General features: G+C 63.1%; 58 protein-coding genes and 1 pseudogene (2 of these 59 only partly in view). 27 read left to right on the top strand and 32 right to left on the bottom strand.

The features are described from left to right. Positions 1-371, bottom strand: the start of a protein-coding gene (locus tag NKG60_RS06830; RefSeq protein WP_352974609.1) for a pilus assembly protein TadG-related protein. It extends 1,174 nt beyond the left edge of the window; the window shows 371 of its 1,545 coding nt (coding positions 1-371); it begins with the start codon at positions 369-371; its stop codon lies off the left edge, out of view. 453 nt (positions 372-824) lie between these two features. On the opposite strand from NKG60_RS06830, the gene rpsF reads away from it, so the two are divergent. The 12 genes from rpsF (at position 825) to NKG60_RS06770 (ending at position 12,021) form a co-directional block, all read left to right on the top strand. Then, on the top strand, positions 825-1,325 hold the full coding sequence (gene rpsF / locus NKG60_RS06825; RefSeq protein WP_292663863.1) for a 30S ribosomal protein S6: 501 nt from the start codon (positions 825-827) through the stop codon (positions 1,323-1,325). Then, positions 1,325-1,573 (top strand): 30S ribosomal protein S18, encoded by a 249-nt coding sequence (gene rpsR, locus NKG60_RS06820; RefSeq protein WP_006203718.1) that lies wholly within the window; start codon positions 1,325-1,327, stop codon positions 1,571-1,573. Before rpsF ends, rpsR begins: the two co-directional genes overlap by 1 nt. Before the next feature lie 213 nt (positions 1,574-1,786). Continuing rightward, entirely contained in the window at positions 1,787-2,371 is a 585-nt protein-coding gene (rplI, locus tag NKG60_RS06815; protein WP_254820243.1) for a 50S ribosomal protein L9, read from the top strand. A 152-nt stretch (positions 2,372-2,523) separates the two neighbouring features. Further along, positions 2,524-3,813, top strand: coding sequence for a cyclopropane fatty acid synthase (locus NKG60_RS06810; RefSeq protein WP_352862630.1), 1,290 nt, complete (start codon positions 2,524-2,526; stop codon positions 3,811-3,813). A gap of 82 nt (positions 3,814-3,895) precedes the next feature. After that, positions 3,896-4,219, top strand: coding sequence for a YnfA family protein (locus NKG60_RS06805; protein WP_352862631.1), 324 nt, complete (start codon positions 3,896-3,898; stop codon positions 4,217-4,219). Between the two features lie 3 nt (positions 4,220-4,222). After that, positions 4,223-5,191: a small ribosomal subunit Rsm22 family protein gene (locus NKG60_RS06800; RefSeq protein ID WP_352862632.1), complete on the top strand. Its 969-nt coding sequence runs from the start codon at positions 4,223-4,225 to the stop codon at positions 5,189-5,191. A gap of 206 nt (positions 5,192-5,397) precedes the next feature. Continuing rightward, positions 5,398-6,888, top strand: coding sequence for a replicative DNA helicase (locus NKG60_RS06795; RefSeq protein ID WP_023677714.1), 1,491 nt, complete (start codon positions 5,398-5,400; stop codon positions 6,886-6,888). A 231-nt stretch (positions 6,889-7,119) separates the two neighbouring features. Further along, a complete protein-coding gene (gene radA, locus NKG60_RS06790; protein WP_352974607.1) occupies positions 7,120-8,538 on the top strand; it encodes a DNA repair protein RadA in 1,419 nt (472 codons plus the stop codon). A 47-nt stretch (positions 8,539-8,585) separates the two neighbouring features. Beyond that, positions 8,586-9,257: a CvpA family protein gene (locus tag NKG60_RS06785; protein WP_352974604.1), complete on the top strand. Its 672-nt coding sequence runs from the start codon at positions 8,586-8,588 to the stop codon at positions 9,255-9,257. Positions 9,258-9,388: 131 nt separating this feature from the next. After that, positions 9,389-10,870 (top strand): amidophosphoribosyltransferase, encoded by a 1,482-nt coding sequence (gene purF, locus NKG60_RS06780; protein WP_502912300.1) that lies wholly within the window; start codon positions 9,389-9,391, stop codon positions 10,868-10,870. 64 nt (positions 10,871-10,934) lie between these two features. Beyond that, the gene (locus NKG60_RS06775; protein WP_352974599.1) at positions 10,935-11,675 is read left to right on the top strand and encodes an SDR family NAD(P)-dependent oxidoreductase; all 741 of its coding nucleotides are present in this window, start codon (positions 10,935-10,937) and stop codon (positions 11,673-11,675) included. Positions 11,676-11,799: 124 nt separating this feature from the next. After that, the gene (locus NKG60_RS06770) at positions 11,800-12,021 is read left to right on the top strand and encodes a hypothetical protein (RefSeq protein ID WP_292662211.1); all 222 of its coding nucleotides are present in this window, start codon (positions 11,800-11,802) and stop codon (positions 12,019-12,021) included. 155 nt (positions 12,022-12,176) lie between these two features. On the opposite strand, the gene NKG60_RS06765 is transcribed toward NKG60_RS06770, so the two are convergent. Further along, positions 12,177-12,683: an OsmC family protein gene (locus NKG60_RS06765; protein ID WP_352667256.1), complete on the bottom strand. Its 507-nt coding sequence runs from the start codon at positions 12,681-12,683 to the stop codon at positions 12,177-12,179. Between the two features lie 316 nt (positions 12,684-12,999). Here NKG60_RS06765 and NKG60_RS06760 point away from each other — a divergent pair, with 316 nt between their 5' ends. After that, positions 13,000-13,968, top strand: coding sequence for a DMT family transporter (locus NKG60_RS06760; RefSeq protein WP_502912299.1), 969 nt, complete (start codon positions 13,000-13,002; stop codon positions 13,966-13,968). A 136-nt stretch (positions 13,969-14,104) separates the two neighbouring features. On the opposite strand, the gene NKG60_RS06755 is transcribed toward NKG60_RS06760, so the two are convergent. After that, on the bottom strand, positions 14,105-14,959 hold the full coding sequence (locus NKG60_RS06755; protein WP_352974596.1) for a LysR substrate-binding domain-containing protein: 855 nt from the start codon (positions 14,957-14,959) through the stop codon (positions 14,105-14,107). A 114-nt stretch (positions 14,960-15,073) separates the two neighbouring features. Between NKG60_RS06755 and NKG60_RS06750 the strand changes: the two genes are divergently transcribed. Both NKG60_RS06750 and NKG60_RS06745 read left to right on the top strand, forming a co-directional pair. Further along, complete coding sequence (locus NKG60_RS06750) at positions 15,074-15,481, top strand: tautomerase family protein (protein ID WP_023677725.1); 408 nt, start codon at positions 15,074-15,076, stop codon at positions 15,479-15,481. A gap of 141 nt (positions 15,482-15,622) precedes the next feature. Further along, positions 15,623-17,845: an AMP-binding protein gene (locus tag NKG60_RS06745; protein WP_352974593.1), complete on the top strand. Its 2,223-nt coding sequence runs from the start codon at positions 15,623-15,625 to the stop codon at positions 17,843-17,845. 123 nt (positions 17,846-17,968) lie between these two features. Here NKG60_RS06745 and NKG60_RS06740 read toward each other — a convergent pair whose 3' ends face one another. From NKG60_RS06740 to NKG60_RS06725, 4 genes are all read right to left on the bottom strand, one after another. After that, positions 17,969-18,232 carry a hypothetical protein gene (locus tag NKG60_RS06740; protein WP_352667264.1) on the bottom strand — a complete coding sequence of 88 codons (264 nt, stop codon included), beginning with the start codon at positions 18,230-18,232 and terminating at the stop codon, positions 17,969-17,971. 250 nt (positions 18,233-18,482) lie between these two features. Further along, positions 18,483-19,298, bottom strand: a complete 816-nt coding sequence (locus tag NKG60_RS06735) for a CDP-alcohol phosphatidyltransferase family protein (RefSeq protein WP_023677728.1) — start codon at positions 19,296-19,298, stop codon at positions 18,483-18,485. A gap of 3 nt (positions 19,299-19,301) precedes the next feature. Continuing rightward, positions 19,302-20,000 (bottom strand): phosphatidylserine decarboxylase, encoded by a 699-nt coding sequence (locus NKG60_RS06730; RefSeq protein WP_023677729.1) that lies wholly within the window; start codon positions 19,998-20,000, stop codon positions 19,302-19,304. Between the two features lie 127 nt (positions 20,001-20,127). Further along, complete coding sequence (locus NKG60_RS06725) at positions 20,128-20,457, bottom strand: hypothetical protein (RefSeq protein ID WP_352974590.1); 330 nt, start codon at positions 20,455-20,457, stop codon at positions 20,128-20,130. 98 nt (positions 20,458-20,555) lie between these two features. Between NKG60_RS06725 and NKG60_RS06720 the strand changes: the two genes are divergently transcribed. Then, a complete protein-coding gene (locus NKG60_RS06720) occupies positions 20,556-21,422 on the top strand; it encodes an SMP-30/gluconolactonase/LRE family protein (RefSeq protein WP_352974588.1) in 867 nt (288 codons plus the stop codon). A gap of 5 nt (positions 21,423-21,427) precedes the next feature. On the opposite strand, the gene NKG60_RS06715 is transcribed toward NKG60_RS06720, so the two are convergent. From NKG60_RS06715 to NKG60_RS06700, 4 genes are all read right to left on the bottom strand, one after another. Then, positions 21,428-21,775 (bottom strand): antibiotic biosynthesis monooxygenase, encoded by a 348-nt coding sequence (locus NKG60_RS06715; protein WP_352974585.1) that lies wholly within the window; start codon positions 21,773-21,775, stop codon positions 21,428-21,430. 88 nt (positions 21,776-21,863) lie between these two features. Continuing rightward, positions 21,864-23,750: an ABCB family ABC transporter ATP-binding protein/permease gene (locus NKG60_RS06710; protein WP_352974583.1), complete on the bottom strand. Its 1,887-nt coding sequence runs from the start codon at positions 23,748-23,750 to the stop codon at positions 21,864-21,866. A 20-nt stretch (positions 23,751-23,770) separates the two neighbouring features. Continuing rightward, entirely contained in the window at positions 23,771-24,145 is a 375-nt protein-coding gene (locus NKG60_RS06705) for an ArsR/SmtB family transcription factor (RefSeq protein WP_502912298.1), read from the bottom strand. Positions 24,146-24,204: 59 nt separating this feature from the next. Further along, the gene (locus NKG60_RS06700) at positions 24,205-25,668 is read right to left on the bottom strand and encodes a LysM peptidoglycan-binding domain-containing protein (protein ID WP_352974581.1); all 1,464 of its coding nucleotides are present in this window, start codon (positions 25,666-25,668) and stop codon (positions 24,205-24,207) included. 114 nt (positions 25,669-25,782) lie between these two features. On the opposite strand from NKG60_RS06700, the gene NKG60_RS06695 reads away from it, so the two are divergent. Beyond that, positions 25,783-26,394, top strand: coding sequence for an LOG family protein (locus NKG60_RS06695; RefSeq protein ID WP_352974579.1), 612 nt, complete (start codon positions 25,783-25,785; stop codon positions 26,392-26,394). An 87-nt stretch (positions 26,395-26,481) separates the two neighbouring features. Here the strand turns inward: NKG60_RS06695 and NKG60_RS06690 are convergent, their stop codons facing one another. Next, positions 26,482-27,369: a LysR family transcriptional regulator gene (locus NKG60_RS06690; protein ID WP_352974577.1), complete on the bottom strand. Its 888-nt coding sequence runs from the start codon at positions 27,367-27,369 to the stop codon at positions 26,482-26,484. A gap of 118 nt (positions 27,370-27,487) precedes the next feature. Here NKG60_RS06690 and NKG60_RS06685 point away from each other — a divergent pair, with 118 nt between their 5' ends. Beyond that, positions 27,488-27,778: a muconolactone Delta-isomerase family protein gene (locus NKG60_RS06685; RefSeq protein ID WP_352974575.1), complete on the top strand. Its 291-nt coding sequence runs from the start codon at positions 27,488-27,490 to the stop codon at positions 27,776-27,778. A gap of 55 nt (positions 27,779-27,833) precedes the next feature. Here the strand turns inward: NKG60_RS06685 and rarD are convergent, their stop codons facing one another. The 7 genes from rarD to cysS form a co-directional block, all read right to left on the bottom strand. Then, positions 27,834-28,766 carry an EamA family transporter RarD gene (rarD, locus tag NKG60_RS06680; RefSeq protein ID WP_352974573.1) on the bottom strand — a complete coding sequence of 311 codons (933 nt, stop codon included), beginning with the start codon at positions 28,764-28,766 and terminating at the stop codon, positions 27,834-27,836. 83 nt (positions 28,767-28,849) lie between these two features. Continuing rightward, positions 28,850-30,472: a citramalate synthase gene (gene cimA, locus NKG60_RS06675; RefSeq protein WP_352974570.1), complete on the bottom strand. Its 1,623-nt coding sequence runs from the start codon at positions 30,470-30,472 to the stop codon at positions 28,850-28,852. Beyond that, complete coding sequence (gene pip, locus NKG60_RS06670) at positions 30,469-31,425, bottom strand: prolyl aminopeptidase (RefSeq protein ID WP_352974567.1); 957 nt, start codon at positions 31,423-31,425, stop codon at positions 30,469-30,471. The genes cimA and pip overlap by 4 nt, the downstream gene beginning before the upstream one ends. Next, positions 31,422-31,898, bottom strand: a complete 477-nt coding sequence (locus NKG60_RS06665; protein ID WP_352448982.1) for a GFA family protein — start codon at positions 31,896-31,898, stop codon at positions 31,422-31,424. Before NKG60_RS06665 ends, pip begins: the two co-directional genes overlap by 4 nt. Continuing rightward, positions 31,895-32,386 carry a GFA family protein gene (locus tag NKG60_RS06660; protein ID WP_352667293.1) on the bottom strand — a complete coding sequence of 164 codons (492 nt, stop codon included), beginning with the start codon at positions 32,384-32,386 and terminating at the stop codon, positions 31,895-31,897. Before NKG60_RS06660 ends, NKG60_RS06665 begins: the two co-directional genes overlap by 4 nt. A gap of 6 nt (positions 32,387-32,392) precedes the next feature. After that, positions 32,393-32,779, bottom strand: coding sequence for a VOC family protein (locus NKG60_RS06655; protein ID WP_352862650.1), 387 nt, complete (start codon positions 32,777-32,779; stop codon positions 32,393-32,395). Next, a complete protein-coding gene (cysS, locus tag NKG60_RS06650; protein WP_352974564.1) occupies positions 32,776-34,245 on the bottom strand; it encodes a cysteine--tRNA ligase in 1,470 nt (489 codons plus the stop codon). The genes NKG60_RS06655 and cysS overlap by 4 nt, the downstream gene beginning before the upstream one ends. A gap of 414 nt (positions 34,246-34,659) precedes the next feature. On the opposite strand from cysS, the gene NKG60_RS06645 reads away from it, so the two are divergent. Beyond that, positions 34,660-34,809, top strand: coding sequence for a hypothetical protein (locus NKG60_RS06645; protein ID WP_023677745.1), 150 nt, complete (start codon positions 34,660-34,662; stop codon positions 34,807-34,809). 57 nt (positions 34,810-34,866) lie between these two features. Here the strand turns inward: NKG60_RS06645 and NKG60_RS06640 are convergent, their stop codons facing one another. After that, positions 34,867-35,628, bottom strand: coding sequence for an SOS response-associated peptidase (locus tag NKG60_RS06640; protein WP_352974561.1), 762 nt, complete (start codon positions 35,626-35,628; stop codon positions 34,867-34,869). A gap of 123 nt (positions 35,629-35,751) precedes the next feature. Between NKG60_RS06640 and NKG60_RS06635 the strand changes: the two genes are divergently transcribed. The 4 genes from NKG60_RS06635 to NKG60_RS06620 all read left to right on the top strand — a co-directional run bounded on the left by NKG60_RS06635 (position 35,752) and on the right by NKG60_RS06620 (position 38,121). Further along, positions 35,752-36,177 carry an NUDIX hydrolase gene (locus tag NKG60_RS06635; protein ID WP_352862653.1) on the top strand — a complete coding sequence of 142 codons (426 nt, stop codon included), beginning with the start codon at positions 35,752-35,754 and terminating at the stop codon, positions 36,175-36,177. Positions 36,178-36,225: 48 nt separating this feature from the next. Further along, positions 36,226-36,603, top strand: a complete 378-nt coding sequence (locus tag NKG60_RS06630) for a TIGR02301 family protein (protein WP_352667309.1) — start codon at positions 36,226-36,228, stop codon at positions 36,601-36,603. A gap of 375 nt (positions 36,604-36,978) precedes the next feature. Beyond that, complete coding sequence (locus tag NKG60_RS06625) at positions 36,979-37,236, top strand: hypothetical protein (protein ID WP_023677749.1); 258 nt, start codon at positions 36,979-36,981, stop codon at positions 37,234-37,236. 81 nt (positions 37,237-37,317) lie between these two features. Next, positions 37,318-38,121 (top strand): hypothetical protein, encoded by an 804-nt coding sequence (locus tag NKG60_RS06620; RefSeq protein ID WP_352974558.1) that lies wholly within the window; start codon positions 37,318-37,320, stop codon positions 38,119-38,121. 34 nt (positions 38,122-38,155) lie between these two features. Here NKG60_RS06620 and NKG60_RS06615 read toward each other — a convergent pair whose 3' ends face one another. Continuing rightward, positions 38,156-39,487, bottom strand: coding sequence for a dihydroorotase (locus NKG60_RS06615; RefSeq protein WP_352974556.1), 1,332 nt, complete (start codon positions 39,485-39,487; stop codon positions 38,156-38,158). 83 nt (positions 39,488-39,570) lie between these two features. Here NKG60_RS06615 and ygfZ point away from each other — a divergent pair, with 83 nt between their 5' ends. The 3 genes from ygfZ (at position 39,571) to NKG60_RS06600 (ending at position 43,266) form a co-directional block, all read left to right on the top strand. Next, positions 39,571-40,431 carry a CAF17-like 4Fe-4S cluster assembly/insertion protein YgfZ gene (gene ygfZ / locus NKG60_RS06610; protein ID WP_352974554.1) on the top strand — a complete coding sequence of 287 codons (861 nt, stop codon included), beginning with the start codon at positions 39,571-39,573 and terminating at the stop codon, positions 40,429-40,431. Further along, positions 40,431-41,063, top strand: a complete 633-nt coding sequence (locus NKG60_RS06605) for an HD domain-containing protein (protein WP_352974552.1) — start codon at positions 40,431-40,433, stop codon at positions 41,061-41,063. Before ygfZ ends, NKG60_RS06605 begins: the two co-directional genes overlap by 1 nt. 64 nt (positions 41,064-41,127) lie before the next feature. Beyond that, a complete protein-coding gene (locus NKG60_RS06600; RefSeq protein ID WP_352974550.1) occupies positions 41,128-43,266 on the top strand; it encodes a putative bifunctional diguanylate cyclase/phosphodiesterase in 2,139 nt (712 codons plus the stop codon). A gap of 73 nt (positions 43,267-43,339) precedes the next feature. On the opposite strand, the gene NKG60_RS06595 is transcribed toward NKG60_RS06600, so the two are convergent. From NKG60_RS06595 to NKG60_RS32225, 11 genes and pseudogenes are all read right to left on the bottom strand, one after another. Then, positions 43,340-43,612, bottom strand: a complete 273-nt coding sequence (locus NKG60_RS06595; RefSeq protein WP_352974548.1) for a DUF3303 domain-containing protein — start codon at positions 43,610-43,612, stop codon at positions 43,340-43,342. Positions 43,613-43,635: 23 nt separating this feature from the next. Continuing rightward, on the bottom strand, positions 43,636-45,099 hold the full coding sequence (locus NKG60_RS06590) for a RimK family ATP-grasp domain-containing protein (protein WP_352862658.1): 1,464 nt from the start codon (positions 45,097-45,099) through the stop codon (positions 43,636-43,638). Then, a complete protein-coding gene (locus NKG60_RS06585; RefSeq protein ID WP_352667328.1) occupies positions 45,096-46,202 on the bottom strand; it encodes a peptidase C39 family protein in 1,107 nt (368 codons plus the stop codon). The genes NKG60_RS06590 and NKG60_RS06585 overlap by 4 nt, the downstream gene beginning before the upstream one ends. A 207-nt stretch (positions 46,203-46,409) precedes the next feature. Next, entirely contained in the window at positions 46,410-47,204 is a 795-nt protein-coding gene (locus NKG60_RS06580) for an anti-sigma factor family protein (RefSeq protein WP_352974545.1), read from the bottom strand. A gap of 2 nt (positions 47,205-47,206) precedes the next feature. Beyond that, positions 47,207-47,719, bottom strand: a complete 513-nt coding sequence (locus NKG60_RS06575) for a sigma-70 family RNA polymerase sigma factor (protein WP_292657948.1) — start codon at positions 47,717-47,719, stop codon at positions 47,207-47,209. 176 nt (positions 47,720-47,895) lie between these two features. Next, positions 47,896-50,595, bottom strand: a complete 2,700-nt coding sequence (locus NKG60_RS06570; protein ID WP_352974543.1) for a DUF2339 domain-containing protein — start codon at positions 50,593-50,595, stop codon at positions 47,896-47,898. Between the two features lie 84 nt (positions 50,596-50,679). Beyond that, positions 50,680-50,805 (bottom strand): hypothetical protein, encoded by a 126-nt coding sequence (locus NKG60_RS06565; protein WP_352974541.1) that lies wholly within the window; start codon positions 50,803-50,805, stop codon positions 50,680-50,682. 143 nt (positions 50,806-50,948) lie between these two features. Then, positions 50,949-51,737 carry a DNA repair protein RecO gene (gene recO / locus NKG60_RS06560; protein ID WP_352667339.1) on the bottom strand — a complete coding sequence of 263 codons (789 nt, stop codon included), beginning with the start codon at positions 51,735-51,737 and terminating at the stop codon, positions 50,949-50,951. A gap of 117 nt (positions 51,738-51,854) precedes the next feature. Beyond that, positions 51,855-52,943 carry a porin gene (locus NKG60_RS06555; RefSeq protein WP_352974665.1) on the bottom strand — a complete coding sequence of 363 codons (1,089 nt, stop codon included), beginning with the start codon at positions 52,941-52,943 and terminating at the stop codon, positions 51,855-51,857. Between the two features lie 360 nt (positions 52,944-53,303). Beyond that, positions 53,304-53,540: an antitoxin Xre/MbcA/ParS-like domain-containing protein gene (locus NKG60_RS06550; protein WP_352974539.1), complete on the bottom strand. Its 237-nt coding sequence runs from the start codon at positions 53,538-53,540 to the stop codon at positions 53,304-53,306. 245 nt (positions 53,541-53,785) lie between these two features. Beyond that, a pseudogene (locus NKG60_RS32225) lies at positions 53,786-54,007 on the bottom strand (antitoxin Xre/MbcA/ParS-like domain-containing protein); the annotation flags it as partial. Between the two features lie 349 nt (positions 54,008-54,356). Between NKG60_RS32225 and NKG60_RS06540 the strand changes: the two are divergent. Continuing rightward, positions 54,357-55,147: the 5' portion of a CPBP family intramembrane glutamic endopeptidase gene (locus tag NKG60_RS06540; protein ID WP_352974535.1), read on the top strand. 13 nt of this gene lie beyond the right edge of the window; the window shows 791 of its 804 coding nt (coding positions 1-791); it begins with the start codon at positions 54,357-54,359; its stop codon lies off the right edge, out of view.

The raw sequence follows: 55,147 nt of genomic DNA, 5'->3' as shown, positions 1-55,147 counted from the left end.
ATGCGCTTGTCGTTGCCGAACAGGAAGGCGAAGTTCAAATTGACGTCTGCGGTAGCGACAGCCTTTGTCTGGATGTAATTGAGGCCCCTTTCCACGGTAAGCGTTGCTTCGGCGTTCCTCAACTCGCTGTGACCGGCGACATTGGTCTGGAAGTAGCGGTCGAAGACGTCCTTGCGCGAGGCCTCGATGTCGCCGAGATGCGAAGATGCAAGGTTCGCGGCATCGAGCGCGTTCTGCAAGCTGACCTTGGCCCTCATCAAGGTGGACACGTCCACGGCAAAGGCGACGGCGGTCAGAACCGCAGGCAGCCCGAACGCCAGCATCAGGGCAAAGTTGCCGCTCTTCGAACGGCAGAATTTGTCGAAAAGCATTTTTATCCCCAAACCGCCTTGCTGCCGACCTCGCGCAGACCGTTTGGTTTTGCATCCGCATGATGAACGACGGGTTGCCGCCACGCCCGCCGGTGCTGGAACTTCGCATGGTGGTTAAGGGCCGGTTTCAAAAAATCCGTAAAACCTTGCCTCGAGGCCCGTGGCGCTCTGGACGGTAGGGCCGTTTGCTCCGTGGTTTGGCCTTGCTTTGCGGTCAAATTCCTGTATAGACGCTCGCAATCTGCCGGTCCTTGCTGGGGGCTGAACGGAGGGCCGGAGGTTTTTCTAAACCTTCGCGTGAAGCCAGAAGCGCTTCCGCCTCCCGTGTCTCCGCTCTCGACCGTCTCGTCATGCTCCTTTCTTCCCCGCCTTCGCAAGGATTGCGGGTCAGAGAAGTTGCAGAGGCTTTTGCCGCCGGGAACCGGGAGAGAAACGAAGAAAGGCACGAACACTATGGCTCTATACGAACATGTGTTTCTTGCCCGGCAGGACCTCTCGCAGCAGCAGGTCGATGCGCTTGTCGAACAGTACAAGGGCGTCATCACCGCGAATGGCGGGTCCGTCGGCCGGGTCGAGAACTGGGGACTGAAGTCCCTCACCTACCGGGTCAACAAGAACCGGAAGGCATATTATACACTCATGGACATCACCTGCCCGCCGGCCGCGCTCAATGAAATGGAGCGCCAGATGGGCCTGTCCGAGGACGTACTGCGTTTCCTGACCATCAAGGTCGATGCGCATGAGGAAGGTCCGTCGGCAATGATGCAGAAGCGCGAAGAGCGCTCGGAACGCGGCGGCTTCGGCGATCGCGACCGTGGCGATCGTGGCCCGCGCTCATTCGGTGACCGCGATCGCGGGGACCGTGGTGATCGTCCGCCGCGCAGCTTCGGCGATGGCGGTGCCGATCGTGGCCCGCGCCGTCCGCGCGAAGGCTTTGAAGGAGCCGCAGAATAATGGTCGACATCAATCAGATCCCAACCCGGCGCCCCTTCCATCGTCGCCGGAAGACTTGCCCATTCTCCGGCGCCAATGCGCCGAAGATCGACTACAAGGACGTGCGGCTTCTGCAGCGCTACATTTCGGAGCGCGGCAAGATCGTGCCATCGCGCATCACCGCCGTCAGCCAGAAGAAGCAGCGCGAACTCGCCAAGGCGATCAAGCGCGCCCGCTTCCTCGGCTTGCTGCCTTACGTGGTTCGCTAAATCTACGCGGGCGGTTCGCCGCCCGCTTTTTTTCACGGCCACGACGGGCGTAGCCGGATCGAACACCAAATCCCGGGTTGGATTTCGATGAGAGATCCTAACTGCCGCGACAGGCAGGACAGCGACACAGGCGGCGACGCCCAAGCTTCCTGACCTGTCCCAGACAATTCGGCGCCGATCCTGAGGATAGCGCCCAAGCGAAGGAACAAAACCATGGAAGTCATTCTTCTCGAACGCGTTTCCCGCCTCGGCCAGATGGGTGACACCGTCAAGGTCAAGGATGGGTTCGCCCGCAATTTCCTGCTGCCGCAAGGCAAGGCGCTGCGCGCCAACGAAGCTAACAAGAAGAAGTTCGAGGGACAGCGGGCCCAGCTCGAAGCTCGCAACCTGGAGCGCAAGTCCGAGGCCGCGCAGATTGCCGAAAAGCTCGACGGCAAGAGCTTCATCGCCGTGCGCTCGGCCGGCGAAACCGGTCAGCTTTATGGTTCGGTCTCGACGCGCGACATCGCCGAGCTGGTGACGGCGGAAGGTTTTTCGGTCAACCGCAACCAGATCCTGCTCAACCAGCCGATCAAGACCATCGGCGTCACCAATGTGGCGATCGCTCTGCACCCGGAAGTCGAGGTCACCATCACGCTCAACATTGCCCGCACGGCCGACGAAGCCGAGCGCCAGGCCAAGGGCGAAACGCTGACCACCGCCGAAGCCATCTACGGCGAGGACATCAACGACAATGCGCGGCCGGAAAACTTCTTCGATCCGAATGCGGAGTTCGAGGGCGGCGAAGACAACGGCTGATCGTCATTCGCCGGCATTCGCCGGCTAATCGCTATTCTGGACCAATGCCCGGGCCTCGTACCCGGGCATTTTTATGCCAAATGGAACTTTTCGAACCCTATATCTTGATGCAGAATAAGACAGCCTGTCTGACCGAGAGGGGACATTTGGTCATGAATATTCTGCTGAAACGCGTTCTCGACCGCCTGGTCCGCACAGGCAATCTCAAGGTGACAGGGCCGCAAGGCTCGATGGTGACTTTCGGTGACGGCAGCGGCGAGCCGGTGCACATGCACATCAAGACAAGGCATGCCGAGCGAGCGATAACCTTCGACCCGATGCTGGCGGTGCCTGAAGCCTACATGGACGGTGAACTCGACATTCTCGAGGGCGGCGTGCTGGGGGTGATGCGGATTGCCTTCCAGAACATGGGCAGCGGCGGTATCGATGCCACCTGGTCCAAGGCGATCGAAGGTCTGCGCCACGCCTTCCGGCGCCTGCAGCAGATCAACACGGCGTCGCGGGCGCGCCGCAACGTGCAGCGCCATTACGATCTGTCGGGCGACCTCTACCGCCTCTTCCTCGATGAGGACATGCAATATTCCTGCGCCTATTTCGAGCAGCCGGATATGACGCTCGACGAGGCACAAGCGGCCAAGAAGCGCCATATCGCCGCCAAGCTCAGGCTGAAGGCCGGCCAGACGGTTCTTGATATCGGCTCCGGCTGGGGTGGGCTTGGTCTCTATCTCGCCAAGGCATTCGACGTCGACGTACAGGGCGTGACGCTGTCGACCGAGCAGCACGGCGTCGCCACCGACCGCGCCCATGCGCAAGGCCTGCAAAACCGGGTGCATTTCGACATCAAGGACTATCGCGAACTCAATGAGCGTTTCGACCGCATCGTCTCCGTCGGCATGTTCGAGCATGTCGGGGTCAATCATTTCCGCACCTTCTTCGACAAGTCGGCGACGCTGCTGAAGCCGGACGGCGTCATGCTGCTGCACACGATCGGCCGCTCCGGCGTGCCGTGGGCAACCAGCGCCTTCATCCGCAAGTACATCTTCCCGGGCGGCTACATCCCGTCGCTCTCCGAAGTGATGCCTGCCATCGAAAAATCGGGGCTCGTCGTCACCGACATCGAGGTTCTGCGGCTGCATTATGCCGAGACACTGAAGCATTGGGGCGAGCGCTTTGCCGCCAACCGCGACAAGGCCAAGGCGATTTATGACGAGCGCTTCTGCCGTATGTGGGAGTTCTATCTTGCCGCCTCGGAAGCTGCCTTCCGCTGGCAGGACCTGGTGATCTTCCAGATCCAGATTGCCAAGAAGAACGACACGCTGCCGGTGACGCGCGACTACATGGCCAGTTGCGAGAAGGCGCTGGAGATGCGCGATCTTGGACGTCGTGAAAAGGCCCCGGCGGCCAAGCCTGCTCGCCGCCGCAAGGTGGCGGATCCGGAGTAGACGATCGGCGATCGCGCCATTGCCGCTTGCCATTGCCGGCTGGCACGCTGAAAAGGGTCCCGTCAACGCGGGACCTTTTTTCATGACCTACCTCCTCTACGTCGCCGCCGCACTTGCCGAGATCGCCGGCTGCTTTTCGTTCTGGGCGTGGTGGCGGCTGGAAAAATCGCCGCTGTGGTTGGCGCCCGGTCTCGTCTCGCTCGTACTATTCGCCTGGCTGCTGGCGCTGGTCGACACCAGCGCGGCGGGCCGGGCCTACGCCGCCTATGGCGGCATCTACATTGCCGCCTCGCTGGCCTGGTTGTGGCTGGCGGAAGGCGTGCACCCCGACCGTTGGGATCTTGCCGGTGCCGCGATCTGCATCATTGGCGCCTCGGTCATTCTGCTCGCACCTCGGACCGCGTGAGCGATGGAACTGCCCGTCCTACTCAGACAAGGCGTCGACCGCCTTCTCGAACAGGTGCCGCTGCCGATGCTTAAGCAAGCGGCAAAGACGCTGTCGGACCGCTACCGCGCCGAGTTGCGCGACGGCCGCCTGCACATGGCCGAAGACATGGCGGTGAAGGCCTATCTGGCAACGCGGCTGCCGGCGACCTATGCTGCCGTTCGCGCCAGCCTCGATGCGGTAAGCGAGGCGCAGCCCGATTATGCTCCGAGAACCCTGCTCGATGTCGGCGCCGGCCCTGGCACGGTGCTTTGGGCCACAATCAATCTCTGGCCCGATCTCGAACAGGCGGTGCTGCTCGAGGCCGGCGCCGCGGTGCGGCGGGTCGGCGAGGCGCTTGCCGCGGATGCGATCACGGCCAGGACCGCCTGGCGGACTGGCGACATCACCATCGACCTGGTCGATCTCGAGCCGGCCGAGCTGGTGACTTCAGCCTATGTGCTGGATGAGATCGCGCCGGCATCGCTGGCAAAACTCGTCGACCGGCTCTGGCAGCTGACCGCAGACACGCTGCTGGTCGTCGAGCCGGGCACGCCGGCCGGCTGGCAGCGTATCCTTGCCGTGCGGCGGCAGCTGATCGAGGCAGGGGCGCACGTGCTTGCGCCCTGCCCGCATGAGGCGCCTTGCCCGCTCGTCGCTCCCGACTGGTGCCATTTCGCCCGCCGCGTCGCCCGCTCGCGCCTGCACCGTCTGGCCAAGGATGCCGAGGTGCCGTGGGAGGACGAGAAATTCATCTTTGTCGCGGCCTCCCGCCATCCGGCCGCTCCGCCTCGCGCGCGAGTGATCGGGCCGCCGAAGTCGGGCTCCGGCAAGGTCTTGCTGAAGCTTTGCGAACAGGATGGGAGTGCTGCCGAGCGACTGTTCACCAAGCGCGACGGCGAGGCGTTCAAGGCCGCGCGGCGACTGGACTGGGGTGATGCCTTGCCGGAATGACCGGCAGCTATTTTCCTGTTTTGTTCTCGCCTGAGAACGGCTAGGCTCGCCATCTTGATTCGAGTCAATCGAGATTCTTTCCACCGAAAGATCCTGGCTGTGAATCGCGGGCATCAAAGTTGGTTGGTTGGGGACTGATGCAGATAAGTCATCACCGACTTGTCTCGTTCTGATATCGAGAGACGGGGATCAGGACCGGGGACATCATGGCAGAGGCAGCACGAAAATTCGGCGTGGCGGAAACACCGCTCTATCGCGAGGCGCCGAACAATATCGAGGCCGAGCAGGCGCTGCTCGGCGCCATACTGGTCAACAACGATGCCTTCTACCGCGTCTCCGACTTCCTGAAGCCCGGCCATTTCTACGAGCCGCTGCATAGAAAAATCTTCGAGGTCGCGGCCGAGCTCATCCGCATGGGCAAGATCGCGACGCCGATCACGCTGAAGACCTTCCTGCCGGCCGACGAGAAGGTCGGCGACATGACGGTGGCGCAATATGTCGTGCGGTTGGCGGTCGAGGCCGTCACCGTCGTCAACGCCACCGACTATGGCCGCGCCATCTACGATCTGGCCACGCGGCGCGCGCTGATCACCGTCGGCGAGGATATGGTCAACATCGCCTACGACGCGCCGGTCGACATGTCGCCCTCCGACCAGATCGAGGATGCCGAGCGGCGCCTGTTCGAATTGGCCGAAACGGGCCGCTACGATGGCGGCTTCGAAAGCTTCACCGATGCCGTCAAGACCGCCGTCGACATGGCCAACGCGGCTTATATGCGCGACGGGCATTTGTCGGGCGTCGCCACCGGCTTGCGCGACCTCGACCGCCGCATGGGCGGCCTGCAGTCGTCCGACCTGATCATCATTGCGGGGCGCCCCGGCATGGGCAAGACCTCGCTCGCCACCAATATCGCCTTCAATATCGCGGAGGCTTATGTGCCGGCGCAGCAGGCGGACGGCTCGTTCAAGGCGGCCAATGGCGGCGTCGTTGGCTTCTTTTCGCTCGAAATGTCGTCCGAACAGCTGGCCACCCGCATTATTTCCGAACAGACGGAAATCCCGTCGTCGAAAATCCGCCGCGGCGAGATCAGCGAGATGGATTTCGAAAAGCTGGTCGCCTGCTCGCAGACCATGCAGAAAATCCCGCTGTTCATCGACCAGACCGGCGGCATTTCCATCGCTCAGCTGTCGGCCCGCGCGCGTCGCCTGAAGCGCCAGCGCGGCCTCGACGTCATCGTAATCGACTATATCCAGCTGATGCAGGGATCGAGCGCGAAATCATCGCAAAACCGCGTCCAGGAAATCACCGAGATCACCACCGGCCTCAAGGCACTGGCCAAGGAGCTGGCGGTCCCGATCATCGCCCTGTCGCAGCTGTCGCGCCAGGTCGAGAGCCGCGACGACAAGCGCCCACAGCTTTCGGATCTCCGCGAATCGGGCTCGATCGAGCAGGACGCCGACGTGGTGCTGTTCGTCTACCGCGAGGAATATTATCTGAAGAACCGCGAGCCGAAGCCGGGTACCGACGAATACATCAAATGGGAACACGAGATGAACGAGATGCGCGGCAAGGCCGAAGTCATCGTCGCCAAGCAGCGCCACGGTCCAACGGGATCGGTCAGCCTCGCCTTCCAGGGCGAATTCACCCGCTTCTCGGACCTTGCCGAGGAGCATCATTTGCCGGATCGGTTCGAGTAGCTTTTTGACCAACCGTCGCGCTCCGTCACACCCCCCTCTGGCCTGCCGGCCATCTCCCCCGCAAGGGGGGAGATCGGCAGTTTTGCCGCCGGCTCTCTTCCTGCGACATCAGAGATTGGCGACTGCGTCGATGACAGCCAATCTCCCCCCTTGCGGGGAAGATGTCCGGCAGGACAGAGGGGGGTGGGCCGGATCGCCGAGCCTCGGCAATTGGCAAGCGGCGCGACGCTGATGGCCAAATCCCGTGTCCAGTTCATCTGCCAGAATTGCGGTTCGGTGCATCAGCGCTGGGCTGGCAAATGCGATGCCTGCGGCGAGTGGAACACGCTGGTCGAGGAAGGGACGTCGGGCGGCATAGGTTCCGGCCCGGCGAATTCGCGCAACGCCCGCAAGGGCCGCGCGGCGGTGCTGACCAGCCTCTCCGGCGACATCGAGGATGCGCCGCGCATCGTCTCCGGCATCGGCGAGCTCGACCGCGCCACGGGCGGCGGCTTCGTGCGCGGCTCGGCGCTGCTGGTCGGCGGCGATCCAGGCATCGGCAAATCGACGCTGCTCACCCAGGCCGCTGCCGCACTGGCCGCAAAGGGCCACCGCATCGTCTATGTCTCGGGTGAAGAAGCGGTCGCCCAGATCAGGCTGCGCGCCCAGCGGCTCGGCGTCGCCGACACCCCGGTCGAACTCGCCGCCGAGACCAATGTCGAGGACATCCTCGCCACCATCGCCGACGGCAAGCGGCCGGATCTGGTCATTCTCGATTCGATCCAGACGCTGTGGACCGACATGGCCGATTCGGCACCCGGCACGGTCACCCAGGTGCGTGCCGCCGCCCAAGCGATGATCCGCTATGCAAAATCCACAGGAGCGGCGATCGTTCTGGTCGGCCACGTCACCAAGGAGGGCCAGATCGCCGGACCACGGGTGGTCGAGCACATGGTCGACGCGGTGCTCTATTTCGAGGGCGAAGGCGGCCACCACTACCGCATCCTGCGCACGGTCAAGAACCGCTTCGGGCCAACCGACGAGATCGGCGTCTTCGAAATGTCGGACAAAGGCTTGCGGGAAGTCGCCAACCCGTCCGAGCTTTTCCTCGGTGAACGCCATGCGAAGTCGCCGGGTGCCGCGGTTTTCGCCGGCATGGAAGGCACACGGCCGGTGCTGGTCGAGATCCAGGCGCTGGTGGCGCCGTCGACGCTGGGCACACCGCGCCGCGCCGTCGTCGGCTGGGACGGTGCCCGGCTGTCGATGATCCTGGCGGTTCTGGAAGCCCATTGCGGCGTCCGCTTCGGCACGCACGACGTCTATCTCAACGTTGCCGGCGGCTACCGCATTTCAGAGCCGGCGGCCGACCTGGCCGTGGCGGCGGCACTGGTTTCCTCGCTCACCGGTCTTGCCCTTCCCGCCGATTGCGTCTATTTCGGCGAAATCAGCCTTTCCGGTGCAGTGAGGCCGGTTGCGCATGCGCAGCAGCGCCTCAAGGAAGCCGAAAAGCTGGGTTTCGGAAGCGCGGTTCTGCCCTTGGGCAGCGAGGAACTTGCTGGTGGTAATGGGGTCGGGGGGATCGGAGCCGGCACTTTCCAGCCCACCGAGCTGGCCGATCTCGTGGCGCGCATAGCCGGCTCTCGGCGCAGCCGCGCCGACGAGCAAGAGTGATGCGGCTCGTCGAGCCGTGATAAAGAGATCGGAGTGGGGCGAAAAACATGCCGATTACGCTGCTTGACGGAATTCTCGTCGGCTTCACCCTGGTCTCGGCGATGCTCGCTATGGTTCGCGGCTTTTCGCGCGAGATCCTGTCGATCATCTCCTGGGCAGCTGCTGCTGCGGCGGCCTTCTTTTTCTACAAGCCGGTGCTGCCTTACATTCAGCCCTATATCGACAACGAAAAGGCCGCCATGGCGGCGGCCGCTGGTATCGTCTTCATTGTCGCGCTGATCGTCGTTTCCGTCATCACCATGAAGCTCGCCGACTGGATCATCGATTCCAGGATCGGTGCGCTCGATCGTACACTTGGCTTCCTCTACGGCGCGGCGCGTGGCGTCCTGGTCGTCGCTGTTGCGCTGCTTTTCTTCAATTGGCTGGCCGGCGCCAAGGCTCCAGGCTGGATTGCCAACGCCAAGTCAAAGCCGTTGCTCGAATCGATCGGCGCCAAGCTCGAAAGCCTGCTGCCAGAGGATCCGGAAAACGCCATCCTCAACAAGCTCAATCCGAATCAGCCGGCCACCGAGACGCCTCTGGCCCCCGATGCGCCTGCAGCGGAAACCCCTGCCGCCGGCGACGACGCCACTGCTCCAGCACCCGACGACAGCGACGCGCCGCCGGCCGACAATGCGCCCGCCACGCCGGCACCTGCAAACCCGGCGCCGGCAAACTGATTTCGGCAGACTTGCCAATCTGCCGACTTGGCGAGGCTCAAGACTGACGATCATGTGAATGCCGCACGACGTGCGTTGCTTTCGATGCGTTATGACCTTATATGGCGACTTTAGCGGAGCTTGAGCCCCCAATGGCAGCCTCAGTGGCAGACGCAGACGACGTGCTTTCCGCCGAAGCCGGCGACCATTTCCACGACGAATGCGGCGTGTTCGGCATTTTCGGCCGGCAGGACGCCGCAGCCATCGTAACGCTCGGCCTGCATGCGTTGCAGCATCGCGGCCAGGAAGCGGCCGGCATCGTTTCCTATGACGGCACCCAATTCCATGTCGAACGCCATGTCGGCCTGATCGGCGACACCTTTACCAAGCAGCGTGTCATCGACAGCCTGCAAGGCAACCGTGCCATCGGGCACACACGCTATGCCACCACCGGCGGCTCCGGCCTGCGCAACATCCAGCCTTTCTTCGCCGAACTTGCCGATGGCGGCTTTGCCGTCGCCCACAACGGCAATCTCACCAACGCCATGACCGTACAGCGCGCGCTGCAGAAGCAAGGCGCCATCTTCTCTTCCACCTCCGACACCGAGACGCTGTTGCACCTGGTCGCCACCAGCAAGGAGCGCGACCTGAATTCGCGCTTCATCGATGCGGTGCGCCAGGTCGAAGGCGCCTTCTCGCTGGTGGCAATGACGTCCAAGAAGATGATCGGCTGCCGCGACCCGCTCGGCATCCGGCCGCTGGTGCTCGGCGATCTCGACGGTGCCTGGATTCTCGCCTCGGAGACCTGCGCGCTCGATATTATCGGGGCGCGTTTCGTGCGCGACCTGAAGCCCGGCGAAATGGTCGTCGTCACTAGTAAGGGCATCGAAAGCCTGTTCCCGTTCGAGCCGCAGAAGACCCGCTTCTGCATTTTCGAATATGTCTATTTCGCGCGGCCGGATTCGTCAGTCGAAGGCCGCAACGTCTATGAAGTGCGCAAGCGCATCGGCGCCGAGCTGGCGCAGGAAAGTCCGGTCGAGGCCGACATCGTCGTGCCGGTGCCGGATTCGGGCACGCCGGCGGCGATCGGCTTTTCGCAGGCCGCGGGCATTCCGTTCGAGCTCGGCATCATCCGCAATCACTATGTCGGCCGCACCTTCATCCAACCCGGCGATTCGATCCGCCACATGGGCGTCAAGCTCAAGCACAACGCCAATCGCCGCATGATCGAAGGCAAGCGCGTGGTGCTGGTCGACGATTCCATCGTGCGCGGCACCACCAGCCAGAAGATCGTGCAGATGGTTCGCGATGCCGGCGCCAAGGAAGTGCATATGCGCATCGCATCGCCGCCGACGCGCGCCTCCTGCTTTTACGGCGTCGACACGCCGGAAAAGTCGAAGCTGCTGGCGTCGCGCATGTCGGTGGAGGAGATGGCCGAGTTCATCCGCGTCGATTCGCTCGGCTTCCTATCGATCGACGGGCTCTACCGCGCCGTCGGCGAGGCCGGCCGCGACAACGAGCAGCCGCAGTTCTGCGACGCCTGCTTCACCGGCCAGTATCCGACCCGGCTTGCCGACTTCGAAGGCTCCGACAATGTGCGCACGCTGTCGCTGTTAGCGGCCGGCGGGTCGTAAGGTTGCCGGATCGCCATTTGTCTTCGCCAGGTTATCCTCACGCCGACCTCATGGAAGTTCAAGCATGACCCTTGACCTCTCCAGCCGCATTGCGGTCGTCACGGGCGCCTCGCGCGGTATCGGCTATTTCATCGCCAGGGAGCTTGCCGCGGCCGGTGCACATGTGATTGCGGTTGCCCGCACCGTCGGCGGGCTGGAAGAGCTCGACGACCAGATCAAGGCAGGTGGCGGACAGGCGACGCTGGTACCGCTCGATCTTGCCGACATGGCGGGGATCGACCGGCTGGGCGGCGCCATCCACGAGCGCTGGGGCAAGCTCGACATACTGGTCGCCAACGCCGCTGTGCTCGGCGTCATCGCCCCGATCGGCCATGTCGAGGCCAAGACCTTCGAGAAGGTGATGACCATCAACGTCACCGCAACATGGCGGCTGATCCGCTCGGTCGACCCGCTGCTGCGGCTCTCCGATGCCGGCCGCGCTATCGTGCTGAGCTCCAGCCTTGCCCACTCTGCACGCGCCTTCTGGGCGCCCTATGCGGCGTCGAAGGCGGCGGTCGAGGCCATGACGCGTTCATGGGCACATGAGACCGAAAACCTGCCGCTCAGGGTCAACGCCGCCGATCCGGGGGCAACGCGCACCGCGATGCGGGCGCAGGCCGTACCGGGCGAGGATCCGGAAACGCTGCCGCACCCCTCGGAGATCGCCAAGCGTATCGTGCCGCTTGCCAGCCCCACGCTCAAGGAGACGGGGCTGATCTTCCAGGCCAAGCACAACCGCTTTGTCGCCTACCGGCAGCCGGAGTAAGCGGCCTAACATCACGCGGCTGTGATGCCGTGGCTTAAGGCCGCGCTTTGGCCCAGCTTTCGCCGCTGGGCCAGAGTTGCTAGGATCGTGCGACTCCCAAAACAAGCAGAGCGAGGAAATACCCATGGCGGCACCGAGCGTAGCGTTAGTCTGGTATCTGGTGATCGCCGGCCCGCAAGGCGGCATGGTCGTGTTGCCCAGCACATTCGACACCCGCGAACAGTGCACCTTCGCCATAACCGAATACCAGAAGCAACCGACGCCGGCCGGCTGGTCGGTGCAGTGCGTGCCGAGCGCCTCTCCCTTCGCCGATGAGGGCGACGCCGAGGAGCCGTCGGCGCAGTAGGACAGCGTGATCCCCCCCTTGAGGGGGAGATGGCCGACAGGCCAGAGGGGGTTGGTCCGACCGGGCTCGGCCTGCTGCAGCGGTTGGCGCTTCATGCGCGACAACCCCCTCTGCCCTGCCGGGCATCTCCCCCTCAAGGAGGGAGATCAGCAGCCTCAGCGTCGCGCGCTTACCGTCAGCTCCGGCTTCTGGCTGATGGTCTGGAACACCACGCAATAGCGCTCGGTCAGCTTGAGCAGCGCATCGATACGCTCCTGCGGCTCGTCGGTATCGAGGCCGAATGTCAGCCGGATGGCGCGGAAGCCAACCGGCGCATCTCTCGCCACGCCAAGCGTGCCGCGAAAGTCGAGATCGCCTTCGGCTTCCACTGTAGCGGCCCCAACCTGGAATTCCAGCGCCGTCGCCACCGCCTTCAGCGTGACACCGGCGCAAGCCACCAGCGCCTCCAGCAGCATGTCGCCGGAGCAGAGTTCGAGCCCGGTGCCGCCGGTCGCTGGATGCAGCCCGGCAATGGCAATCGCCCTGCCCGTTTCAACCTTGCAGGCGATCGATTGGTCGTCGATCGATCCCTTGGCCCTAAGGGTAATCAGCGCGCGCGAGGCGTCGTCGCGATAGGCCTCCTTCAGCGGCGTCTGCATGGCCTTCAATGCGATCGCGTCCATTTCATTTCTCTCCCATAGTTGCCTGGCTTCGCTGCTTAACGGCGGTGTCGCCTGCCCCAAACGCAAGTCCCGGCTGGCGTAGCGCTTGGCAGGGTTTTGCCCGTATAGCCTGACGATACGGGAGCATCCAACGCCTTCAAACCCTCTCTCGCAACACATTCGTAAGGCCGCCGGACATATGGCCTATATCGCCATCCTCGAAACCCGCGAAAGGGTTTCGCCGGCATCCTGTTCACCGGGGCTGCCGGTCTGCTGTTTTCGAGCCTCGATCAAGCTGACACTATGGTGTCAGGACGGGGCAGAGTAGGCTGGTGAGATGACGGAATTGCTGGACATGCCAGGCACAGTGCAAAGCGCCCGCGAACGTACCCTTGGCATCATCCTGGTCTCGGCATCGGCGGCCGTCTTCGGCCTCACAGGCGTGCTGACCAAATCGATCCATGCCGACCCGCTGACCATTACCTGCTGGCGCGGCTTCGTCGGCTCGATCCTGATCAGCCTCTATGTGCTATGGCGCCGCCAGCGCTCCGGCGGTCGCGACAGCCTGCGGCTCGGCTGGCGCGGCTGGCTGCTGGCGATCGAGGGGGCGCTCGCCAGCATCGCCTTCATCTCGGCGTTCAAGTTCACCTTTGTCGCCAATGTCGCGATCATCTATGCCACCGCCCCTTTCGTCACCGCGCTGTTGGCCCTCCTGTTGGTCCGCGAACCGTTCCGGCTGCAGACGCTTGCCGCCGCCGCCGTGTCACTATGCGGTGTGGCGATCATGGTCTGGTCCGGCTTCGGCACAGGCCATCTGTTCGGCGACGGGCTGGCGCTGATGATGACGATCGGCAGCGCCCTCTACATGATCATGGTGCGCGCCTTCCGTGATACGCCGGTGGTGTGGGCGGGTGCCGTGTCGGCGTTCCTTCTGTTCGTGCTCGGCTGGTTCATCACCGATCCGCTGGCTGTCTCGGCCAGGGACGCTGTGCTTCTTGCCACCTTCGGCGCCTCGTTCGCGCTGGCCTCGATCCTGTGGACGGAAGGCACCCGGCTTATTCCGGCGGCCGAGTCCGGATTGCTGGGCTCGGCAGAAGTGCCATTCGCGATCCTGTTTGCCTTCCTGTTCCTGGCGGAGATTCCGCCGGCAGCCAGCATGGTCGGCGGCGCCATCGTGCTTTGCGCGGTGTTCGCTCACGCCGGCCGCGACTGGCTGATGGCCAGGCAGCGCGCAGCGGATGCACGACCAATCCTCGCCGCGTCCGAGCGCGAATTGGTGGTCCGATCACGAGAAATCCGGTCCTGAAAATTAATTTGAAAAGTCATGGAACCATCATAGGGCTCAGGCATTATGGCTGCGACGGGCCACCCCAAGTCCCCCCAAACCCCTCGGCCCGTCCTACTCAGAAGCCGACCGCAAGGTCGGCTTTTTCTTTGCTGGCTCAATTGGCCAAGGCTAGGTTGCCGCTCAACAACGCGGCCAGATCCTGCGCCGGCCGGTCGGCATCCTCACGCAAGCGGACGGCGAATGCGGCGACCGGCACCGGCGGCAGATCAAGATCGCGCGGCGCCTCGACGATGCCGGAATGAGCGAAGCGCGCCGTCCTCAACGTCAAGGCGATGCCGGCGTGCACCGCCGTGCGCAGGCCGGCAAGGCTGGCACTGCCGGCAGCAATGCGGTAGCGACGGCCGGCCGCATCGAGTGCACTTGTCGCCGCTTCGCGAAACCCGCAATGGGGATCGAGCAGCGCCAATGGCAGTTCGTCGTGGCGGGTGGCCAGCCCGTTCTGTGAGCAAAGCCAGATCATTGGTTCCTTGAGCACACCGACTTCGTCCCGTGTCGGCATCTGCCGCATGGCAATGGCCAGATCAAGGGTGCCGGCCTGCAAAGCCTGCGCCAGTTCGGCGGAACGGCCGACGCGCAGTTCGATCCTGACGCGCGGATGGCTGACAGCAAAAGCCCTGAGCAGCTGCGGCAAGCCGCTGTCGGCGAAATCCTGCGTCGTGCCGATGGCGACGCGCCCGTCGGCGTGCGCCCCTTTGAGGGCCAGCCACGCCTCGCGATGCGCGGCAAGGATGCGACGCGCGTGGCCGACCAGATCCTCGCCTGCCAGCGTCAGGCCGCGCCCTCGCCCCTGCGGCACCAGCAGCGGTTCGCCGACAACGTCCTCCAGCCGCTGCATCTGCGCGGTCACTGCGGACGGCGAGCGGCCGACGATCGACGCAGCCCGCGCCAGGGAACCGCCATCGACGAAAGCGAGGAAAGTCTTGAGGAGGTCGGGATCGAACATCTGCATAATTCGATATTATCAAAGTGTCTATCAAAAACAATTCGATTTTTTTGATCAAAGGACGATGGCATGATTTTCCCGACGGCGAAGAGACGCCGCTTGGAACCGAGGAGAAGAAATATGCCGATCATCAATGTCAGCGTTACCGGCAAGCCTGATGCCGCTTTGTCCGCCGCCATTGCCAAGGAAGTGACCGAACTGACGGCCACGCATCTGCGCAAGGACGCGACGATCACAGCTGTTGCCATTTCCTATCACGACCCCGAGCACTGGTTCGCCGGCGGCAAGTCGCTGGCCGAGCATGGCACCAACACGGCCTGGCTCGACATCAAGGTTGTCGACGGCACCAACACCAAGCTCGAACTGGAGGCGTATCTGCAGGCAATTTTCGCGGCATTCGGCCGGCTGCTGGGTAAGGTGCATGAGGAAAGCTACGCCCTCGTGCATGAAGTGCCTGCGGCCGCCTATGGCTTTGGCGGCAAGACGCAGGAATTCCGCTTCATCAGCGGAAGGATGAAAGCGGCATAGCTGCGATAGGCAGCCGAGCCGAATCAAACATAAGAGAGAAGGAAAAATGGAGCCGCATTGACGTTGATCCAACTTCGGCTAGGTTCTCACCCGAAGCGGCCACTGAAGAGCCGCGACGTGAGATCGTTGGGAGATGCGGCGATGATCCTGACACTGGCGCTGCTTGCGGGTCTTGTCGCGGCCTGGCTGCTGATCGGCGTGGTGGAGAAGTTCCGCCTCGGCCTGCGTTTGAGCCAGGCGCTGCTCTACGTGCCGTTCAAGCTCGCCTACCGGATCGGCGACGAGCGCATCAAGATTGCGCGCAGGTCGGTGGCCCCGGTCATCTATGTCATCTGGCATCAGTCACGCATCGAGCCGGCGCTGATGCTGTCGCTGCTGCCGGAGGACACGCTGCACATCCTCGATCAGGCTTCGGCCAGATCGCCGTGGTTGGAGCCGTGGCGCGAGCTCGGCCGCACCATCGCCTTCAACGCCGAGCATGTCTTCGTCAGCCGCAGATTGGTGCGGGTGCTGAAGGGCAAGGGCCGGCTCGCCGTTTACCTGCCGGATGCGGTCGAGCCCGACGTAAAATCGTTTCGGCTGTTTCGTGCCATCACCCGTATCGCGGTGCAGGCCGACGCCCGCATCGTTCCGATCTTCGTTGCCGGCGCACGCGGCCTGCCGGCCTCGCTGACGCCGGCGGACAAGGCGCCGCGCCATTGGTTTCCGCGGCTGTCGATCAGCGCGCTGGAGCCGATGACCGTCGCCGAGCTGGTGGCGCGGAACCCAGATCAGGCCTCCAACACCAATGCGCTGTTTGATCGCTTCGCCGAGGCCAGGCTTTTCGGCAGTGATCTCGACCGAGGGCTGTTCCTCGCCATGCGCGATGCGGCCGACCGTGTTGGCGCTTCGCACCCAATAATCGAGGACGTCATTGGCGGTGCGCTGAGCTACCGGAAAATGTTCATCGGCGCCAGGGTTTTGGGCCGCCGCTTTGAGGCAATAACAGCGCCGGGCGAAGCGGTCGGGCTGCTCCTGCCCAACGCCAATGGCGTCGTGCTGTCGTTCGTCGGACTTTTGTCGGCTGCGCGGGTGGCAGCAATGATCAACTATACCGCCGGCCCGGCCAGCGTCACCGCCGCCGTCCGCACGGCGATGATCCGCACCGTGATCTCCTCACGCGCCTTTGTCGAAAAGGCCAACCTCGCCGACATCGTCGAGGCGGTGGAAAAGGGCGGGGCGAAGCTGCTGTGGCTGGAGGATGTTCGCGCAAGCGTGACCGTGCTGGACAAGGCCGCAGCCGGCTTGCTGTGGCGCTGGCCGTTGCAGCGCCAGGATGCAGCCAAGCCGGCGGTGATCCTGTTCACCTCCGGCTCGGAAGGCACGCCCAAGGCCGTGGTGCTGTCGCACCGGAACCTTCTTGCCAATGCGATGCAGGCGGAAGCCCGCATCACCATCTCGCCGGTCGACATCCTGCTCAACGTGCTGCCGGTGTTCCACTCGTTCGGCCTGACCGGTGGCACCATCCTGCCGCTGGTCACCGGCGTAAAGCTGTTCCTCTACCCCTCACCGCTCCACTATAAGCTTATTCCGGAGGTGGCGCGCAAGGTCCGGCCGACGGTGATGTTCGGCACCGACACGTTCCTCGCCAACTATGCCCGCACCGCCAAGGACGGCGATTTTTCCAGCCTGCGCTTCGTTGTCGCCGGTGCCGAGGCGGTGAAGCCGGAGACGCGCCGGGTTTACCGGGAACGCTTCCAGGCCGAGATCATCGAAGGTTTTGGCTTGACCGAGGCCGCACCGGTGGTTGCCGTCAACACCGCCATCCACGGCCGCGACGGCACGGTCGGGCGGCTGCTGCCGGCCATGCGCATGAAACTCGAACCGGTCGAAGGCATCAGCGACGCCGGCCGGCTATGGCTCGACGGGCCGAACCTGATGATGGGCTACATGACCGGCGACCGGCCTGGCGAGTTGCAGCCGCTCGAAGGCTGGCACGACACCGGCGATATCGTTTCGGTCGATCGCGAAGGCTTCATCACCATTCGCGGCCGCGCCAAGCGCTTCGCCAAGATAGCCGGCGAGATGGTATCGCTTGGTGCGGTCGAGATGCTGGTGCAGTCGCTGTGGCCCGAAGAGCATCACGCCGTGGTGGCAGTGCCGGACAAGCGGCGCGGCGAGCGCCTCGTCCTGGTCACCACCGCCGATAATGCCGATCCCAACGAATTGCGCGAATTCGGCAAACAAGCCGGGGCGGCCGAACTGATGGTGCCGAACGACATCGTCAAGGTCGCGGAGATCCCTGTACTGGGCTCGGGCAAGACAGACTATGTCTCGACTAGAAAGCTGGCACTCGAGAGGCTGGGACTGAGCGCAGCCGCGTGAGGTTTGCTGTCGAAAACTCTAAAGCGCGTCGCGTTCGACCTGCCTTGTGCGACGCGCTTTGGATTCTTGCTTTTTATGCATGCCGTTATCGCAAAACCGCTGCACACTTTTGCGCGACATGCATCAGAAGACCACCACCGACAACAGCAGAATGGCGCCGACGGCCATCATCAGCAGGCCCGGCCAGTTCTGCGACAGGCCGAGAAAACGGAGCCCGCGCCGCCGCGGCTCCAGGGTTGGACCTGGTGTTGCGAGATTGGGCGTCGCACTATCCGGCGCGGTGGAGACAGCGGCCGGCTCACTAAGCCGCCCGCGCATGATGGCAGCAACCGCCATATAGACGAGGCCGGCGACAGTCAGTAACGCGCCGATGAGGATGACAGCCATTTCTCCTCGTTTCCGATGGTTCTGCGCCCGATGCGGCAGCTTGCGCGACGCTGATTGCGTACTACCAGCTGCCGCTTAAAACGGACCTACCAAGCACAAACGGTCTAGCCGCCCAGCAAGTTCCGAAAACGGGGTTTTTGAAGTGCATTCCGCGGCGCCGCGCGCTCTGCGAGCCGGTCCTAAGTCTAAACGGATGACCCTTTTCGGAATCATGCACTGCTAGGTGCAACGCGAACTGGCACCAAATCTGTCAGCCAATATCCGAGGACGGCACCTTCTCGCCTTCGCGCTTGGCGCGTCTCGAATAGGCGCGCACGCTGAACGGCAAGAAGACCAGATAGCCGGCAACCGAGGCCGTCAGCGTATACCAGGGATAGGTCATCAAAAGCAGGACGTAGAGGACGACTGCGAGGATGATCGGCAGCACCCTGTCGCCCGGTATCCTGACGCTCTTGCCGGAATAGACCGGCAGTCTGCTGACCAGCAGGAACGCCACCAATATTGTAAAGCCGGTGGCAATGAAGGCTGCCAGGCGGCTGGGTTCAAGGCCAAGCCTGAGGAAGAACAGATAGAGCGGCAGCATCACCAGCACCGCACCCGCCGGCGCCGGCACGCCAACGAAATATTCGGTCTGCCACTGCGGGCGGTCGAGCTCTTCGTCGAGCACGTTGAAACGGGCAAGCCTCATCCCACAGGCGATGGTGAACAGCAGCGCCGCGATCCAGCCCGGCGAACCTGCCCTGTCGAGCAGAAAGGCATAGAGCACCAGCGCCGGTGCCACGCCGAAATTGACGATATCGGCCAGCGAATCCATCTGGGCGCCGAATTTGGAAGTCGCCTTCAGCATTCGCGCCAGACGGCCGTCGATACCATCGAGGAAGGCGGCGAGCAGCACCATCACCACCGCTGGCTCGAAGCGGCCCTCAAAGCCGAAGCGAATACCGGACAGGCCGGCGCAAATGGCGAGCACAGTCACCAGGTTGGGCAGCACCATGCGCATTGGGATTTCGCGAATGCGCGGGCCACCGCCGCCATGCGCCTCGAATTTCTTGAACGGCGGCGCCACCGGTCAGGAGATCCGCACGAGCGGCGTTGCGGCAACGCCGCCGAATTCCGCCAGCACCGTCTCACCGCCGACCGCGGTCTGGCCGACCGCGACGCGCGGCGTCGCGGTCGAGGGCAGGAATACATCGACGCGCGAGCCAAAGCGGATCAGGCCGAAGCGCTCGCCGGTGCCGATGGCGCCGCCGGGCTCGGCCCAGCAGACGATGCGCCGCGCTACCAGGCCGGCGATCTGCACCGCGGCGACTGTTCCATTGGGGCTTTCGATGACCAGCCCGTTGCGCTCGTTCTCGGTGCTTGCCTTGTCGAGTTCGGCATTGAGGAATTTTCCTGGCCGATGCTCGATCCTGGAAATGCGGCCACGCACCGGGGAGCGGTTAACGTGGCAGGAAAAGACGTTCATGAACACCGAGATGCGGGTCATTTCACCACCACCTAGGCCGAGCTCGCGCGGCGGCACGGCCGGGCCGACCGCCGAGACGATGCCGTCGGCAGGGCTGACAACCAGCCGGTCGTCGATCGGCGTGACACGCTCGGGATCGCGGAAGAAATAGGCGCACCAGGCGGTCAGGATGAGACCGATCCAGAACAGGGTCGAGGAGAAATAGCCAAGAAAGAGCGTCGCCGCGCCGAACGCAGCGATAAAGGGATAACCCTCGCGATGGATCGGAACGAACGCATTCTTGATCGTGTCGACGAGGCTCATGGGATGAGGATAACCTTGGTTCCAAGTCCGGCCTCAATAGCGGAAACACCCCGCGCTCGCAACGCGACAATGGGAGCGCTTGGAGGTGGCGGTCGTCGCCGTCTCAGAACGGCCAAGCGAAATCCCCTCAGGCACCCGCTGCCGCCGCTTGGTCGAAATACTCCTCGAGCTCGCGCCGATCGGCCTCCGCCAAGCTCTCTTCGTGGCTGCCGCGTAGCACGCCGCCTTTCGGGGTCGACTGGAGGAGGAATACATGCTCGTCGGCCATAACCACCCAGTTCACAACCGTGCCACCTTCCATAGGCACGACCGAGTTCGCAGAGACGACAGCATCGGTCGGATCGAACCCGGCCCTGCGCAGCAAGAGGTCGACAGCGACCGTGGATGCGCACGGCGCATCGCGCGGTTCCGTGCGGCTACTCAGGTCAAATATAAACGACGCCGTCGCCATTCTCATTGTCGGAACTCAGCACTCTCGCCCGTCCTTGGCAAAACAGCGCCTCTCATCGGCCTTTCAGCCATGACGATTTGCGCAAACCCGGAGGTTCTCGGCCCATGCAGAAATCAGCAGCTAGGCAAGTGCAAGTGGTCATGAACGGCTTGGCCTTCGGCGAGTCGCCGCGCTGGCACGGTGGCCGGCTGTGGTTCTGCAACTGGGGCACAGGCCAGATCATCGCCGTTGACGCTCTGGGCAACAGCGAGATCGTGCTCACCGTCCCGGCCACCCTGCCCTATTCCATTGACTGGCTTCCGGACGGGCGCCTGCTGGTCGTCTCCGGCCGCGAAGGGCTGATCCTCAGGCAAGAGGCGGACGGAACATTGGTCACCCATGCCGACCTGAGACACCTGTCGAAGAGCCCGTGGAACGAGATCGTGGTCGATGGGCGCGGCAACATATACGTCAATGGCGGTGGGCCTGCGCCGGCTCCCGGCCAGCATTTCGGCCCCGGCACCATCGTGCAGGTTGCACCTGATGGCTCGGTTCAGCAGGTGGCTGAGAACCTCGCCTTCGCCAATGGCATGGCGGTGACGCCTGACAACAAGACGCTGGTCGTTGCCGAGTCCCACGCCAACCGGCTGACCGCCTTCGACATCGCTGCCGATGGTGGCCTTTCCAACCGGAGGGTCTGGGCCAATCTCGGCAACGGTTTTCCGGATGGCATCTGCCTCGATGCCGAAGGTGCGGCGTGGTACGCCGACGTTCCGAACCGGCATTGCGTGCGGGTGCGCGAGGGCGGCGCAATGCTCGAAAGCGTCGACGTCGATCGCGGCTGTTTTGCCTGCATGCTCGGCGGCGGCGAGGGAAAAACGCTGTTCATCGTCGCCGCCGAATGGCGCGGCTTCGAACATATGATCAGCGATGCCCGTACCGGCCAGGTACTCAGCGTCGAGGCTATCGCGCCGGGCGCCGGCTGGCCGTAGAGAGCTTACATCCCGGGGATCCGCTGATAGTTGGCGATATCGGCCTTGACGCCAAGTCGCGCAATGGTCTCCTGAGGATTGAAGCCGCTGCGCTCATGCGCAGCCTTGATGATCGGCACGACCTTGTCGACGGCGGCCTGCCCTTCCCATTCGACAATGGTCACGAAGTTGAACTCGCCCGGCCCCGAGAATTGCTCGAGCAGGAAATCCTGGACGAACCCTTGCTGTTGGCGCAGCAATTCATGCGTCATCCGGACCTTGGCAAGAATCTCCTCGCGGGCATTGGCCGGAACAACAAACTTGTCCACCCGGAATACGCTGCCGCCACTGACTGACTGATTTATCCCATTCATATCGATTGTCTCCGTTTTGAACGACGCATCTTGCTGCGATCCAAAACGGCCTACGATCTCAACTTAAGTTGAGGTCAAGCACAAATTTTCAGCTCACCTCCGAGGTGCGGCGGCGGACAACGACGCCGAACTCGTCGCTTTCGCGGGCAATGCGCAGCCGCTCCTCGGCCTCGCTTGCCTCGCGCTGGCGGTCCCACATCGATGCATAAAGGCCGCGCTTTGCAATCAAGGCGGCATGGGTGCCGCGCTCGGCGATCTGGCCGTCCTGCAGGACGATGATCTCGTCGGCCGAAATCACCGTCGACAGCCGGTGGGCGATGACGATGGTGGTGCGGCCCTGGCTGACCAGGTCGAGTGCCGCCTGGATCTCCTGCTCGGTGTGGCTGTCCAGCGCCGAGGTCGCCTCGTCGAGCATCAGGATCGGCGGTGCCTTCAAAATGGTGCGGGCAATCGCCACCCGCTGCTTCTCGCCGCCGGACAGTTTCAGCCCGCGCTCGCCGACCATTGAGCGATAGCCGTCGGGCAGCCGCTCGATGAACGGTCCGATCTGGGCCAGTTCTGCCGCCTTGCGCACATCCTCCTCGCTGGCGCCGATGCGGCCGTAGCGGATGTTGTAGGCGATGGTGTCGTTAAACAGCACCGTGTCCTGCGGCACCATGCCGATGGCGGCGCGCAAGCTCTCCTGCGTCACGTCGCGAATGTCCTGGCCGTCGATCAGAATCTTGCCGCGCTGGATGTCGTAGAAGCGAAACAGAAGCCGCGAAATGGTCGACTTGCCGGCTCCGGAGGGGCCGACAATGGCCACCGTCTTGCCGGCTGGCACCTCGAAGCTGATGCCCTTCAGGATCTTGCGGTTGGGGTCGTAGGAAAAATGTACGTCGCGGAACTCGACCTTGCCGGCATCGACGCCCAGCGGCTTGGCGCCCGGCCGATCGACGATCTCGCGCTTGACGTCGAGCAGATCGAACATGTTTTCGATATCGGTCAGGCCCTGGCGAATTTCGCGGTAGATCATGCCGATGAAATTCAGCGGCACCGAAAGCTGCATGAGCATGGCGTTGACGAAGACGAAATCGCCGACGCTCTGTGTGCCTGCCTTCACCTCGAGCGCCGACATCACCATGACGACGGTCATGCCGATGCCGAAGATCACACCTTGGCCGAAGTTCAGCCAGCCAAGCGAGGTCCAGGTCCTGGTCGCCGCCACCTCATAGCGCGCCGTGGACCGGTCGAAGCGCTCGGCCTCCATGGCTTCGTTGTTGAAATATTTGACTGTTTCGTAGTTGAGCAGCGAGTCGATCGCCTTCGTGCTGGCTTCATTGTCGCTGTCGTTCATCTCGCGGCGGATCGAAATACGCCAATCGCTCGCCCTGACGGTGAACCAGACATAGAGCCAGACCGTGACCGCGATCACCAAGACGTATAGCCAGCCATAGGTGACGGCGAAGATGCCGGCGGTGAGCGCGAATTCGACGATTGTCGGCGCCGTCGCCAGCATGGTGAAGCGGACGATCGTCTCGATGCCCTTCGTGCCGCGCTCGATGACGCGCGACAGTCCGCCGGTGCGCCGTTCGAGGTGGAAGCGCAGCGACAGTTCGTGCATGTGCACGAAGGTACGGAAGGCGAGCCGGCGCACCGCATGCTGGCCGACCCGTGCAAACAGGGCGTCGCGCAACTGGTTGAAGCCGAGTTGCACCAGCCGCACGGCATTATAGGCGACGACCAGCATGACCGGCGCCAGCAGGAAGGCCGGCAGCGGCGGCGGCGATTTGCTATCGCCGGCCAGTGCGTCGGTCGCCCATTTGAAGAAATAGGGTCCGGCCACCAGGGTCAGCTTGGCGACAACCAGCAGCACGGTGGCCCACACCACCCGCGCCCTCAGGTCGGCGCGGTCGGCCGGCCACATATAGGGCCAGAGATTGCGCAACGTTCTAAAGGTCGAGCCGGAATCGGCGGAAACGGTTTTCTCGGCCATTCTTGTTTACCTTTATGATTTTAGCGGCCGGAGCAGCAGGAATCGACCAGCGCGGCCAGCGATGCCGAAACATCGGCGAGCGCGGCGCAGTCGAGTTCATAGCGCGAGCGCTGGCGGTCAGGCTCGAAGCGGATCAGCCCGGCCTCGACCAGGATCTTCAAATGCTGGGAAACAGTGGACTGCGCCAGGTCGAGATGCTCGACAACCTCGCGACAGCAGCAGGAACGGCTTGCGGAAAGGTGTTTGAGAATTTCGATCCGCGCCGGATGCGAAAGGGCTGCGAGCCGGACAGCGACAGCGCGGCTATCCGGCGTACAGTCGGCCGGCATGCAGTTGGCCGGCGCGCGTTCATCTGCCGCGCGGCGGCGGTCCGTTACGAGGGGGGATTCGGTCATCGTCCATCGGCGATAAACGATGACTGGCCCTGCCGCAAGCTATCCTGATGGGCAGAACGCTACTCGGCCTTGGCTGGCGCCGTCGTCATCTGGTCGCCCATTGCCTTGAGATCGGCGGGCTCGCCTTCCTTCGATTTCTCCGGCACCTTGAACACCTGCCCCGGCCAGATGCGGTTCGGATTGCTGATCTGGTCCTGGTTGGCGAGATAGATGGTCGAGTAGCGCATGCCCTGGCCATAGACCCGCCGCGAAATCCGCCACAGCGTGTCATGGCGGCGGATAATGACTGCGCCATCGGCATGTTCGAGCTTTGGAGCCACGGTCTCGGGGGTTTCGCCCGAAGGCGTTGTGGCGGCCATTTCGGCCGGGGCCTCGGTTGTAGGAGTGGGGGCAGTTGCGGGCGTTTCGGCGGCCGTTGCCGGTGCGGCTTCGGTCGCCGGAGCATTCGGCTCGGCGGGCGCGACGGCGGCAACCGCCTCGCCCGGCTCGCGCTCGAACGGCACGGCGGCACGAGCCACCACAGTCACCCCGTCGGCGTCGAGCGCGTCGACATGAATGGTGTAGGTGCCGACCGGAATGTCGCGTGTCGCTTCGACCAGGAAGTGGCGGTCGGGCGAGGTCTTCGCGTCACCGAGCAGGATATCGTTGGCATAGGCACGCACCTTGCGGCCGGGATCGGCGAGGCCGGCAACGAAAGTCTTGTTGCCGTCGATTTCGACAGCTTCGACGACGATCTTCGGCTCCACCGCGGGAGTAGAGGGCGCTGCCGCTGTGGCGGGTCCTGCCGGAGCCGCCGGCGCGGCTTCAACAGCGGCCGGCGCGGCAGGAGCAGGCGCTGCTGGAACATCAGCCGCCGGCGCTGCGGCAGCCGGCAATTCGGTGCCGGTGGCGGGTGGTTGAACGGCCGCCTGTTCGCCGATAGGCGGCGAGGCGTCAGATTTTGCCTCAGGGGCCGGAACAGTGAGCAGTTCGGACGGCTTGCCCGGCTCCTCGACCATTGCCAGCACCTGGCCGGTGGAATTCTGGGGGATCGAAACGACGGCGGTCTGCGCCGAGGCGGTCACGACATTGCCAGCCGTCGAGCGCAGCGTGATCGTATAGTCGCCGGGCTTCAGCGGATCGTCGAGAATAATGGCAAAGGCGCCGTCGGGGCCGGCGACCGTCGAGCCGAGCACAGCCGAACCGTTGAGAATCTCGATCTTGGCGTTGGGCGCCGCATTGCCGGCGACGACGATCGAGCCGTTGCTTTCGACGCGCACGATGTCGAAGGTCGGCACGATTGCACCTGCTGCGGCCGGCGCGGCGGGCGCTGCGGCATCGGTGGACGCGGCGGGCGCAGGCGGCAGCCGGCCCTCGGTCGCCGGAGCGGCCGGTTTCGAAGCCGGCGGCGTCAGCGCCGCGACCTCCGCAGGCCGGGTAAGATTGAGATACGGGTCGAGTGCGCCCGATACATAGGCGGTTCCCGCCGCGGCGACAGAGCCGCCAGCCGCGAACAAAAACGCCTTCAACGGATTAATTGCCATGTTTCCCTGCCCCTTAGCCACCTAATTTCGGTCTAGCCTGTTTTGCCAAAGCCGACAAGAAAAAGCCCGCCCCAGGGCTTGACCATGCCAATAGTCCCTATCACCAATCATAACATGAACAAGATTCGATCTGTCTGCGTCTATTGCGGCTCGTCCCCGGGCCGAGATGAAACCTATATCAAGGCCGGACACCTGCTTGGCCGCTCGATCGCCAAGTCCGGCCTGCGTCTGATTTATGGCGGCGGCACTAAAGGTATCATGGGTGCCGTCGCTGAAGGGGCGTTAAAGGCCGGCGGCAAGGTAACCGGCATAATTCCACGTTTTCTGATCAACCGGGAGGCGACCGAAACCGCGCTTAACCGGCTCGACGAGCTCGTCATCACCGACAACATGCACGAGCGCAAACACAGGATGTTCGAGAAATCCGACGCCTTTGTGGCGTTGCCCGGCGGCATCGGCACCGTCGAGGAGATCGTCGAGATCATGACTTGGGCGCAGCTCGGCCATCACCGCAAGCCGATCGTCTTCGGCAACGTCGGGGGCTTCTGGGATCCGATGCTGGCGTTGCTCGACCACATGGCAACGGAGGGCTTCATCCACACGGCGCAACGGGTCAAGCCGCTGGTGGTCGAGGATCCGGAAGCAATCGTCGCCGCTATCATGGTGGCGGGATCCTCCGTCGATGCACCGACGGAGGGCGTGCAGTCGGTGATTGATAAGATGTAGAGTGAATGGTGACTAGTGAATAGCGAAGTACAAGACCTTCCGAATCGGCAACTGACTACTGACTACTGACTATTCACTATTCACTATTCACTCTTTCCCTACCGCCTTCCTTAAGTCCGCAATGACCGCGCGCTTGTCCTGACGCCGCCAGGCGAGATGGATCGAGACGGTGCGTTCGAACCACGGCAGATCGCGAAACACGATCTGAGGCGGCGCGGCACTCCGCAGGCTGGCCTGCACCGTCGCCAGCCCAAGCCCGGCGCTGACCAAGCCCAACGACGTCAACGGATCGGTCGTCTCATAGGCAATGTCGGGCAGGAAGCCGGCCTTCGCACAGGCGGCGAGAAATTGGCTGCGGTTGGTGTCGTCAGGCTGGCGCACCACCGTGATCCAGCTACGGCCGTCCAGTTGCTGCGGCAGTATCTCCGCGATTTCGGCCAATGAATCGCCTTTAGGCATCGCCAGAACCAGCGGCTCGCGCATGATGAGCATGGCGGCGATGTCGGGATCATCGGCAGAAGGAGGCGTGTAGACGAGGCCCAGATCGAGCGATCGTTCGCGCAGCGCTTCGATCTGGCCGGCGGAACGCTGACCCTTCAGTTGAAGATGAAATTCGGGCCGGTCGCGGCGAAACTGGCGCAGCATCCGAGCGACAAGCCCGGCATGGACCGCACCTTCTACATAGCCGATGGCGAGACGGCCGACCGTACCACCGGCGAGATTGCGGCCGAGCTCCTCCAGCCGTCTTGCATGGGCCAGCAGCGCACGCGCCTCGGCAAGAAAAGCGCGGCCCTCGGCATTGAGATGAACACGCTGCCTCGCCCTCTCGAACAGTGCGACGCCCAGCTGCTCCTCCAGCTGAATGATCTGACGGCTGAGCGGCGACTGCGAGATGTGCAGCAATTCGGCGGCACGCCCGACGTTGCCGGTTTCGGCCACCGTGATGAAATAGCGAAGCTGGCGCAGGTCGAACATTGTTGCTTCGATACTCAAGTCCCGTGAGGTCTCAACTTTAGCCTAATCAGTCTTGGACTGTCTGGCCAGCCGAAGCGAATATTTCCGCCATTCCAACGGCCAACATCAGGAGATTCCGATGCAGTTCTTTGCCCTTCTTGCGCGCAACACCGAAAAGTTTACCGACGACGATTTCGCGCCGCTGCTGCCTGGCGAGGCCGAGCAGCGCCGCACGCTCTATGCCGAAGGCGCCGTGCGTCAGGTGTGGAATCGGGGCGACATTCCCGGCAGCGGCATGATGTTCGAAGCCGGCAGCGATGCCGATGTGCGCAACCATCTCGCAACTTTACCGCTGGTCAAGGCCGGCATGATGGATATTGCCGCCGTCGTGCCGCTGCAGCCATATCCCGGCTTTGGGCCGAAGCGCTGAGCGCTCGCGAAAGACGCGGCTGCCGGCATTAAGACCGGCCAGCCGCCTTTCTTCGTTAGGCGGCTCGAGCGGATGCGGCAACGGTCTTGCGCGCCGTAGAAAACATCGACCAGGAGTACATCGCCAGCGCCGCCCAGATCAGCCCGAAGGCTATGGCCTGAACGCTGCCGAACGGTTCGCCGAAAATCAGCACCGCGATCAAAAAGACGATTGTCGGCGCGATATACTGCATGATGCCGATGGTGGAGAGGCGCAGCAGCCTGGCGCCGAATGCAAACAACAGCAGCGGCACGGCGGTGACCGGGCCGCAGCCGATCAGCAAGGCGGTGTCGTTCAGCGAGCTGGAGACGAAATGATCCTGTCCTGTGGCGATCAGGAAGATGATGTAGCCGAGTGCCGGCACCGACAGCAGCAGCACTTCAAGCAGGAAGCCCTGGCTCGGACCGATCGGCAGCGTCTTGCGGAAGAAGCCATAGGCGGCAAAGGAAAAGGCCAGCACCAGCGACACCCAGGGCAGATTGCCGGCGTCGATGGTCAGCACCGCGACCGCGATTGCCGCCAGCACCACCGCCGCGATCTGCAGGCGGTCGAGCCGCTCGCCGAGCAGCAGAGCGCCGACAACGACGCTGACCAGCGGGTTGATGTAGTAGCCGAGCGCGGTCTCGATGGTGCGGTCGACTGCGATCGCCCAGACATAGGTGCCCCAGTTGACCGAGATCAGCGCCGCCGTCAGCACCGCCATCGAAATGATGCGCGGCGAACGAACTGCCGCTTTGAAATCGGCAGTGCGGCCGGCCCAGACCAGGACAGCGGCCGCGATCGGCACCGACCAGACGACGCGGTGGGCGATGACCTCGGCCAGAGGCAGATGCACGACAGCCTTCATATAGAAGGGCAGCAGCCCCCACAGGAGATAGGCGCCGAGCGCCAGGAGAAAGCCGCGACGAGCCTTGGTGTCGGCCTCGATTTGAAGTGCTTGGGTAATCATGGCCCAAGGCTATGCGCCAGCGGCTTGCCCAAAACCATCGCAAATTGCAGATGGATCAATGGAGTCTCGCTGATGGTTCAACGCTACTCCGCCGCTACCAATCCCGCCATGTCGCGGTTCTTCATCAGCTTGTAGACGATCGAATCCATCAGCGCCTGGAACGAAGCATCGATGATGTTTTCGGAGACGCCGACCGTCCACCAGCGCGCGCCGGTGCCGTCATGCGATTCGATCAGCACGCGGGTGATCGCCTCGGTGCCGCCATTGAGGATACGCACCTTGAAGTCGGCCAGCTCGAGATCGGCGATCTCGCTCTGGAATTTGCCGAGATCCTTGCGCAGCGCAATGTCGAGTGCGTTGACCGGGCCATGGCCTTCGGCGACCGACATCTTCTCCTCGCCCTCGACCAGCACTTTCACGATCGCCTCCGAGACCGTCTTCAGCTGGCCGTTGGCGTCGAAACGGCGCTCGACCATGCAGCGGAACGAGGTGACGCGGAAGAATTCCGGCAGGCCGTGCAGCATCTTGCGCGCCAGAAGCTCGAAGCTGGCGTCGGCGCCTTCGTAAGCGTAGCCCTCCGCCTCACGTTCCTTGACTACAGCGATCAGAGCGTCGAGGCGATGGTCATCCCGGGGCATGTCGATGCCGCGCCGCTTCAGCTCGGCCAGGAAATTGGCCTTGCCACCCTGGTCCGAAACCATGACACGGCGGCGGTTGCCGACAGTCTCTGGCGGCACATGCTCGTAGGTCGCCGGCTCCTTGGCGAGCGCCGAGGCATGGATGCCGGCCTTGGTGGCGAAAGCGGAGGCCCCGACATAGGGCGCCTGCGCTTCGGGCGCGCGGTTCAGCAACTCGTCGAAGGCGCGGGACAGGCGCGATATACCGGTCAACGTCTCTGCCGAAATGCCTGTAGCAAAGCGGCGGGAAAAGGCCGGCTTCAACGCCAATGTCGGCACGATCGAGATCAGGTTGGCGTTGCCGCAGCGCTCGCCAATGCCGTTCAGCGTGCCCTGGATCTGGCGCACGCCGGCCTCCACGGCGGCAAGCGAATTCGCCACCGCCTGGCCGGTGTCGTCATGGGCGTGGATGCCGAGATGGTCGCCCGGTATGCCGGCCGCGATCACCTTTTCGATGATGGCGCGCACCTCGGAGGGCTGCGTGCCGCCATTGGTGTCGCACAGCACCACCCAGCGCGCGCCGGCATCGTAGGCCGTCCTGGCGCAGGCCAGCGCATAATCGGGGTTGGCCTTGAAGCCGTCGAAGAAATGCTCGCAGTCGACCATCGCCTCCTTGCCGGCCGTGAGCGCCGCCTCGACCGAGGCCTTGATCGCCTCGAGGTTCTCCTCATTGGTGCAGCCGAGCGCGACGCGGACATGGTAGTCCCAACTCTTGGCGACGAAGCAGATGGCGTCCGACTTCGACTGGACCAGCGCGGCAAGCCCAGGATCGTTCGAAATCGACACTCCTGCTCGTTTGGTCATGCCAAAGGCAACGAACTTGGCATCGGCCGTGCGACGCTCGGCAAAGAAGGTGGTGTCGGTTGGATTGGCGCCGGGGTAGCCGCCCTCGACGTAGTCGATGCCGAACTCGTCGAGCAGCTTGGCGATGGCGATCTTGTCCTCGACGGAAAAATCGATACCCGGCGTCTGCTGACCATCGCGCAGCGTGGTGTCGAACAGATAAAGGCGCTCGCGAGCCATGGTCATTTCCCGGCAAACATGTCCGTTGCGCGGATCAGCCTGTCGAGGATGCCCGGCTCCGAATAGGCGTGGCCGGCGCCTTCGATCAGATGGAAATCCGCTTTCGGCCACGCCTGGTGCAGCGCCCAGGCATAGCGCGCCGGGCACGGCATGTCGTAGCGGCCGTGAACGATGGTACCCGGGATATCCTTAAGCTTCCATGCATCGCGCAGCAGCTGTCCCTCTTCCAGCCAGCCGGCATGGACGAAATAGTGGTTCTCGATGCGGGCGAAAGCCAGGGCATAATCATCCTGGCCGAAGGGACCACTGGTTTCCGGTTCCGGCAGCAGCGTGATCGTCTCGCCCTCCCACAGGCTCCAGGCGCGGGCGGCCTCGACCTGCGCCACAGGATCGCTGCCGACCAGCCGTTTGCGGTAGGCGGCCATCATGTCGCCGCGCTCGGCCTCGGGGATCGGCGCCAGAAACCGCTCCCACTTATCGGGGAACATCTCTGACACGCCGAACTGGTAGTACCATTCGAGTTCGGCGCGGGTCAGCGTATAGATGCCGCGCACGACCAGTTCGCTGACCCGCTCGGGGTGGGTCTCGGCATAGGCCAGCGCCAACGTCGAACCCCACGAGCCGCCGAACACCAGCCATTTATCGAAGCCGCACATTCTTCGCAGGCGCTCGATGTCGGCGACCAGATGCCAGGTGGTGTTGGCTTCAAGCGAGGCATTGGGCGTCGATTTTCCGCAGCCGCGCTGGTCGAATAGGATGACATCGTACAGCTTCGGATCGAACAGCCGCCGGTGCTTTGGCGAAATGGAGCCGCCCGGCCCGCCATGCAGGAATACAGCCGGCTTGGCACCGCGGGTGCCGGAGCGCTCCCAATAAACCTGATGGCCATCGCCAACGTCGAGCATGCCGGACTCGAAAGCCTCGATCTCGGGATAGAGGGTACGGAAGTCGCTGCTCATAATTTCAGGCCCTGCTGCGGCCAGTTGGCCGTCTCGTGATCGGGATGCTGGAAGGAGATGATGGATTCCTGTCGCGCGTAGAAATCCGGGTCGTCATGGATCGGCGCGTCGAAGATCGTCTCGACCCAAGGCAGCCTCGCGGCGTAGTTGACCTGGATCTGCGGCGCCAGATCGGAACGGTCGTCGAAGGCGCCGATGGCGATCTCCAGCGCACCGGGCTGGCGGTAGGTCAGCGGTGTGCCGCAGCGGGCGCAGAAGCCGCGATCGATGTTGACCGACGACTGAAAGTAACTCGGCTCCTCGCGCACCCATTCGACGCCGTCGCTCGGCACTGTCACCAGCGCGCCGAAAAACGACCCGAACTGTTTCTGGCACATGCGGCAATGACAAATGGACGGCCGGCCGAGCGCCCCGTGGATGCGGAAGCGAACGGCGCCGCATTGGCAGCCGCCGGTACGAACGGTTTCGGTCATGATTTTTCCTCCAGCGGCCATTGTTCGGTGTCGTGGTCGGGATGTTGGTAGGAGACGAGATCGGCGAGATAGGAGGCAGACGAAACGTCGGCCATTGTCTCCTCACCGGGCAATTCGTGGACGTGATCTACGTAGGGGAGCTTGGCTTCGACACCCCATTGGATGGTCGGCGCGATCTCCTCGGGGTGGTCGAATGTGGCGATGGCGAGCGCCACGCCGTCGGGCGCTTCGAAGGTCAGCGGCGTGCCGCATTCGGCGCAGAAACCGCGCAAAGCCGCGTTGGACGAGCGGAAGCGTTTGGGCTCACCGCGCGTCCAGTCGAGCCTTGCGCCGCGCACAGAGACCAGCGGCAGGTAGAAATTGCCGCTCGCCTTCTGGCACATGCGGCAATGGCAGACGGAAGCATCGCCCAGCGCGCCTTCGACGCGGAAGCGCACCGCGCCGCACTGGCAGCCGCCTGAATACACTGGTTTGTTGTCGAGGCTCATCGCGCATTACTCCGGAGCATGGCAGACCGCCTCGACATTGTTGCCGTCGGGATCGAAGACGAAGGCAGCGTAATAGTTGGGGTGGTAGTGCGGTCGCAGGCCCGGCCCGCCATTGTCCTTGCCGCCGGCGGCGATCGCCGCTGCGTGAAAGGCATCGACCTCGGCGCGGCTGCGCGCGGTGAAAGCGACATGCTGATGATCCTTCGGCTTGTCCTTGCCGGCATGCAGCCAAAACACCGGCCGGTCGCGGCCGTAGCCGCCGACCTTGGCGCCGCCGGTATATTCCTGCGGCACCATGTAAAGCAGCGAGGCGCCGAGCGGCGCCATCGCCCTGTCGTAAAAAGCCTTCGACACGTCGAAATCTGAAACGGTGATGCCGAGATGATCGATCATCGTTTTACCTCCCAGGTGGTGATGCGTTCGCCGGTGATGGGGTCCTTGCCGTCCTTCAACTGGATGCCTTGCGCCAGCAACTCGTCGCGGATGCGGTCGGCCTCGGCCCAGTTCTTGGCGGCGATCAACGCGAGGCGTTTGGCGATCGCCTTGGCAATGGCTTCTTCATCCACCTTGGCTGTTTCGACATCGAAGCCGAGGAACAACAGCGATGCCTTCAGTGAAGCGGCAGCATCGTTGTCTTCGGCGGCTGCGTTGCCGCTACCAGCGTTGAAATCAACAGCATCGCCAGCCAACTGCGTCAGCAACTGGAATGCGGCATAGGTGGCAAGGTCATCCGACAGCGCTTCGATCACATCCGCCGGCACCAGCTTTGCCGTCGGCGGCGCCAGATCGGCCGCCCGCTTCCATTTGCGCAGCGTATTCTCCGCCTCTTCCAGCTTGCGCACGGAAAAGTCGATCGGCTCGCGATAGTGCGTCATCAGCATCGCCAGCCTGAGCACCTCGCCCGGCCATTTGCGGCCGCCAAAGGTATCCGTCTCCAGCAATTCGGTGATCGAATAGAAATTGCCCAGGCTCTTGGACATCTTCTGGCCCTCGACCTGCAGGAAGCCGTTGTGCATCCACACCTTGGCCATCGTTTCGGTGCCGTGGGCGCAACGCGACTGCGCGATCTCGTTCTCGTGGTGCGGAAAGATCAGGTCGAGACCACCGCCGTGGATGTCGAACACCTCGCCAAGATAGGCGGCCGACATCGCCGAGCACTCGATGTGCCAGCCGGGCCGACCCCTGCCCCACGGGCTGTCCCAGCCCGGTTCCTCGGGCGAAGACAATTTCCACAGCACGAAATCCTGCGGGTTTTTCTTGTGCGTATCGACGGCGACGCGGGCGCCGGCCTGCTGCTCGTCGAGATTGCGCTTCGACAACTGCCCATAATCCGGCATGGAAGCGGTGTCGAACAGGACTTCTCCAGCCGCGACATAGGCATGGCCGCGTTCGATCAAGCGCTGAATCAAGAAGATCATGTCGACCTTGCCGTCGGGCCTGGGCTCGACGAACTCGGTGGCGCGCGGCTCGACCGTCGGTTCCAGGCAACCGAGCGCCGCAACGTCCTTGTGGAACTGGTCGGCGGTCTTTTCGGTGACCCGCCTGATCGCTTCGTTCAGCGACAGCTTGCCAGAGGCGATCTCGCCGCCGAAATCGCGCAGTGCGCGGGCGTTGATCTTGTCGTCGACGTCCGTAATGTTGCGGACGTAAGTGACGTGCGCTTGCCCGTAGAGATGGCGCAGCAAACGGAACAGCACGTCGAAGACGATCACCGGCCGCGCATTGCCGATATGGGCGAAGTCATAGACCGTCGGGCCGCAGACATACATGCGCACGTTGCGCGGATCGATCGGGAAGAAATCCTCCTTGCTCCGCGTTAGCGTGTTGTAGAGGCGCAGGCTCTTCGATGCGTCAGACATACGTGCGTTCCCGGTGCGTACTTTGGCATGATCTTTTTGGGATCGTGCTCTGGATGGAGTCGGTTACGCCGAGGCGCAAATCGGGGTCCAGCCTGCTGGCCGGGGCGTTTGTCCAATCTGGGAGGAGATGAGGCGAAAACGTCCAGGACCAGCGCGAGGCTAGCCGATAATGCAAATGCCACAAATGGCGAAAGACGTTCTCATGGCCGGCTTTATCGCCTTGCCCGGTGTTGCCGTCAAGTCGCTACCTTCGCCAAAAATATCGTTGGCTCACAGGAATTGAGCCGTTGAAACATTTTATTAAACAGGTCGGCACTGTCATGAAACTTTCGCCGGCTAGATCAGCAAGCGTCACGATTTGGTCGGATTCGGCCAGCAAACGCAGACACGAAGACGTTACCAGGGAAGAGAACAATGCCTAAGCAAGAATCCAACCGCGCCAAGCAACCGGCGCTCGCCAGCCACTACCGGGCGATCGGCCCGGCAGCAATCGTCGCAGCTCTTCTGCACACCGCGAAGAAGAAGAAGCCGGCGCAGAAGATCGTTTCGCCGCGCGCTGCCTGACAATGCCGTCGGGAAAAGATTGAGGCGCTCACGGCGAACCAGTAATAGTAGCTTTGGCTAAAATAAACTCATCTGACTGTCGCTCGCGCCGGACTTCTGGCGCTTGACCTTCTCGGGCTCAGGCTCGACGACGCCCTTCTCCTGAATCTCCGGCCCGGTATTGGCGACCTTGTTGACGAGGTCGGAAACCGGGATCGCTTCGAAGAAATCGGGCTGGGCGGGTCTCAGCAGATCGGCCACATCGCGCGGCTCGAGCGTGCGGCAATCCAGCCAGCGCGCGAAATCCTTGGGATGGATCACCACCGGCATGCGGTCGTGGATATGGGCAGTATCGGCATTGGCGTGGGCGGTCAGAATGGCGCCGGTGTCCATTTCCGAGCCGCTCGGCTCGGCATAGGTCTCAATCAGCCCGGCGAAGGCGACAAGCCCGCCACGCCGTGGCCGCACCCAATAGGGCTGCCCTCTTCTGCCACCGGTTTGGTGCCATTCGTAGAATCCCGAAGCCGGCACCAGGGCGCGGCGATGGCGCATGGCAACGCGAAACGACGCCTTTTCCGAAGCCCCCTCAGAACGCGCGTTGAACAGCAGCGGGAAGTTACGCGTATCCTTGACCCAGGCCGGGATCAGGCCCCAGCGCACCAGCATCGAGCGGCGGTCGGGCAGGTTCGAGCCCGGCGCCTGCGGCAATCCGGCGAGCGCCACCAGCATCGGCTGCGTCGGCGCGATGTTGTAGCGGGCCGGAAACTCCTCAAGTTCCGCCAGGCCGAGAAAGGCGGCGGTCTGGTCCGGAGTGGCTGTCAAAGCAAAGCGTCCGCACATGAATTCAGCTCTCGAATTGGTGGCATGTGAAAGTGGCCATGGAACCCGCCTTTCGCAACCGCTAAAGCTGTTCGCCGATAGCCCGTCCACAACGGGCTGTGCCAATCGAGCGATCCTGAGCCCATGGAAGCACGCAAGATCATTCCAGCAGTCTCGGTCTGCGTCGTGCGCGAGGACACGGTGCTGCTGGTCAAGCGGGCCAGGCCGCCCTCGCAGGGCCTCCATGCCTTTCCCGGCGGCAAGGTCGAAGCCGGCGAGACGCTGGAACAGGCAGCACGGCGCGAATTGCTGGAAGAGACTGGATTGCTGGCGCGCAGCTACCGGCCGCTGCGGGAAATCCACATCGACGGCAGCGGCGACGGGCATCCGGTCGACTACTGGCTGACGGTGTTTGGGGCCGAGTATGCCGGCGGCGAGGCGGTGGCCAGCGACGACGCCGAAACCGCGGCTTTCTATACGCTGGCCGAAATGACAGCGATGCCGCTCGCCGATGCGGTGTTTGAAATTGCGGACGATCTACTCGGTCCCAACAAAGACGGCGAGACCTGAGCCAGAGAATCGCCTTGCAGGCGACAAATTGTTTCAGCACAAGGACTCATGAGCCGCACGTCTTCGTTTCTCGCCGCATGCCTCGCCATCAGTGTGGTTGTCGGTGCGCGCCCGGCGATTGCCGCCGAGGCCCCGTTCGAGCCCGGCCTGATGCGGTTGGCGGAAGTGCTCGGCTCGCTGCATTTCCTGCGTAATCTGTGTGGCGAGAAGGGAGACCGGTGGCGAGCCGAGATGGAAAAACTGATCGCATCGGAAAATCCGAACCCGGAGCGGCGCGCCCGCTTCATCGCCAGCTTCAACCGCGGCTACCGGTCGTTCGGCGGTACTTATACGCAATGCACGGCATCGGCGACGGAAGCCATCAGCCGCTACATGAAGGAAGGCGAGACGCTGTCTCGCGACATAGCCTCTCGCTACGGAAACTGACGGCGGCAGCTGCCGTTCCGGCAAACCGGCATCAAGCGCCGGTGCTGTGGGCGGCGGACGCGTTCGACACTTCTCCGCTTGCCTCGAGTGAGGTCTTGGTGCAAACCTGATGTTGCACTTTTGCAACTATGTTAACGAAACGTTAGCGCGCAGATGTGGAATTAACTCAAACTGAAGGTTTCCGTCCCCTTGGCCGTCCTAATCGGCTAAGTTTGAAACGGATCGGACGCAGGTTTGCCGGACGCGACAGAATTTGTAGAAGACGACCAAAAAAATGTCGCATTTACAAATACTTACTGCGCCTGCGTGTAAATAGGGACAACTCAAGCTTGATCCCTGTCCAACGGATCACCGCTTGAAAGGGTGGACATCGCAATGGAACATGGCGTCAACGACATCGACGCGCTGGTCAGGGAAGAAAAGCGCCTGACCGCCGTGGAAAGCCACAGCGAAGCCTGGGCAGAAGGATTGTCGGCCGGGATCGAGCCGGAAATCATCGCCGAGGCAGCCCTCGAAACGGCATTCGGCGAAATGCTGCGCACCAATGGCGAGACCTCGGCGCTTGCCCTGCTGGATCGCATGCGTGAAAAGGTGATTGCCGGCGCCTTCGAGCCCGAAAGACTGCGGCACTGACCCCGGTTCTTTGACGACGGCGCGCCGCCCGGACATCATGTCCGGGCACATGGATGGGCTGGAACCAGGGAGTAGCAGGCGGTGAATTTTTCGATATCAGGCAAGCCGCGCGGCCTGGTCCTCAGCATTTGGCTTACTGCTTCATGCGCCACAATTCCCCTTGCATTGCTTCTTGCGAGCAGTCCCGCTCACGCCCTCAGCGAGATCAAGCGCGAAGACCTGCCCTCGCCGGTCACGCCTCCGCCCGACGGCGACATGTCGCCGCCTGGAAGTACCGTGCCGATGCCCGGCCCGCTCGGCACGACGCCACCTGCAGCCAGCCAGCCGACTCCGTCCGACGAGCCGGAGCAAACCGAACCGAAAGGGCCAGCGGACGATGGCGGCATGGCCAATCCGCATGTCGATCCGGATGCGCCTGTGCCCGAAGTCGTCTACGACCTTGCCAAGTTGCCGGAACCGGTCAGGCGCATGCACGATCTGATCGTCGAGGCGTGCAAGAGCGGCGACATCGAAAGACTGCGGCCGCTGATTGGCACGGGTAACATGATGACCCAATTGTCGCTGGGCGACATGGAGGGCGACCCGATCGCCTTCCTGAAAGGCCTTTCCGGCGACACGGAGGGCCAGGAGATCCTCGCCATCCTGGAAGAGGTGCTCAATGCCGGTTTTGTCCATGTCGATGCCGGCACGCCGCAGGATCTCTATGTCTGGCCCTATTTTTTCGCCCTGCCGCTGGACAAGCTCGATGCAAGGCAGCGGGTCGAGCTGTTCAAGATCGTCACCGCCAGCGACTATGACGATATGAAGCAGTTCGGTGCGTACATTTTCTACCGAGTCGGCATCACGCCGACCGGACAATGGACGTTCTTCGTCGCTGGGGATTGAGTGGTTTAGCCTGGCCGTTATCGAGGCGGGGAGCTTAGCCCGCCAACGCCTCGGAAAACTCCACCGCCCTACCCTGGCCCGGCACGACGATCTCGCCTTCCCACATCACGCGCCGACCGCGAACGATGGTGCCGACCGGCCAGCCGGTCACCTGCCTGCCGTCATAAGGCGTCCAGCCGGCCTTGGAGCCCTGCTGGGCGTTGGCGATGGTCTCGCGGCGCTTCAGATCGACGATGGTCAGATCGGCGTCATAGCCAGCGGCAATACGGCCTTTCCTGGCGATGCCGAAAATACGCTGCGGGCCGTGGCTGGTCAGGTCGACAAAGCGCTGCAAGGTCAGCCGGCCGGCGTTGACATGGTCCAGCATGATCGGCACCAAAGTCTGCACCCCGGTCATGCCGGACGGCGACACCGGATAAGGCTTTGCCTTCTCGGCCAGGGTGTGCGGCGCATGGTCGGAGCCGAGCACATCAATGATGCCTTGGCCAACACCGTGCCAGATGCCGTCGCGGTGGCGCGTGGCGCGCACCGGCGGGTTCATCTGGATTAGGGTGCCCAACTGCGCATAATCATCGGCGCTCAGCGTCAGATGATGCGGCGTCGCCTCGCAGGTCGCGACATCCTTGTGCTGTTCGAGGAAGCTTATCTCCTCGGCGGTCGAAATGTGCAGCACATGGATCCGGGCGCGGACCTGGCGCGCGATTCGCACAAGGCGCTCCGTGCAGCGCAACGCAGCGATCTCGTCGCGCCACACCGGATGTGAAGACGGATCGCCCGCGATGCGCTCGCCAAGCCGCTCGCGCAGCCGGAACTCGTCCTCGGAGTGAAAGGCGGCGCGGCGGCGTGTGTTCCTCATGATCGAGGCAACGCCTTCGTCGTCCTCGACCAGCAGGTCGCCGGTGGACGAGCCCATGAACACTTTTATGCCGGCCGCACCCGGCAGCCGCTCGAGATCGCCGGCGTCTTTCGCATTGTCGCGGGTGCCGCCAACCCAGAAGGCAAAGTCGCAATGCATGCGGCCGGTGGCACGCCGCACCTTGTCGGCAAGGGCTGCTTCGCTGGTGGTCAGCGGATTGGTGTTCGGCATCTCGAAGACGGCGGTGACGCCGCCGAGCACCGCTGCCCGCGAGCCCGTCTCCAGATCTTCTTTGTGTTCCAGGCCCGGCTCGCGGAAATGCACCTGGCTGTCGACGATGCCCGGCAGGATGTGCAGCCCGCGGCAGTCGATCGTCTCACCGGCCGAGGCCTGGCGGAGGTCGCCGATGGCAGCGATGCGCCCACCATTGATGCCAACGTCGCGAAAACCCTCGCCGTCATGGTTGACCACGATTCCGCCTGTCAGGATGAGATCGTAGATGGGGGCCATGCGGATCCGGTCTCTTGCGGGGGAAGTGCCAGCGGCTTACGTAATGGCCGATAGTTTTGCAAGATCAGGGTCGTTTTCCCACCATGCCCTTTGCCTCGCTCAGAGATCGCGCACTCGTTTCCGTGTCCGGGCCGGATGCCGAGCACTTTTTACAGAACATCCTGACCACCGACCTCGACGTGCTCGGCAGCAGCGAAGCAAAGCCCGGCGCGCTGCTAACGCCGCAGGGCAAGATCCTTTTCGAGTTCCTGATCTCGCGCGCCGGCGAAAATGCTTTCCGACTTGAATGCCGCACCGAGACCGCCGATGATTTCATGCGCCGGCTGACGCTCTACAAATTGCGCGCCAAAGTCGAAATTGCCAAGCTGGATCAGCCGGTTGTGGCCGTCGCATGGGGAAGCGATTCAACTCCTTCGCAATTTGAATCAGCACCGTTTGCCGATGCGCGGTTTGTCGCTACTGCCGTCAAGCGCTTCTATGGTGGCACCGCAGATGGCGGCGACCTTGCCGCATGGCAAGCCTTTCGCATCGCCCATGGCATTGCCGAAAGCGGCAGCGACTATCAGCTCGGCGACGCGTTTCCGCATGACGTGCTGCTCGACGAGATCGGCGGCGTCGGCTTCAAGAAAGGCTGCTACGTCGGCCAGGAGGTCGTCTCGCGTATGCAGCATCGCGGCACTGCCAGGCGCAGGGTATTGATTGTCTCGGCCGAACGCCCGCTGCCCACTTCGCGCGCAGAGTTGACGGTGGAGGAGCGACCGGTCGGCACGCTTGGCTCGACCGCCGGCAGGACAGGCCTCGCCATTGCCCGCATCGACCGGGTCAAGGCAGCGCTCGACGCCGGCCTGCCGATCCTGGCTGACGACGTCGCCGTGTCGCTCGCTATCCCGTCCTGGGCGAAATTCAGCTTTCCGCACGAAGCCGTCGGCGCGGAGGACGCCTGATGGCTGCCGATCGCGCCGGGGCGCCGCCGCGCGCCTGGCAGCGCATGCTGTCCGGCCGACGGCTCGATCTGCTCGACCCCTCGCCGCTCGACATCGAGATCTCCGATATTGCCCATGGCCTTGCCCGCGTCGCACGCTGGAACGGCCAGACCAGAGGCGATCACGCCTTTTCGGTCGCCCAGCATTCGCTGCTGGTCGAAACGCTTGTCGGCGAGCTGATGCCGGATGCCGACGCCGACGCGCGGTTGGCGGCGCTGCTGCATGACGCGCCGGAATATGTCATCGGCGACATGATCTCGCCGTTCAAATCCGTGATGGGCGGCAGCTACAGCGATTGCGAGATTAGGCTGCAGCGCGCCATCCATGTGCGCTTTTCACTGCCGGCCGAACTCGACGCGGGACTGCGCAAGGAGATCAAGCGAGCGGATCAGATCGCCGCCTATTTCGAAGCAACGCTGCTTGCGGGTTTTTCGACGGCAGAGGCGACGGAGTTCTTCGGCAGGCCGCGCGGCTTCAATGCCGAGCGCTTCGACGTCACGCCGCGCTCGGTGACCTGGGCGCAGAATGCCTTTCTCAAACGCTTTGCGGCGATCGAAAAGTCGCGACGCCAGACTGCCGTTCCAGCCGGCTGAAAACGGTAAATTAACCGGCAGGGACAACAGTGCCGTGGTTAACCATGGTCCATAGGCTTGCCTCATGCCCGTTGCCGGTATCAAGGCTGGTTCATCCGTCCGCCGACGGAGGGCCAAAGGCGTTGGTCTGCCGCGACAGATCGAAGACGAGCTGCGCGAACAGAACGAGCGTTTTTCGGCAGCGGTCGAGAACATGTCGCATGGCCTGTGCATGTTCGATGCCGATGAACGGATGATCATCTGCAACAGGAACTACATCAGCATCTTTCGCCTCGACGCCGAAGTGGTGCGGCCTGGCATCCGGTTTTTCGACATCCTCCAGCATAGCGTGGATATCGGCATCGCCTCGCAAAGCGCCGAGCAACTCTATGCGATCCGCAAGCCCTATATCGACCAGGCAAAACCTTCCACCTATGAGGAAACGCTTGCGGACGGGCGCATCGTCAACATTTCGCACCGGCCGCTGGCGTCAGGCGGCTGGGTATCGATCTACGAGGACATCACCGAGCAACGCCGCGCCGAGCAGGAGTTGAAGGAGCAGCACCGCCGTTTCGACGCCGCACTTGCCAACATGTCGCAAGGCCTTTTGATGTACGATGCGGAAGGCAAGTTGATCGTTCGCAACGAACGTTTCCTGGAACTTTATCATGTCAGGCCGGCCGACTTCCCGCTTGGCATGAGCCATCATGATGCGTTCAAGCGGCTGCTGGAACTGGGCATTTACACAAAGCTCGACCCCGACAGCGAAATCTCGCAAATCGAAGCCTGCCTGCGGGCGGGGAAAACACACGTAACGCATCGCCATCTCGCCGACGGCAGGACGCTGCTGGTTGCACGCCGGCCGATGAGCGGCGGCGGCTGGGTCGCGACGTTCGACGACGTCACCGAGCGCAGGCGTGTGGAAGAGCGCATGACCCATCTTGCGCACCACGACACACTGACCAACCTGCCCAATCGCTCGATGCTTCGCGAAAGGCTCGACCAAGCCCTCAGCGAGACGACAAACGGATCGCTGGCGATATTCTCGCTCGACCTCGACCACTTCAAGGCAGTCAATGATAGTTGGGGACACCCCGCCGGCGACTGGCTGCTGAAATGCGTGGCCGAACGGCTGCAACGGTGCCTGCGCAATGAAACGGACGTTGTCTCCCGCTTCGGCGGCGACGAATTCGTCATCATCCAGTTCAATCTCAAAAGCCCGGGCGATGCGGAAAAATTGGCCAAACGTATCGTCGAGATCATTGGAAAGCCGTTTCGCGACAAGAGACATGACATGCGCGTCGGCATCAGCGTTGGCATCGCGCTGTTTCCGAGTGACGGCAAGGACGCCGACACTTTGCTGAAAAACGCCGATATGGCGCTCTATCGCGCAAAGAGCGAAGGGCGCAACCTCTACCGCTTCTTCGAACCAGCCATGGACGCGATGGTGCGGGCACGCCGGGCGCTGGAAATCGATCTTAGGGCAGCGCTGTCGCGCCGCGAATTCGAGCTGGATTTCCAGCCGATCATGGACATCGCCTCCGGCGAAATCGTCGGTGCCGAAGCCTTGATGCGCTGGCGTTCGCCGGTGCGCGGCCTGGTGCGGCCGGACGACTTCATTCCGGCCGCCGAGGAGACCGGGCTGATCGTGCCGCTTGGAGAATGGGCGCTGCGAAAAGCCTGCACGACCGCGGCAGGCTGGGCGTCTTGGCGCATCGCAGTCAATGTCTCCGCCGTGCAGATCAAAAGCGGTACTTTTGCCCGCAGCGTCATTTCGGCACTGGCGTTCTCGGGCGTGCCGGCCAACCGGCTTGAACTGGAAATCACCGAAACGGTGCTGATGGACGAGAGCGATCTAGTGCTCAAGACACTCGGGCAGCTACGCGATCTGGGCGTCCGCATCGCACTGGACGATTTCGGCACCGGCTATTCCTCGCTGGGCTACCTCAGGCGCTTTCCCGTCGACAAGATCAAGATCGATCGTTCCTTCATCAGCGATATCGACAGCCGCGATACCGCGGCGATCGTGCGCACCATCATCGGGCTTGGCGCACAGCTGGGCATCACCGTCACCGCCGAAGGTGTCGAGACCGAAGCGCAGTTTGAATTCCTGCAAAAGGAGGGCTGTGTCGAGGCTCAAGGCTATTTGATCGGCAGGCCGTCAAAGGCGTCGGACATCAACCGGCTGCTGAGGTCGAGCGCGACGATCAGGCAATCCGGCTGAGTACGGCAGCCGGACGAGCCGGCAGCTCAGTCATCAATACAATTTCCGGATATTGCTCGTCGAAGCGCGCGGGTCAGAGGTGTCCGCTCAATGCCTCCACCATATCCTTGTTCGTCGCCACGGGAACGATCTCGAATTCGACCAGATCCGCCCATTCGATGACCCACCGCTGCAGGAGCGTGACGTCAGCAGCCTCCGCCAGCAGGAAGCAGCGGCTCATATCCGCTGCGATCCAGCTGTGGTGCACGACAAGCGCGTCCGGCTTCAGGCGGCCCTGGTCGCGGAAACGGCGGTAGATCTCCTTGCGGTCGCAGCCGCGAAAATCCTCGGTTACGAAGAACAGCATCTTTTTTGCCCTCAGTTCGGATATTATCGCCCCGGCCGGTCCAGCCGCTCCAGGAACCACTGCGTCAGCCGCACCCAGACCTCGTCTTTCTCGCCGGAGTCTTCCCAGCCGTGGTCGAGGTTGGGGTTATCGTTGACCTCGATGACGAAAACGCCGTCCCTGGTTTCTTTGAGGTCGACGCCGTAGAGGCCGTCGCCAATGCAGCGCGCCGCGCTCACCGCCGTCTCGACGACATGCGCCGGCGCTTCCTTCAGGGTGAAGGTCTTGATGCCGCCCTGGTCGGGCTTGCCGTTGGCCTTATGATTGACGATCTGCCAATGTTTCTTGGCCATCAGATAATGGACGGCAAACAAAGGTTGGCCGCCGAGGACACCGACGCGCCAGTCATATTCCGTCGGAATGAATTTTTGCGCAATCAGGAGGTCGGAATCTTCCAGCCATTCGGTTGCGAGCGACTTCAACTCTTCGAAGGTGCCGCATTTCTTGACGCCGCGCGAAAACGAGGAGTCCGGGATCTTCAACACCAGGGGAAAGCCCAGTGTCTGCGCCGCAACGTCCAGATCCGAGATGCCGGCTATCATCACCGTGGGCGGCACCGGTACCTTGTTGTAGGTCATCAGCTCGTTGAGATAGACCTTGTTGGTGCAGCGGATCATCGACAGCGGATCGTCGATGACCGGCATGCCTTCCTGCTGGGCGCGGCGGGCAAAGCGGTAGGTGTGGTTGGAGATCGAGGTGGTCTCGCGGATGAACAGCGCGTCGTAATTGGCGAGCTTGGCCAGATCACGCTTGGTGATCGGCTCGATTTCGACACCCATCTTTTCAGCGATCTTGGCCCAGTGGCGCAGCGACGAAATTTCCGACGGCGGCAGTTCCTCATGCGGATCGACCAGCGTGGCGAAAGTGTAGCGCGCCGGCGTGCGGCCCTTGGTGTCGCGCCACTCGCGGTTGGTGTAGGTCTCCAGGCACTGGAGAAAGTGCGCTTCCTCGTCCTCGGTCATCCTGGCCAGGGGATGGAAGCCTATCTTGCGGATCGAGGCCCATTCGGCGCTGTCCCTGATGTGGACCTCGAGCGCCGGGGCACGAAACCAGTCGAACAGCAGCTTGGCGAAGCGGTCCCAGATCCTGGACGGTCCGATGCCGAAGAAGATGCAGACCTTCTGCGGGAAGGCGCCGCCCAGGTCCTTGCGGCACTTGTTGAGTGCGAGTTCGAGTTCCGGCAACGCGTGCTCATAGAGCTTGCGCTCCGACAGGTCGATCATCGTTTCGACCGTCGGGATGACCTTATGGCCGCGCGAACCGGCAAGCAGCGACGCGTAATAGCCGCGGCTCTGGTAGCCGTAATTGTTCGACAGGTTGATGACCTTCGGCCGCTGACCGCGAAACAGTGCCGGATGGGCAAGGTAGTCGCGATTGGTGATGATCTTGTGCGGCGTCGCCACCTGGTCGAGATCGTTCTGCCGGCCGGTAAGGATGACCCAGGTCATTGGCTGTCGCGCTTTCCGAGAGTGATGGCGGCGCGCAATCCGTCGCGGCCGAATTGCGCCATGTTCATGAAGATGCCGTAAGGCACGGGAATATTGGCAGCATCGAGGATTGTCTCCTGCCGCTCGTCCTCGACCCAGGGGTCGTGGATCAGGATATGGTCGCCGTCGTCACCGATGGCCAATACCCAGTGCGGAACCTTCTTGCCGAACATCAGGAAGCCGCTGATCAGGACCAGCACCAGTTTTCCCTCTGCGATCGCGGTACGAATGTCGTCAAGCCCGAATGGACGGTAATTCACCGGGATGCCGTAAAGTTCCGCGCGGCGGCGAAAGTCGACCTGCGCCAGCTCCATGACCCGGCGCTTGTCCTCGCTGCGCACCGACTGCAGGAACAGCGCTCCGTAGAAGGAGACATAGATCTCAGCAGCAAGCCCGCTCTCATAGCCGGCGACGGCCAGCCCGAACGGTTCGCAGCCGCCCGGCCCCGACATCATGAAAACGGTCGTCGCCTCACGCCACAGCCGGATTTCCATCACCGGGTCCGGCACGAATCCGGGGCCGAAGTAAGCCATCGCCATCATCAGACAGCATGGTCCGCAGGTGAATTCGCAAGTCTGCTGATAAAACGGCACTTCGGTGGCGACCGGAATGTCGCCGCGCAAGGTCTTTTCATAGCGCAGCGCCGTGGCGCCATCCTCGTAATAGTCCGGTTCGCGGCCGATCTTGCGGTAGCCGCTCTGCTCGTAGATCTGAATCGCGCGCGGATTGTCCTCGCGGACTTCCAAACGAAGCATCATGCGGCCGTGCTCGAAAGCGGCGGCCTCCGCCTCTTCCAGGAGCAGCCGGCCAACGCCGCGGCCGCCGAAAAATGGACCGACGGCGATCGAATAAAGCCGCGCGACGCCGCTGCCCTTGCGAAACAGCACGACTGCATAGCCGGCGACGCGACCATCGTTTTCGCCAACCAGCAGTTCGGCGGTGTCGCGTTCGATCAGTTGGCGAAAGGAGCGGCGAGAAATGCGATCGCTCGAGAAAACGGCTTTTTCGATGGCGGCGAGGTCATCGACGTCGGACGCGCGGGCCTTGCGAATCTCGGCAGGCATGCGGGCTCAGAAAACCTCGATTGGGTTGTGGAAAAGGCCCTAGACTAAACATCGGTCACACCAGCCGAAGTGCCAGCATTCAGCAAGCGCTATCGCACCTCGATTAGGGCCGAATTGTGACAGTTTTGACGGCAGGCAGGTCGCGCAAAGGCTTTGGACGACCACCGTGTTTCGGCATCGGCGCGGCTCCGGAAAACAAGCGCCTGCTCAGCTTTGCAAGCCCGCCAGAAGCTGGCCATAGGCGCTCTTGGCCACCAAGGCCAATTGCTCGCGCGGCAGCGAGCCGACGACAGCGCAGCCGTAACCCTTGTCCAGCCAATAGACGGCCCCAGGACCATCTTCCTCAGACTCATAGGTGCCCTTGGCCTTGGCCGCTGATTCGGCGGTGACGAAGAGCGATATGCGCTCACCGTTGACGTCCTCATAAAGCAGCATCGCGGCCTTGCCCTGGCCGGCAGGCAGCAGCCTGCCACCGACCAGTTGGAATCCTTGCGCCGCCAGGTCCGGCGCGACCAGCTTCAAACCCACCTGGTTCGACAACCAGCTCTGCAAATGATCCTTGTCGCTTGCCGGCACTTCCACCGCATGCCGCTTTTCGGCGGCATAGATGACGTGGGCGGCGATCGCCTCTTCGGCAAGCTGGTCCTCGGCCGTATTTTCCAGGCCAAGGCGGCCGACGCCGGCAAGGTAGCCGCCAGCGCCGCCAATCATCAGAATGACGGCAGCGGCGGCCGCAAGCCACCAACGCGAGCGCGACGGCGACGCTCTGACCGCTGGCGTCTCGCCAAGCACCACCTTGCTCAGCCGCACCGGGACGGGTTCGTCCAGCACGCCATTAAAGGCTGCGCGCAACGCTGCCCGGTCGGCGGCGTAGCGTGCACTCTTGGCCTTCATCTCGGCATTGGCCTCGAGCCATGCCTCATAGGCCGTCCGCTCGTCGCCCGGCAACTCGCCATCGAGAGCCATGTGGATGTCGCGTTCGGAAAAATCGCGCCGGCTCATTTCTAGACGATCCTTATCGAGCGGCGGCGCGCGGTATCATCCAGCAGCGCGCGCAGTTCCTCACGCCCGCGCGCGATGCGCGACATCAAGGTGCCGGCGGGAACCCCAAGGATGTTGGCGGCTTCGGCGTAGGAAAACCCTTCGATGGCGACCATCACAAGTGCCGCCCGCCGGTCAGGGCTGATCGCCTGCAGCGCGTCCACGATCTCGCGCGAAGCGATGCTCTCGACCTGCTCGGCGGGTGCTGCCTGCGCCTCGCTTGCCTCGAGCGGCAGCATCGCCGCCTCGCCGCGCCGGTTCACCTTGCGCATCTGGTCGATGAACAAATGGTGCATGATCGTAAACAGCCACCTCCTGGGGCTTTCTCCTGTCTGCCAATTGTCGAGCCGCACAAGCGCGCGCTCGAGACAATCCTGGACGAGATCGTCGGCGGAATCGCGGTCGCGCAACAGCGAGCGTGCATAGCGGCGCAGACGCGGTATTTCGCCAAGGATTGCTGCCTTCTTTTCGTCCATGACCGCTGGTTCTGGGGCCCCTGTCCGTGGTGATTGAACGCGCCTTTGCAGCGCGGCGCAAGCGGCCAGCGCGAAGCGGTCCGCCGCCCCGGTCACCCAAGCAACTGAATAACGCTGCCTAAGCTCGATTTATTCCCGACTTGCAGCCGAAAGTTGAAGAAAGTCTGGAAACGCGGTCACGTGCCCCTCGCCGCCCTTGTCAGCAGCCGCTGATAGAACAAGCCGATGCCGATGAGCACCGCGCCGAGGCCGATGAAAGACAGCGCCCGCAACACGCCTTCCAGCTCCGACATGTCGAAGATGAAGACTTTGAGCACGGCGATCGAGATCAGCGCCGCCGACGCTATGCGCAGCACCTGCGACTTCAGCCAGACACCGGCGGTGAGCAGCACCACGCCGATGACCAGCCACAGCGCGGAATAAGTATAGGTCTCGAGCTGGCCGAGACCGCTCCACAGCCCGATGAACTCGCCCTTGAACAGGCGCCTGACCGACAGCGTGGCATAGGCAAAGGCGAGCACCGCCGCCACCACCGCCAGCATCGCCGCATACCATTTCGGCCGCTTGTCACGGGCATAGAGTGCGAGTGCGCCTGCCGCGACCGCTGGCAAGAGGTAGGCGAGGAACAGAAGGTTGAACACCGGAATGCTGCCGGTCGATTCATCCGTCAGCAGCGGGTTCAGCGCCAGAAAATGCTGGAGGACGATGAAGGCGACCGAGACCACGCCCGCTGCAATCGAGCCGTAGCGCAGCACCGAACTTGGCGAGCGCATGTCTATGGCGACCAGGATAGCACCGGCACCGATGGCGATCAGCGTGTAGATCGCCTGTTCGGCAAGCGTTGCAGCAGCGGTATCGATGACGCCGCCATGCATGGCATGGCGCACCAGCATGGCGACGGTGAGCAGGCAAAACAACGCGGCGCCGGCCTCCATGGCGAGGCGCCGTCGGCCATTGGTGGTTCGGGCAAGCTGCCAGGCGGCAAAACCGAAAGCGAGCGCCGGCACGCCATATCCAAGCAGCAGCCAGTTGAACACCGGCGTCTTCGACAGGAACTCGGCACCGACGAGGGTCGGGTCGAAGGCAACGCGGCCGAGCACTGCAATCACCGCACCAACGGAAATCCAGCCAAGCACCGGATAGCTACGCCAGCGCGTCGCCAGCGCCGGCACGGCGGCGGCTGCTCCGAGCAGGATGGTTGTCCAGCCGGAACCAAAGGCCATGTGCAGCATCAGCAGGCCGGCAACCGCTGCCCCGCCGAGCGCGAAGGAGACAGCAGCGCCGCCGGTCAGCGGCGGCGCTTCGCCGCGCGCTATCCATTCGCCGCCGGCGACGAAGACGCCGACCAAAACGGCTGCGACCGCCGCATAAGCAAGGTCGCGGTCGAGATTGCCGAAGGTAGACCAGAGCGCCAGCAGGATGACCAATGGCGCGACAGCGCTCCAGGCCGCCCATGTGGCGGCGCGCAGCCAGCCAGCGGCCGCAAAACGGCGCGCCGCCCAAAAGCCGGCGCCGATGAAGACCAGGCCCAGCGCGATGCCGACCCTGAGCATCAAGGCATCGGACGCCACGACCGGCATGCCGTCGACGCCGAGAGCGCCACCCGAAAAATCGGAAGCGATCGTGGTCGGTGGAATGATGCCGAGATAGACCAGTACCGTCGCCAGCCCGGCGGCGTGCAGCAGTGCAAGCGCCCGCGGCCGGTAGAGCGCCACCGCCACCAGGGCTGCGACAAGGGCGGCACCCTGCAAGGCATCGCCGGCGGCGGCAAAGACCGGATCGACGAACAGGGCCAACGCCGTGAGGCCGACGAAGGAGCCCGGCGCGATCGACGGCCAATCGAAGCCGCTGCCGGCGACCGCTTCGCCGCGGCGGCCAAGCCAGACGAAGGCGAGCACGGCCAGTGTCACCCCGTCGATAAAGAGGATGACGGCAAGGTTCGCCCCCGGCGCGTCGGTCATGTAGAAGCTGGTCCAGATGCCGGTGGCGACGAACGCTGCGGCCATCAAAAGCCTCCAGTCGCGGATGCGGGCGATGGCGCCGGTGGCGGCGAGCACGATCGCCAGATAGCCAAACAGCGCCCACGGATTGGGCGCCTGCGAGGCGACCAGCAGCGGCGTCACCATGGCACCGAGCAGGCCGACGCCGGCCAGCGCCTGACCGTGGACCAGGCTTGCCGCGATCGTCGCCACCCCGATGGCGCCGAGCAGCGTGAAAGCGAGCGTCGGACCGATGAAGCCGTAAATGCTGTACGCGGCGTAGACGGTACCGAACAGGATGAAGGCGCCGGCCGCCGTCAGGATCGCCGGGATATAGGCACCGGCGGCACCTTGCACCGGCACCCTGAAGCCGGTGCGCCGGATGAACTCGCCGCCGGCGACCAGCACCAGCCCGAGTGCCGCCGCCATAGCAAGCCGCACGCGTGGCCCGAAAATGCCGGCCTCGATGGTGTAGCGGATCAGGAACAACCCACCCAACGCCAGCGCGATGCCGCCGACCCATACCGCCCAGCGGGTACCGAGAGCCGTTTCGACGTCGGACTGGCGAGCTGCCTTCGCCGCTGCCGCCGGTTGCGCCGACTCCGGTGCGGACGGCGCCGTCGTATCGGCATCGGCCTCTGTGGCTGACACGACCGCTGCGGTCCCTGGCGATACGGCCATGTCGGCTGCGGCCGCCGGCGGCATTACGGCATCCGTCGGTTTGCTGTCGTTTGCAGCCGGTTCCTTGGCTTGCGGCGGCAGCACAGGCGCGCCTGAAAGGACAAGGCTGCGCAAGGCGCCAAGCTCGCGCTCGATCAGGCCGATGCGGCTCTGCTGGCGTGAAATGATGACGAACAGCGCGATGATGGCGACGAGGCCAATCAGGCTTTCAAACATGGCGGTTCCCCCAAACCAAGCCAGTTGTCACTGACATTCAATCTTCAGTGACATTCAAATGCGGCGGCCAAACGGCCGGTCCATTCAACGTGCCGCCAGATTGGCCGCCGCAAAGATCGAGCATGTTTCGGTGCCGAAAGCCAGCAGCTTGCCATTGGCGTCCTTCAGCGCCGCTTCCGAAACGGCCAGCATGCGGCCCTTGTGCACCACTTTGCCCTCGCACCACCTCGCCCGTCTTTAGATCGGCCGCGTCAAATTCACTTTGAACTTGGCCGTCGCATAGGCCTCGCCTACCTGCGGAATGGTGCCAAGGCCGAGCGGCGAGACCCGGCCGGGATAGAGTTCCGCTTCGCTCATCTGGTGGTTTCCCCGGCGGCGGTTTCTGCGGCGCTCGGGTTGCCGGATCCATGGCCGGGCGCATGGTGCCTGCGCAAGGCGGCGAGGAAGCCGGCGCGGGCGCCGGGAGGCTCGATGCCGCGTGGTTCGTAGACATGACGGGTCAAAAAGAAGCCGGTTAGCCGGAAGGCGTCTTCGATCGCCGCCGGATCGGCGCGCAGGCCCGAACCGCGCTGCAGGAAGGCAGGCAGCGCCAGCATCTTGTCGCGCCACGGCGCGCCCGCCGCCCGCGACACGGCGCGGCCGGATTTCGGCGAGACATAGGCAAGATCCTGCCTGGTGCCGGTCGCCGCACACTGGCTGAGATCGAGGCCGAAGCCGAGTTCGTCGAGGACCAGCAGCTCGAAGCGGGCCACCAGCTCGCCGGCGGCATCGGCATCGTCGAGATGAGCGATCATCACCGCAAGCGTCTCGTAAAGGCCGCCATGGGCGTCACGCTCAGGCAGAAGACGCAAATGCGCGGCCATCGTCTGCAGGCCATAGACGGCAACGGCGCTGTCCATCAGCCGGGCGGCGTTCATCTCGATGGCCTCGACCTGGAAGGTGCCGAGATGCTCGTCGAGCCGCGCCCGCCACAACAGGTCGACGCGATTGCCGGGCTGCAAGACAGGCTGCTGCTTGCGCGAACGGCCACCGCGCACGAGACCGAGATGGCGGCCATGCGCACGTGTCATCACCTCGAGAATGGCGCTGGTTTCGCCATGCTTGCGGGTGCCGAGAATGATTCCCTCGTCGCGCCATTCCATGACGAGAGCTTGTCACCGATTGGATGGCGAAATCAAGATGAGCGACTTATCCGCCGCCAAACCAAAACGGCCCGTAGCGTATCGCTACGGGCCGTTTTTTGCGAGATCGTCGTTTGATCAGAACGAGCGCTGGAAGCGGAAGATGCCGCCGATTGCGTCGGCATCGTCGGCATCGAAATTGTCGTAATAATCGACTTCGGCGGTGATCGTGTAACCAGGAACGATGGTGTAGGCGACGTTGGCCGCAACGGCGAAGTCTTTGTCGTCGGTATAGGAGACCTGGGCGTTCAAAGAGGTCTTTTTGTTGACGGCATAGCTGCCGCCGCCCCAGACGGCAAAGTTGCCAGTCCACGGTTTGTAGAAGTTCTTCGCGACGTTGTCGTCACTGCCGTAGCCTGCCATCACGAACAGGGTCAGGTCAGTAATCGGCTTGACGTCTAGGCGAGCTTTGCCAGCCCATTCTTCCGACGTGCTGTTATAGGCGCCGACCGCGGTGATCGCACCCCAGTCGCCCTTGTATTTCACGCCGCCGACGACAAACGGAACGTAGCTGTCGATCGACTGGTCAGCGCCGGAGCCCGTTTCGACCGAAGCGACTGCCGTAAAGCCATTACCGCCGTCGAAGTAGTAACTGATCAGGTTGGTGTCCTTGGTGCCGTAAGGAATGATGGTGTCCTGGACGACGTTGCCGGCGTAGCCGATGAACGAATCATAGACAGTTTCATCCTTACCGACGCGGAAACCTCCAAGCTGGATCCAGGCGAAGTTCAGGGTAACCGCCTTGTTGTCCTGCACGCTGAAATCAACACCGCTCACCGTGCGTTTGGTATTGCCGAAGTTGAAACGGGTCTCGGTGTACGTCTTCAACGTGCCGAGCTCGGTTTCCTGGCCGGTCCACGTCTTCAGATTGAAGCGGGCATTCTTGTTCCAGGTCTGCTGCTCGTCACCGTCCATAAGATCGTGTGTCGTCGCGCCATCGAAAACGCGGCCGGCGTCGCCAAAGCTGGCGTCATAGCGGACATAGCCGCCGATGCGCAGGCAGGTCTCGGTGCCGGGAATGTAGAAGTAGCCGGCGCCGTAGACGTCACAAATCTTGACGTATTCGGCGGGTTCCGGCTCGGCCACCACGACAGCGTCGGCGGCGCGCGCGCCGGAGACCGCGACGAATGCCGCGGCTGAGCCGAGAAGAAGGCTCTTGATATTCATTTCCTGACCTCTCCAGTCAAAGTTAAAATGGCTTTGAACCCATGGTTGAATGGCTGAACGCCTCACCCACGTCGAAAAAGGCGCGCACTGCACCCCCTCTTCAGACGGCGAACATCCTCATCGGCGTTCCAGTCTCAATGACGATTATAAAAATAATCAATGTTTTAATAACAGAAGAAATCCATGTTGCACAAATATCACTTCATATTTTCTTCATGATCGCTCCTGGCACAAACGAGACATTGTCACAATTGTACGAAAATATACTTGTACCATTAGCCGGCAAACCGATCGGAATCCGACAGACATTCCTTTTACGTGTTCTTTTTTTGGAATGGACTTCTAACGTTGGCAGCGAGATCAAGCCAACTTCGCCATCGCTGCGTTCTGTGCGGCAAGAGCGACTTCCGCCACCAGATCCTGCCTGAGCATTTCAATGGGAGTACGTCCGGCGAGGCCGGGCGCGGGGCCGATCAGCCACGCCCAGGCATGCCGTGGCTCGGGCATCGCGGACAAGACTTCCTTGATACCCGGAGCCGGCCTGCCGTCGACGAACTGGGCCAGGGGAAATACATGTTTGCGGCCACCGGTGCGCAACGCAACGACCGTGCCGCTCCGCTGCCAGCGATGCAGGGTCGAGCGCGATATGCCGAGATTTTGCTGCAGGAACGTCGACCCGGCGACCCGACCGCCCAGTCCTCGACCCGCATCGAGTCGAGGTCGCCCGTTCCGGCCAGGCGTTGGATGTCTGCCCCTTGGCCTTCGTGCGCGCTCGACAGACGCGTCCGGGCACCGCGTTCCGCAGCTTCGGCCGCCAATATCCGCACGAATCGCGACGCCATGCCGGGCAATCTTTCCTGCATGATGTCGATCGCCCTGATGTCGGTCGGCGCAAGCAGGGCGACTGCGGCGGCAACGGCCCCGGCGACCCTGCCCGCTGCAAGGATCGCATCGCTGTTCGTCACCCCATTTTGCCGCGCCAGCGCCTGCTCGACCTCAACAGCGACGACGTTTGCAAACTCGATCTGACGGATGGGGTCGAAGCGATTCCAAGTCCTGGTCATGTCCTGATCTGGCTGCTTGCCCGCCGGTTCCGGTTTGCTCGGAAGCGGGTCTTTCGTACAGTGTATAGGCAGGGTGTGTGACGGAGAGACGACGAACGGGAAGCATGTACGATTGCAATATCGGCAGGTGCTCCAGCCGGTCTGACTGGTCGGTTCTGCATGAAATATCGGAAATTTCTCAGAACCCGCTCAGGATTTCGGGGCGCGCCGGTGCCAATAAGAAACGGGTCGACCGAGGTGGTCGGCGCATGGCCTCCCGGAGGGATTCGGCCGGCGGTTCAAGATGCAAGTCGACCGATCGGGCAGTCCGGCGACCTCTCATTGTTATCTGCCCGGTGAGAGGACCGACATGACTTCGTTCCTGCGCCTGGTGCGACAGCATCAGTTGACTGCCTTCTTTTCGTTGACGCTTGTCCTGACCTGGTTTGCCTTCATCCCGTTCTACTTGTCGAATGGCGATAGCATTCCCTGGTTTACCTTCGGCCCGATGCTGTCCGGATTCGTTGTCGCAGCCGTTTCCGGAGGCTGGACTTCGGTCAGGGGTATTCTCGCTTCCATGGTGAAGTGGCGGGTATCTCCACTATGGTATCTGGTGGCATTCGGCCTACCATTCGGCACACAGCTGGCCTCGATCCTGGTCAATCCGCTGTTCGGCTCGGCGACGCCGGCCTGGAGCAACATTCCAGCCGTCACTGAGATACTGCCGATCATCGCGCTGTATGCGGTCTTCAGCGGTCCACTTGGCGAAGAGCCGGGATGGCGCGGCTTTGCAACACCGCGTCTGCTAGGCAAGCATTCGGCGCTGGCGGGAAGCCTGATCCTCGGCGCGATCTGGGCGATCTGGCATCTTCCGCTCGGCCTGATCGGCGACCTCAGCGTCTACGGCACGGTCAACGTCCTGCTGGCGGCAGTGGTATTCACCTGGCTCTATCAGAACACCGGCAGTGTGCTTCTCGCCATTCTCATGCATGTCACCCATCAGAACAGCGTACGCTTCCTGGGCAAGGTGTTCATCGACGCCGACCATGTGCGGCAGCAATGGATCGGTGTTGCGATCTGGGCGGTGGCTGCGGTTGCCATCGTTGCCGTCTACGGCACCGAGAGCTTCGTCCGCAGGTCGGCAACGCAGCCCGCCCTCGC

It is taken from the genome of Mesorhizobium sp. M1428 (assembly GCF_040317515.1).
Lineage (GTDB): Bacteria > Pseudomonadota > Alphaproteobacteria > Rhizobiales > Rhizobiaceae > Mesorhizobium.
Note: the sequence above shows the minus strand (reverse complement) of the source record. Positions and strands in the feature narration are given on the sequence as shown.

What these genes read in the sequence shown, in the direction of transcription:
- rpsF (WP_292663863.1), top strand. Translation starts at nt 825, where the DNA reads ATGGCTCTATACGAACATGTGTTTCTTGCCCGGCAGGACCTCTCGCAG.
- rpsR (WP_006203718.1), top strand. Translation starts at nt 1,325, where the DNA reads ATGGTCGACATCAATCAGATCCCAACCCGGCGCCCCTTCCATCGTCGC.
- rplI (WP_254820243.1), top strand. Translation starts at nt 1,787, where the DNA reads ATGGAAGTCATTCTTCTCGAACGCGTTTCCCGCCTCGGCCAGATGGGT.
- NKG60_RS06810 (WP_352862630.1), top strand. Translation starts at nt 2,524, where the DNA reads ATGAATATTCTGCTGAAACGCGTTCTCGACCGCCTGGTCCGCACAGGC.
- NKG60_RS06805 (WP_352862631.1), top strand. Translation starts at nt 3,896, where the DNA reads ATGACCTACCTCCTCTACGTCGCCGCCGCACTTGCCGAGATCGCCGGC.
- NKG60_RS06800 (WP_352862632.1), top strand. Translation starts at nt 4,223, where the DNA reads ATGGAACTGCCCGTCCTACTCAGACAAGGCGTCGACCGCCTTCTCGAA.
- NKG60_RS06795 (WP_023677714.1), top strand. Translation starts at nt 5,398, where the DNA reads ATGGCAGAGGCAGCACGAAAATTCGGCGTGGCGGAAACACCGCTCTAT.
- radA (WP_352974607.1), top strand. Translation starts at nt 7,120, where the DNA reads ATGGCCAAATCCCGTGTCCAGTTCATCTGCCAGAATTGCGGTTCGGTG.
- NKG60_RS06785 (WP_352974604.1), top strand. Translation starts at nt 8,586, where the DNA reads ATGCCGATTACGCTGCTTGACGGAATTCTCGTCGGCTTCACCCTGGTC.
- purF (WP_502912300.1), top strand. Translation starts at nt 9,389, where the DNA reads ATGGCAGCCTCAGTGGCAGACGCAGACGACGTGCTTTCCGCCGAAGCC.
- NKG60_RS06775 (WP_352974599.1), top strand. Translation starts at nt 10,935, where the DNA reads ATGACCCTTGACCTCTCCAGCCGCATTGCGGTCGTCACGGGCGCCTCG.
- NKG60_RS06770 (WP_292662211.1), top strand. Translation starts at nt 11,800, where the DNA reads ATGGCGGCACCGAGCGTAGCGTTAGTCTGGTATCTGGTGATCGCCGGC.
- NKG60_RS06765 (WP_352667256.1), bottom strand. Translation starts at nt 12,683, where the DNA reads ATGGACGCGATCGCATTGAAGGCCATGCAGACGCCGCTGAAGGAGGCC.
- NKG60_RS06760 (WP_502912299.1), top strand. Translation starts at nt 13,000, where the DNA reads ATGACGGAATTGCTGGACATGCCAGGCACAGTGCAAAGCGCCCGCGAA.
- NKG60_RS06755 (WP_352974596.1), bottom strand. Translation starts at nt 14,959, where the DNA reads ATGCAGATGTTCGATCCCGACCTCCTCAAGACTTTCCTCGCTTTCGTC.
- NKG60_RS06750 (WP_023677725.1), top strand. Translation starts at nt 15,074, where the DNA reads ATGCCGATCATCAATGTCAGCGTTACCGGCAAGCCTGATGCCGCTTTG.
- NKG60_RS06745 (WP_352974593.1), top strand. Translation starts at nt 15,623, where the DNA reads ATGATCCTGACACTGGCGCTGCTTGCGGGTCTTGTCGCGGCCTGGCTG.
- NKG60_RS06740 (WP_352667264.1), bottom strand. Translation starts at nt 18,232, where the DNA reads ATGGCTGTCATCCTCATCGGCGCGTTACTGACTGTCGCCGGCCTCGTC.
- NKG60_RS06730 (WP_023677729.1), bottom strand. Translation starts at nt 20,000, where the DNA reads ATGAGCCTCGTCGACACGATCAAGAATGCGTTCGTTCCGATCCATCGC.
- NKG60_RS06725 (WP_352974590.1), bottom strand. Translation starts at nt 20,457, where the DNA reads ATGAGAATGGCGACGGCGTCGTTTATATTTGACCTGAGTAGCCGCACG.
- NKG60_RS06720 (WP_352974588.1), top strand. Translation starts at nt 20,556, where the DNA reads ATGCAGAAATCAGCAGCTAGGCAAGTGCAAGTGGTCATGAACGGCTTG.
- NKG60_RS06715 (WP_352974585.1), bottom strand. Translation starts at nt 21,775, where the DNA reads ATGAATGGGATAAATCAGTCAGTCAGTGGCGGCAGCGTATTCCGGGTG.
- NKG60_RS06710 (WP_352974583.1), bottom strand. Translation starts at nt 23,750, where the DNA reads ATGGCCGAGAAAACCGTTTCCGCCGATTCCGGCTCGACCTTTAGAACG.
- NKG60_RS06705 (WP_502912298.1), bottom strand. Translation starts at nt 24,145, where the DNA reads ATGACCGAATCCCCCCTCGTAACGGACCGCCGCCGCGCGGCAGATGAA.
- NKG60_RS06700 (WP_352974581.1), bottom strand. Translation starts at nt 25,668, where the DNA reads ATGGCAATTAATCCGTTGAAGGCGTTTTTGTTCGCGGCTGGCGGCTCT.
- NKG60_RS06695 (WP_352974579.1), top strand. Translation starts at nt 25,783, where the DNA reads ATGAACAAGATTCGATCTGTCTGCGTCTATTGCGGCTCGTCCCCGGGC.
- NKG60_RS06690 (WP_352974577.1), bottom strand. Translation starts at nt 27,369, where the DNA reads ATGTTCGACCTGCGCCAGCTTCGCTATTTCATCACGGTGGCCGAAACC.
- NKG60_RS06685 (WP_352974575.1), top strand. Translation starts at nt 27,488, where the DNA reads ATGCAGTTCTTTGCCCTTCTTGCGCGCAACACCGAAAAGTTTACCGAC.
- rarD (WP_352974573.1), bottom strand. Translation starts at nt 28,766, where the DNA reads ATGATTACCCAAGCACTTCAAATCGAGGCCGACACCAAGGCTCGTCGC.
- cimA (WP_352974570.1), bottom strand. Translation starts at nt 30,472, where the DNA reads ATGACCATGGCTCGCGAGCGCCTTTATCTGTTCGACACCACGCTGCGC.
- pip (WP_352974567.1), bottom strand. Translation starts at nt 31,425, where the DNA reads ATGAGCAGCGACTTCCGTACCCTCTATCCCGAGATCGAGGCTTTCGAG.
- NKG60_RS06665 (WP_352448982.1), bottom strand. Translation starts at nt 31,898, where the DNA reads ATGACCGAAACCGTTCGTACCGGCGGCTGCCAATGCGGCGCCGTTCGC.
- NKG60_RS06660 (WP_352667293.1), bottom strand. Translation starts at nt 32,386, where the DNA reads ATGAGCCTCGACAACAAACCAGTGTATTCAGGCGGCTGCCAGTGCGGC.
- NKG60_RS06655 (WP_352862650.1), bottom strand. Translation starts at nt 32,779, where the DNA reads ATGATCGATCATCTCGGCATCACCGTTTCAGATTTCGACGTGTCGAAG.
- cysS (WP_352974564.1), bottom strand. Translation starts at nt 34,245, where the DNA reads ATGTCTGACGCATCGAAGAGCCTGCGCCTCTACAACACGCTAACGCGG.
- NKG60_RS06645 (WP_023677745.1), top strand. Translation starts at nt 34,660, where the DNA reads ATGCCTAAGCAAGAATCCAACCGCGCCAAGCAACCGGCGCTCGCCAGC.
- NKG60_RS06640 (WP_352974561.1), bottom strand. Translation starts at nt 35,628, where the DNA reads ATGTGCGGACGCTTTGCTTTGACAGCCACTCCGGACCAGACCGCCGCC.
- NKG60_RS06635 (WP_352862653.1), top strand. Translation starts at nt 35,752, where the DNA reads ATGGAAGCACGCAAGATCATTCCAGCAGTCTCGGTCTGCGTCGTGCGC.
- NKG60_RS06630 (WP_352667309.1), top strand. Translation starts at nt 36,226, where the DNA reads ATGAGCCGCACGTCTTCGTTTCTCGCCGCATGCCTCGCCATCAGTGTG.
- NKG60_RS06625 (WP_023677749.1), top strand. Translation starts at nt 36,979, where the DNA reads ATGGAACATGGCGTCAACGACATCGACGCGCTGGTCAGGGAAGAAAAG.
- NKG60_RS06615 (WP_352974556.1), bottom strand. Translation starts at nt 39,487, where the DNA reads ATGGCCCCCATCTACGATCTCATCCTGACAGGCGGAATCGTGGTCAAC.
- ygfZ (WP_352974554.1), top strand. Translation starts at nt 39,571, where the DNA reads ATGCCCTTTGCCTCGCTCAGAGATCGCGCACTCGTTTCCGTGTCCGGG.
- NKG60_RS06605 (WP_352974552.1), top strand. Translation starts at nt 40,431, where the DNA reads ATGGCTGCCGATCGCGCCGGGGCGCCGCCGCGCGCCTGGCAGCGCATG.
- NKG60_RS06600 (WP_352974550.1), top strand. Translation starts at nt 41,128, where the DNA reads ATGCCCGTTGCCGGTATCAAGGCTGGTTCATCCGTCCGCCGACGGAGG.
- NKG60_RS06595 (WP_352974548.1), bottom strand. Translation starts at nt 43,612, where the DNA reads ATGCTGTTCTTCGTAACCGAGGATTTTCGCGGCTGCGACCGCAAGGAG.
- NKG60_RS06590 (WP_352862658.1), bottom strand. Translation starts at nt 45,099, where the DNA reads ATGACCTGGGTCATCCTTACCGGCCGGCAGAACGATCTCGACCAGGTG.
- NKG60_RS06585 (WP_352667328.1), bottom strand. Translation starts at nt 46,202, where the DNA reads ATGCCTGCCGAGATTCGCAAGGCCCGCGCGTCCGACGTCGATGACCTC.
- NKG60_RS06580 (WP_352974545.1), bottom strand. Translation starts at nt 47,204, where the DNA reads ATGAGCCGGCGCGATTTTTCCGAACGCGACATCCACATGGCTCTCGAT.
- NKG60_RS06575 (WP_292657948.1), bottom strand. Translation starts at nt 47,719, where the DNA reads ATGGACGAAAAGAAGGCAGCAATCCTTGGCGAAATACCGCGTCTGCGC.
- NKG60_RS06570 (WP_352974543.1), bottom strand. Translation starts at nt 50,595, where the DNA reads ATGTTTGAAAGCCTGATTGGCCTCGTCGCCATCATCGCGCTGTTCGTC.
- recO (WP_352667339.1), bottom strand. Translation starts at nt 51,737, where the DNA reads ATGGAATGGCGCGACGAGGGAATCATTCTCGGCACCCGCAAGCATGGC.
- NKG60_RS06555 (WP_352974665.1), bottom strand. Translation starts at nt 52,943, where the DNA reads ATGAATATCAAGAGCCTTCTTCTCGGCTCAGCCGCGGCATTCGTCGCG.